General features: G+C 41.9%; 42 protein-coding genes and 3 tRNA genes (2 of these 45 cut by a window edge). 24 read left to right on the top strand and 21 right to left on the bottom strand.

What is annotated here, in order from left to right; genetic code table 11:
- A protein-coding gene (gene recG / locus RMZ95_RS00425) for an ATP-dependent DNA helicase RecG (RefSeq protein WP_322683132.1) crosses the window boundary here: on the top strand, positions 1–1,595 show its 3' portion. It extends 949 nt beyond the left edge of the window; only the last 1,595 of its 2,544 coding nucleotides appear in the window; the start codon falls outside the window, past its left edge; it ends in the stop codon at positions 1,593–1,595.
- A 227-nt stretch (positions 1,596–1,822) separates the two neighbouring features.
- Positions 1,823–2,197, top strand: a complete 375-nt coding sequence (locus RMZ95_RS00420; RefSeq protein WP_322683133.1) for a hypothetical protein — start codon at positions 1,823–1,825, stop codon at positions 2,195–2,197.
- Between the two features lie 100 nt (positions 2,198–2,297).
- Here the strand turns inward: RMZ95_RS00420 and RMZ95_RS00415 are convergent, their stop codons facing one another.
- Entirely contained in the window at positions 2,298–3,248 is a 951-nt protein-coding gene (locus tag RMZ95_RS00415; protein WP_409882117.1) for a glycosyltransferase family 2 protein, read from the bottom strand.
- A gap of 267 nt (positions 3,249–3,515) precedes the next feature.
- On the opposite strand from RMZ95_RS00415, the gene RMZ95_RS00410 reads away from it, so the two are divergent.
- Positions 3,516–5,855, top strand: a complete 2,340-nt coding sequence (locus RMZ95_RS00410; RefSeq protein WP_322683135.1) for a PhoX family phosphatase — start codon at positions 3,516–3,518, stop codon at positions 5,853–5,855.
- Between the two features lie 467 nt (positions 5,856–6,322).
- Here RMZ95_RS00410 and RMZ95_RS00405 read toward each other — a convergent pair whose 3' ends face one another.
- On the bottom strand, positions 6,323–6,583 hold the full coding sequence (locus RMZ95_RS00405; RefSeq protein WP_322672580.1) for a hypothetical protein: 261 nt from the start codon (positions 6,581–6,583) through the stop codon (positions 6,323–6,325).
- Between the two features lie 483 nt (positions 6,584–7,066).
- Here RMZ95_RS00405 and RMZ95_RS00400 point away from each other — a divergent pair, with 483 nt between their 5' ends.
- Positions 7,067–9,136, top strand: a complete 2,070-nt coding sequence (locus RMZ95_RS00400) for a tetratricopeptide repeat protein (protein ID WP_322683136.1) — start codon at positions 7,067–7,069, stop codon at positions 9,134–9,136.
- Between the two features lie 25 nt (positions 9,137–9,161).
- Here the strand turns inward: RMZ95_RS00400 and RMZ95_RS00395 are convergent, their stop codons facing one another.
- The 4 genes from RMZ95_RS00395 to RMZ95_RS00380 form a co-directional block, all read right to left on the bottom strand.
- Positions 9,162–10,004 carry a hypothetical protein gene (locus RMZ95_RS00395; protein WP_409882116.1) on the bottom strand — a complete coding sequence of 281 codons (843 nt, stop codon included), beginning with the start codon at positions 10,002–10,004 and terminating at the stop codon, positions 9,162–9,164.
- A 119-nt stretch (positions 10,005–10,123) separates the two neighbouring features.
- Entirely contained in the window at positions 10,124–11,716 is a 1,593-nt protein-coding gene (locus RMZ95_RS00390) for a DUF1565 domain-containing protein (protein ID WP_322683138.1), read from the bottom strand.
- Positions 11,717–12,122: 406 nt separating this feature from the next.
- Positions 12,123–12,659, bottom strand: coding sequence for a pentapeptide repeat-containing protein (locus RMZ95_RS00385; RefSeq protein ID WP_322672576.1), 537 nt, complete (start codon positions 12,657–12,659; stop codon positions 12,123–12,125).
- A 537-nt stretch (positions 12,660–13,196) separates the two neighbouring features.
- Positions 13,197–14,591: a TldD/PmbA family protein gene (locus tag RMZ95_RS00380; RefSeq protein ID WP_322683140.1), complete on the bottom strand. Its 1,395-nt coding sequence runs from the start codon at positions 14,589–14,591 to the stop codon at positions 13,197–13,199.
- Between the two features lie 359 nt (positions 14,592–14,950).
- Between RMZ95_RS00380 and RMZ95_RS00375 the strand changes: the two genes are divergently transcribed.
- Both RMZ95_RS00375 and rpsU read left to right on the top strand, forming a co-directional pair.
- Positions 14,951–15,268 carry an RNA-binding protein gene (locus RMZ95_RS00375; protein ID WP_322672574.1) on the top strand — a complete coding sequence of 106 codons (318 nt, stop codon included), beginning with the start codon at positions 14,951–14,953 and terminating at the stop codon, positions 15,266–15,268.
- Between the two features lie 119 nt (positions 15,269–15,387).
- A complete protein-coding gene (gene rpsU / locus RMZ95_RS00370; protein WP_069073774.1) occupies positions 15,388–15,579 on the top strand; it encodes a 30S ribosomal protein S21 in 192 nt (63 codons plus the stop codon).
- Between the two features lie 358 nt (positions 15,580–15,937).
- Here rpsU and RMZ95_RS00365 read toward each other — a convergent pair whose 3' ends face one another.
- The 3 genes from RMZ95_RS00365 to RMZ95_RS00355 form a co-directional block, all read right to left on the bottom strand.
- Positions 15,938–16,873, bottom strand: coding sequence for a hypothetical protein (locus RMZ95_RS00365; protein ID WP_322683141.1), 936 nt, complete (start codon positions 16,871–16,873; stop codon positions 15,938–15,940).
- Positions 16,874–16,934: 61 nt separating this feature from the next.
- Positions 16,935–18,419, bottom strand: a complete 1,485-nt coding sequence (locus RMZ95_RS00360) for a galactose oxidase-like domain-containing protein (protein WP_322672571.1) — start codon at positions 18,417–18,419, stop codon at positions 16,935–16,937.
- 465 nt (positions 18,420–18,884) lie between these two features.
- The gene (locus tag RMZ95_RS00355) at positions 18,885–21,227 is read right to left on the bottom strand and encodes an amylo-alpha-1,6-glucosidase (RefSeq protein WP_322683142.1); all 2,343 of its coding nucleotides are present in this window, start codon (positions 21,225–21,227) and stop codon (positions 18,885–18,887) included.
- Between the two features lie 131 nt (positions 21,228–21,358).
- On the opposite strand from RMZ95_RS00355, the gene RMZ95_RS00350 reads away from it, so the two are divergent.
- Together RMZ95_RS00350 and RMZ95_RS00345 are read left to right on the top strand one after the other, a co-directional pair.
- Positions 21,359–21,970, top strand: coding sequence for a peroxiredoxin (locus RMZ95_RS00350; RefSeq protein ID WP_069068387.1), 612 nt, complete (start codon positions 21,359–21,361; stop codon positions 21,968–21,970).
- Between the two features lie 157 nt (positions 21,971–22,127).
- The gene (locus RMZ95_RS00345; protein WP_322683143.1) at positions 22,128–22,664 is read left to right on the top strand and encodes a peroxiredoxin; all 537 of its coding nucleotides are present in this window, start codon (positions 22,128–22,130) and stop codon (positions 22,662–22,664) included.
- 151 nt (positions 22,665–22,815) lie between these two features.
- Here RMZ95_RS00345 and RMZ95_RS00340 read toward each other — a convergent pair whose 3' ends face one another.
- Positions 22,816–24,384 carry a serine hydrolase gene (locus tag RMZ95_RS00340; protein WP_322683144.1) on the bottom strand — a complete coding sequence of 523 codons (1,569 nt, stop codon included), beginning with the start codon at positions 24,382–24,384 and terminating at the stop codon, positions 22,816–22,818.
- A gap of 174 nt (positions 24,385–24,558) precedes the next feature.
- Positions 24,559–25,299 carry an RNA methyltransferase gene (locus RMZ95_RS00335; protein WP_322683145.1) on the bottom strand — a complete coding sequence of 247 codons (741 nt, stop codon included), beginning with the start codon at positions 25,297–25,299 and terminating at the stop codon, positions 24,559–24,561.
- Positions 25,300–25,662: 363 nt separating this feature from the next.
- On the opposite strand from RMZ95_RS00335, the gene RMZ95_RS00330 reads away from it, so the two are divergent.
- The 4 genes from RMZ95_RS00330 (at position 25,663) to RMZ95_RS00315 (ending at position 29,093) form a co-directional block, all read left to right on the top strand.
- Positions 25,663–26,655, top strand: coding sequence for an ATP-binding cassette domain-containing protein (locus RMZ95_RS00330; RefSeq protein ID WP_322683146.1), 993 nt, complete (start codon positions 25,663–25,665; stop codon positions 26,653–26,655).
- On the top strand, positions 26,652–27,470 hold the full coding sequence (locus RMZ95_RS00325; RefSeq protein ID WP_322683147.1) for an ABC transporter permease: 819 nt from the start codon (positions 26,652–26,654) through the stop codon (positions 27,468–27,470). The genes RMZ95_RS00330 and RMZ95_RS00325 overlap by 4 nt, the downstream gene beginning before the upstream one ends.
- Before the next feature lie 149 nt (positions 27,471–27,619).
- Positions 27,620–28,366 (top strand): ABC transporter permease, encoded by a 747-nt coding sequence (locus RMZ95_RS00320; RefSeq protein WP_322683148.1) that lies wholly within the window; start codon positions 27,620–27,622, stop codon positions 28,364–28,366.
- Between the two features lie 283 nt (positions 28,367–28,649).
- A complete protein-coding gene (locus RMZ95_RS00315) occupies positions 28,650–29,093 on the top strand; it encodes a hypothetical protein (RefSeq protein ID WP_322672562.1) in 444 nt (147 codons plus the stop codon).
- A 145-nt stretch (positions 29,094–29,238) separates the two neighbouring features.
- Here RMZ95_RS00315 and RMZ95_RS00310 read toward each other — a convergent pair whose 3' ends face one another.
- Both RMZ95_RS00310 and RMZ95_RS00305 read right to left on the bottom strand, forming a co-directional pair.
- Positions 29,239–29,973 (bottom strand): anti-sigma factor, encoded by a 735-nt coding sequence (locus RMZ95_RS00310; RefSeq protein ID WP_322683149.1) that lies wholly within the window; start codon positions 29,971–29,973, stop codon positions 29,239–29,241.
- 4 nt (positions 29,974–29,977) lie between these two features.
- The gene (locus RMZ95_RS00305; RefSeq protein WP_322683150.1) at positions 29,978–30,652 is read right to left on the bottom strand and encodes a sigma-70 family RNA polymerase sigma factor; all 675 of its coding nucleotides are present in this window, start codon (positions 30,650–30,652) and stop codon (positions 29,978–29,980) included.
- A gap of 480 nt (positions 30,653–31,132) precedes the next feature.
- Between RMZ95_RS00305 and RMZ95_RS00300 the strand changes: the two genes are divergently transcribed.
- The 4 genes from RMZ95_RS00300 (at position 31,133) to RMZ95_RS00285 (ending at position 33,147) form a co-directional block, all read left to right on the top strand.
- Entirely contained in the window at positions 31,133–31,450 is a 318-nt protein-coding gene (locus tag RMZ95_RS00300; protein WP_322683151.1) for a hypothetical protein, read from the top strand.
- Positions 31,451–31,514: 64 nt separating this feature from the next.
- Positions 31,515–31,805, top strand: coding sequence for a peptidase (locus tag RMZ95_RS00295; protein WP_409882123.1), 291 nt, complete (start codon positions 31,515–31,517; stop codon positions 31,803–31,805).
- Positions 31,802–32,221 (top strand): cupredoxin family copper-binding protein, encoded by a 420-nt coding sequence (locus tag RMZ95_RS00290; RefSeq protein ID WP_322683153.1) that lies wholly within the window; start codon positions 31,802–31,804, stop codon positions 32,219–32,221. Before RMZ95_RS00295 ends, RMZ95_RS00290 begins: the two co-directional genes overlap by 4 nt.
- Positions 32,222–32,235: 14 nt before the next feature.
- Positions 32,236–33,147 carry a metallophosphoesterase family protein gene (locus tag RMZ95_RS00285; RefSeq protein ID WP_322683154.1) on the top strand — a complete coding sequence of 304 codons (912 nt, stop codon included), beginning with the start codon at positions 32,236–32,238 and terminating at the stop codon, positions 33,145–33,147.
- A 188-nt stretch (positions 33,148–33,335) separates the two neighbouring features.
- Here RMZ95_RS00285 and RMZ95_RS00280 read toward each other — a convergent pair whose 3' ends face one another.
- The 5 genes from RMZ95_RS00280 to RMZ95_RS00260 all read right to left on the bottom strand — a co-directional run bounded on the left by RMZ95_RS00280 (position 33,336) and on the right by RMZ95_RS00260 (position 46,396).
- Positions 33,336–34,181 carry a PEP-CTERM sorting domain-containing protein gene (locus tag RMZ95_RS00280; RefSeq protein WP_322683155.1) on the bottom strand — a complete coding sequence of 282 codons (846 nt, stop codon included), beginning with the start codon at positions 34,179–34,181 and terminating at the stop codon, positions 33,336–33,338.
- 791 nt (positions 34,182–34,972) lie between these two features.
- Entirely contained in the window at positions 34,973–38,029 is a 3,057-nt protein-coding gene (locus RMZ95_RS00275) for a hypothetical protein (RefSeq protein ID WP_322683156.1), read from the bottom strand.
- Positions 38,030–38,059: 30 nt separating this feature from the next.
- On the bottom strand, positions 38,060–40,807 hold the full coding sequence (locus RMZ95_RS00270) for a tubulin-like doman-containing protein (RefSeq protein WP_322672553.1): 2,748 nt from the start codon (positions 40,805–40,807) through the stop codon (positions 38,060–38,062).
- Positions 40,808–40,827: 20 nt separating this feature from the next.
- The gene (locus RMZ95_RS00265) at positions 40,828–42,660 is read right to left on the bottom strand and encodes a vWA domain-containing protein (RefSeq protein ID WP_322683157.1); all 1,833 of its coding nucleotides are present in this window, start codon (positions 42,658–42,660) and stop codon (positions 40,828–40,830) included.
- Between the two features lie 811 nt (positions 42,661–43,471).
- Positions 43,472–46,396, bottom strand: coding sequence for a GAF domain-containing protein (locus RMZ95_RS00260; RefSeq protein ID WP_322683158.1), 2,925 nt, complete (start codon positions 46,394–46,396; stop codon positions 43,472–43,474).
- 133 nt (positions 46,397–46,529) lie between these two features.
- Between RMZ95_RS00260 and RMZ95_RS00255 the strand changes: the two genes are divergently transcribed.
- Positions 46,530–46,904 (top strand): hypothetical protein, encoded by a 375-nt coding sequence (locus RMZ95_RS00255; RefSeq protein WP_322683159.1) that lies wholly within the window; start codon positions 46,530–46,532, stop codon positions 46,902–46,904.
- A 13-nt stretch (positions 46,905–46,917) separates the two neighbouring features.
- Positions 46,918–48,048 carry a quinone-dependent dihydroorotate dehydrogenase gene (locus RMZ95_RS00250; protein WP_322683160.1) on the top strand — a complete coding sequence of 377 codons (1,131 nt, stop codon included), beginning with the start codon at positions 46,918–46,920 and terminating at the stop codon, positions 48,046–48,048.
- Between the two features lie 26 nt (positions 48,049–48,074).
- On the opposite strand, the gene RMZ95_RS00245 is transcribed toward RMZ95_RS00250, so the two are convergent.
- Positions 48,075–48,812, bottom strand: a complete 738-nt coding sequence (locus RMZ95_RS00245; RefSeq protein ID WP_322683161.1) for a hypothetical protein — start codon at positions 48,810–48,812, stop codon at positions 48,075–48,077.
- A gap of 568 nt (positions 48,813–49,380) precedes the next feature.
- Here RMZ95_RS00245 and RMZ95_RS00240 point away from each other — a divergent pair.
- The 4 genes from RMZ95_RS00240 (at position 49,381) to RMZ95_RS00225 (ending at position 51,527) form a co-directional block, all read left to right on the top strand.
- A tRNA-OTHER gene (locus tag RMZ95_RS00240) sits at positions 49,381–49,510 on the top strand.
- 49 nt (positions 49,511–49,559) lie between these two features.
- A tRNA-OTHER gene (locus tag RMZ95_RS00235) sits at positions 49,560–49,686 on the top strand.
- A 75-nt stretch (positions 49,687–49,761) separates the two neighbouring features.
- Positions 49,762–49,888 (top strand) — tRNA-OTHER (locus tag RMZ95_RS00230).
- Positions 49,889–49,925: 37 nt separating this feature from the next.
- The gene (locus RMZ95_RS00225) at positions 49,926–51,527 is read left to right on the top strand and encodes a TROVE domain-containing protein (RefSeq protein WP_322683162.1); all 1,602 of its coding nucleotides are present in this window, start codon (positions 49,926–49,928) and stop codon (positions 51,525–51,527) included.
- Positions 51,528–51,867: 340 nt separating this feature from the next.
- Here RMZ95_RS00225 and RMZ95_RS00220 read toward each other — a convergent pair whose 3' ends face one another.
- On the bottom strand, positions 51,868–52,716 hold the full coding sequence (locus RMZ95_RS00220; protein ID WP_322683163.1) for a peptidoglycan-binding protein: 849 nt from the start codon (positions 52,714–52,716) through the stop codon (positions 51,868–51,870).
- A gap of 316 nt (positions 52,717–53,032) precedes the next feature.
- On the opposite strand from RMZ95_RS00220, the gene RMZ95_RS00215 reads away from it, so the two are divergent.
- Complete coding sequence (locus RMZ95_RS00215) at positions 53,033–54,568, top strand: tetratricopeptide repeat protein (protein WP_322683164.1); 1,536 nt, start codon at positions 53,033–53,035, stop codon at positions 54,566–54,568.
- Positions 54,569–54,898: 330 nt separating this feature from the next.
- A complete protein-coding gene (gene gorA / locus RMZ95_RS00210; protein ID WP_322683165.1) occupies positions 54,899–56,245 on the top strand; it encodes a glutathione-disulfide reductase in 1,347 nt (448 codons plus the stop codon).
- Between the two features lie 438 nt (positions 56,246–56,683).
- Here the strand turns inward: gorA and RMZ95_RS00205 are convergent, their stop codons facing one another.
- Positions 56,684–57,671: the end of a CHASE2 domain-containing serine/threonine-protein kinase gene (locus RMZ95_RS00205; RefSeq protein ID WP_322683166.1), read on the bottom strand. It continues 1,385 nt past the right edge of the window; 988 of the gene's 2,373 nt are visible here — the last part of the coding sequence; its start codon lies beyond the right edge, outside the window — the gene reads right to left on this strand; the stop codon is at positions 56,684–56,686.

Below are 57,671 nucleotides of genomic sequence, written 5' to 3'. Positions count from 1 at the left end.
TAGTGGCGAATACAGTGCGACAGGCGGTAATTGCTGCTTTGCCTGCTGCGGCTAACCTAAAAGACCCTTTGCCAAGTGGTTTGCGGCAGAAATATGGTTTGATGGAATTGAAAGATGCGATCGCTAATATCCATTTTCCCAGCGATAGCGCCGCCCTACAAGTTGCCCGTCGTCGCCTAGTTTTTGACGAATTTTTCTACCTACAACTTGGGTTACTGCAACGTCAGCAGCAAGCAAGGGCGATTCAAACCAGCGCCATCCTTGTTCCACGGGGTCAACTTGTAGAGAAATTTCACGAAATACTGCCTTTTCAACTCACTGGCGCACAGCAACGAGTTCTCAACGACATTCTCAACGATTTACAAAAACCTGTGCCAATGAATCGTTTGGTGCAAGGTGATGTCGGTTCTGGTAAAACAGTCGTCGCTGTGCTGGCTATCCTTGCAGCAATTCAATCTGGCTACCAAGCGGCGCTGATGGCTCCCACAGAAGTTTTGGCAGAACAACATTATCGCAAGTTAGTTAGCTGGTTTAATCTACTGCATTTACCAGTGGAATTACTTACAGGTTCGACTAAAGTTGCGAAACGAAGACAAATACATTCTCAGTTAGGAACTGGTGAATTACCTCTGTTAGTAGGAACTCATGCTTTGATTCAAGACCCTGTAAACTTTCAGCAATTAGGGTTAGTAGTGATCGATGAACAGCATCGTTTTGGGGTAGAACAACGGGCACGTTTGCAGCAAAAAGGCAATCAACCTCATGTGTTAACTATGACAGCAACCCCAATTCCCCGAACCTTAGCACTGACGATACACGGGGATTTGGATGTCAGCCAAATTGATGAGTTACCACCGGGACGACAAAAGATTCAGACAACAGTGCTATCGGGTCAGCAACGCAACCATGCTTACGACCTGATCCGCCGAGAAATTGTCCAAGGTAGACAAGTTTATGTGGTTTTGCCATTAGTGGAAGAATCAGAAAAATTGGATTTGCGATCGGCTGTTGACGAGCATCAAAAGCTACAGGAAAGTGTTTTTCCCGACTTTCAAGTGGGGCTGCTGCACGGTCGTATGAGTTCAGCCGAAAAGGATGAATCAATAACCAAATTCCGCGATAACCAAACGCAAATTTTGGTTTCTACTACCGTTGTTGAGGTTGGTGTAGACGTACCTAATGCTACAGTAATGCTCATTGAAAATGCAGAGCGATTTGGACTATCACAACTGCACCAACTGCGGGGGCGCGTTGGTCGTGGCGCGGCTCAGTCTTACTGTCTGTTGATGAGCAGTTCCAGAAGCCCTGATGCTCAACAACGGTTGAAGGTATTGGAACAATCTCAGGATGGCTTTTTCATCTCCGAGATGGATATGCGTTTTCGTGGCCCAGGGCAAGTACTGGGAACTCGTCAATCTGGAGTGCCAGATTTTACTTTAGCGAGTTTGGTTGATGATGAGGAAGTTTTACTTTTAGCGCGCCAAGCAGCGGAAAAAATAATAGAGATGGATGTTACTTTAGAGCGTTGGTATTTGATGAAAGAAGAGTTGAAGTATCGATATGAGCGTTTAATGGGTGGAGCGATTTTAACGTAATATATCTCAGTTAGTTTAAGAGAGAAACTGACTATGCATTCCTACCTTTTAAAAGTAATTTATTCCTTTAACTTGGCATACTTTTACTTTTCTTAGATTTCACTTATCTGACCCAAGGCATGAAGGATGCAGTTTATAGTCCAATAGCCTAAACATGGGTTGAAGATGACATCAGCAGAACACATTAGTAAAATATAAAATAATTATCTTTTAAGAATAATTGAGGAATGTCCAATACAATAGTAAGATTAATTCTATCGACAGTAACAATAGCAGCACTGATAGGAGCGATATTTTTTGCGATCGCCACAGTGCGTTTGAAAAATTTTAAGTACAGTTTATTAACATTTTTGCGCTCATTTATTGTTGCCTTACTTGGTTCTAGTGCTGGTTTTTTTCTTGGTTGGCTGTGGTATAAATGGACGCTTAAAACTGACCCAAGTTTCTCAAATCCTAACCTGAGCGGTCTAAGTCAGGGAATAATGGCAGGATATTTAATTACTGTTTGGTTATTTTGTGTTCAAACTGGAACCATTCTAGGTGGGATTTGGGGCGGAGTCCGTAGGTTAAAGTATTATCAAACACGTAGCAAACGTACCTGAGCGTCTGCGCTTTTACCCTATGTCGTCTTCCCCCCATTACACGACATCCTGCATCTTGACACGGTTGATTACATGGTGGTACTTACCAAAGGTGTTTAAATCACGATGCTTGCTGTATTTCGGCATAGGCTTGATAAACACCCTTCACGTTATACCAGTTGAGGAAAATTCGGGCAATTTCTAAAGCTAATTGAGGTTTACCTAAGTTAATTAGCCATTGCAATAACGGAGCCATTGTCCGTTCATTTAATGTGCCATTAAGTGACAAAATCCCCCAAAGTAAGCGATGCAGCCAAGTCATTTGAATCATCATTCGCACTTCCCATGTGGGATGCTTTTGATAAAACAAAACTCCCATCCGTCCGCGTTGAATTTCTTGGTCAATCAATCGGGGAATTTGCTCTAAGTTAAATGCTGGATGCCAGTGATATCCTACGGCTTCTGGACATTTAATTAGTGTCAAACCTAGTTTTTTTAGCCGCACGCCTAATTCTAAATCTTCCCAGCCATAGAGTTGAAAACTGGTGTCAAAAAGTCCGGCTTTATCTAACCAATGTTTGGGGATTGCTACATTTCCCGTAGCAAAAAAAGCTGCTGAAAAATCTGTGACTTTGTATGGTTCAGCCGTTGGGTTGTGGAAATTGCAAGTATTAATAACTGCACCGTAAGTAAAAAAGCGATCGCTCCCCAATTTCTCTTGACCCTGCATTAGTGCGTCAGCATGAGCTTGCAGGAAATTCTTCAGCACTACTAAATCACTGTCAATAAAGATAATTGTGTCTCCCAACGCCTCTTTTACTCCCAAATTCCGAGCCGCAGCTGGGCCAGCATGATCTTGCTCAAACCAGCGCACATGAGGAAACTCTTCTTTGTGTGCTGCTAACCACTCCAATGTGCCATCAGTAGAACCATCATCCACCAAGACAATTTCGTAATCAGTAACCGTTGGCTGACTTAACTCCTGCAACTCCAAGGCGCGGAGGCACTTTTCTAAAATCGGTTGGCGATTATAAGTCGGTATCACAATGCTGAAAAACACAGTCTCACCCACAACACTATTGATTTATCCATCTCCAGGATAGGACAGATGGGGCGCTGACACTGTTCCTTACTTGATTTGAGCTAAGGAAATAGTCAGAGGTGATAATTTTTAGTTAATTAACTTATAACCTAAGCTTAATTATTATCAACTAAAGTGAATAATCAAATAACCATCCTTTTATTATTAATAGTTTGTTAATTATTTCAATTACCACAAATTTTCACAAATTAGAGCTTATTTTTACTAAATTTTTAGCTCGCACCAGAGGAAAGTTGAATGTCTAAATTAAGTCGGAGAGAACTTTTAATATTTCTTGCTGGCAGTGCTGGTGCTGCTATTTTGGGAGACAAACTTCTAAATAGTTTTGCTAGTGGCGCAGATGCAAAAACGCCCAGTATCAGCTTTACACCTGTACGCTTACCACATCCCCTACCAATTTATCAACAACAGAAAAATTTCTTGCCAACAGGAATTGATCGGGGAGAAGTAGTTAATGCATCTGCGGATATTAAGTTAGGTAACTATAACGTTATTGATGATGTGATAGTGCCGCCAGAGTACGAACGTTATGTAATTGTCAGTTGGGGCGATCGCGTCTTTCCCAACAAAGATGATTATTTCGGTTGCAACAACGATTTCACTGGATTTATTCCCCTTGGTAAAACTAATGATGTCGGGTATTTATGGGTGAATCATGAATACGTTAGTTTTCCATTTTCTAGTTTATTAGTAGAAGATTCATCCGATCTGAAAGGACTGCCTGACGCATTTGAAAACGTCATTGGTTGGGCTTTCCCCTCCAGCAGAAATATTGAAGTCGAAGGTGAATTTTTATATAATCAAGGCGGCTCAATCGTTCGTATCTCTCGCCAGAATAACAATAAACGTTTTGCTGTAGTCAAAGATGCCAAAAATCGCCGAATTCATGGTCTTTCTGGGTTGGGAATCAATAGCCAACGCAATGATGACTACAAAAGTATTACAGCTTGGGGAAGTCGCAACCACCAAAAAGGTGACAAAAATTATTTAATCGGAACTGGCCTAGCTGCAAGCCAAGTTTTTAATCTCTCCTCTGATGAATTGGGCAACAAAATTATAGGTACTGCTTTTAACTGTTCTGGCGGTAAAACTCCTTGGGGAACAATTTTATCTGCGGAAGAGAACTTCCAAAATAGCGTTACAGAAGGAGTCAAAGCTAATGGTACTCAGACAGATTATACAGAGAAAACTATCGGCAAGACTTTTGGATTAGTTGGCGAAAAATACGGCTGGATTGTCGAAATTGACCCCAAAAATCCGAAATTTCGTCCCCGCAAACACACTTCGTTGGGTCGTTTTCGCCATGAAAATGTTGCTTTGCGTGTTGAAAAAGGCAAAAAATTAATTGCTTACTTGGGTGATGACAGACGGGGGGGACACACTTGGAAATTTGTCAGCGCAAACACTATTTCTTCACCCACCAGTAAAACGAACAGTAGCTTATGGGAAAAGGGAACTTTGTATGTTGCTCGTTACAATCCAGACGGTACAGGTAAATGGATACCGTTACTTTTAACTACCGCTACCAATCCAATTACGCCGACAGTTCTATCTTCTGTAGAATTTGCTGCATTGCAGAAAGTACAAAAAGAAGGTCTTTTACCACTACCGAGACGCAATGGGGTTGCAGGTGAAATCAAAGATGGTGGTACATTTAAATGCGATCGCACTAACGAAGCAAAAGCATTACCTGATTATCAAAATAAGAAACTCTCTGACTTCTACTCTAGCCAAGGTGCTGTTCTGAGTGATGCCTTTTTAGCTGCAAACTTAGTTGGGGGAACTCCCACAGCGCGTCCCGAAGATATAGAAGTGCATCCAACCACCAAAGAAGTATTCATTGCCTATACTGATGGTGCGCCGGGAAGCGATGGTTATCCTGATTCGCGGATTTTTCAAGTTGCTAAGTTAAGTACAGATGCCAAGGCGACGCAGCAATCAGGAGGACTGTACAAGATTATTGAAGATAGCGCTGATGCTACAGGTTTAACCTTCCGGTGGCAGAGATTTGCCCAAGGCGGCGAAGCCGGGTCAGTTAATGGTGCTGGTTTTGCCAACGTTGATAATCTAGTTTTTGACAATCAAGGAAATGTTTGGGGTGTCACGGATATGTCTACCGGCACTCACAACGGTTTTGATGTAGGTGCTGAAGGTAAGCAAACCAAAATCGATCATACAGTTAGTGGTAATGTTTCTGATTTTACCGGAGTATTCGGTAATAACTGGCTGTTTTATATCCCGACCAGTGGTGCAAATGCCGGACAGGTAATACCATTTGCTCACGGGCCAGTGCGTTGTGAGATGACCGGGCCAACTTTTGTCGGAAATACACTGATTATTTCAGTACAACATCCTGGTGAAGATTGTCCAATTAACGATGGCACAATGCTGAGTCGCAGCATTGAATTATTAGATTTGAATGGTAGTACATTTAATCAAACTCGAAGTTTACCTCGTGGCAGTAGTTGGCCGAGTAATATCTCAAAAAATGATGGTGGTAAGGAGGAAGCTACAGGTATTCCCCGACCATCTGTAATTGGTATCCGCCCGAAAAATTCTCGCAGTAAGTTTATTTAATAAGACAGCATTCTGAATTAAGTTTTGAACGAAAAAGCTAGACGTCGCATCTCTAAAAGATGCAACGTCATGTATATAAAATTTGTGTAAGCTTATTTCAGTATTTACAGTAAGTTATATTTTTAGTTGGGGTGTAGGCGTAGCCCTCATACATAGCAATCCTATCTAAGAGGTTGTTTAAAAGTGGTATGTTGTGATTTTAATCGAATTATTACCCCCCTTATAAATGCGGGAAACAAAAAAATCCGGTTCCCTCACGCCACTTGCTTCAAGTCGGCAGAGCCGCCCAACGCAGTGGCTCCCCTTTATAAGGGGAGGGTTAGGGTGGGGTAAAAATATTTAATACATCAATCATGACTCTTCAAATATCCTCTAAGCTGTGAAAATCAACAAACCACTTTTTTTGCGAAATGCCAAGAAAAGAAAAAGAAGATTTCACATCTAATTTAGGATTGCTATAGTTGCGATCAGGCATGGAGATTTGCTTGTTCCTGCAACCACGGATCTACAGGTTGTCCATCTTTGCGGCGTAATTCAATTTCCACAACCATCACTTCTTTGGAACCAGGAGGTGCAGGTTTTTTATGGAAAATAATGTCATAATCTTCTGGATTGTGTTTACGTTCTTTCAACCATTCCTGTACCTTGGTTGTGGCAAATAATGATTGCCCTTGCTCAAACATTCGGGTAATCTGCAATTGTAGTGTGTAAGGATTTATGCGACCCATTTTCTACCGCCTTTGTTAAGTTAATTTGAGGACAAGTAATCTGCTTACCGGAGATAATCTAATGTTAATGCGAAGTAACCACATCTGACACTTACCATATAGGTATAACTTACAGTTTCAACACCTTGTTATCTGTAAGAACAAAGTCCGAACCTTCTTTGGTGGATGATCTAAGAAAGCGTCTATCATTTTGCAATTTGTCTTCCACTAGTTGATAAATTACTATTTGTACTGCTTGATTTTCACCATCTTTAGCAGCAGTTACAACTTAATAATGTTATAATAGTACCTCAAAAAAATTGTCACAAACTTAACTGCACTCTACTACTAAAGTTGTACGTACACTAAGGACGAGGAAACGGATTAGTGAAGGATTGCTCAGAATTTTACACTGCCTTTACAACATTTAACTACTTAATTCTGTTATAGATTGGAAAGAGGCACGCCGCTTCAAAAACTGACCAACAGACGCAGATAGTTGTTATGCAGAGCAAAAATCAAGCTGTTTTCGCTTTAATTGTAAAAAGTACGATTGTATTTTTACCCTTATTGTTATTCGTTGGAATCGCCAGTGGACAATCTGCACCATCACCCAACCCAGCACTAACTCCGACTCCGGTGTTATCGAATTCAGAACGGGAAGAGTTAGCACGACTACGAGCAGAAAAACGAATTCAACAGCAAGTCCAGTCTGATTTTAAAAGCACTTTTAACCGCACAACTATTTTACTCGATGTTTGGCTAGTTATACTAAGTCTCTTTCCAGTCGCAGTCATTGCTTTGTTATGGCTGTTGCGACGGGTGATAATCCGGGAAATTGTTGATAGGGCGATGCAACAAGTCCAGGGAATGGAAAAATTACAAAATCAGCTAACCACCGTTAAACAAGAAGCTGAAAATGTTATTCAAGAAGCAAAAAAAATAAATTATGAATTAGAACAGGAAACGACTGCTCTACAACAAAAAATTAAGAATGAACAAGAAAATGTATCTATTCAGATATCCGATCTAAATTTAGCTAAAGCGCAGGTATTAAGTAGATTAGAAGCGGAACTAAAAAAATCTCAAGAAAATATAAAAAATTTAGAGTCTAAATTTGCTTCGGGGTTATCTAAATTAGAGTTTGATGCTCAACAACAAAAAGATATAGCACTGGAGAATTTAAGAAAATTAGCATCTACGATCGCAGAAGAACTGTCTAAGTTAAAGTTAGGTGTGCATCAACAGCAAGAACTAGCCGTTACTGATTTAGAAATATCAAAGTCGGAGTTCACATCTCAACTTTCTGGATGGCAGTCTGATGCTCAACAGCAAAAAGATATAATTTTTGAAAGCTTAACACAATTACAGTCAGAGTTTGTAGAAAAGTTATCCGAATTACAGGTAGATGCTCAAAAGCAAAAAGAGATTGCCTTTGACAGTTTAACTATATTTGAGCGGGAACTTAAATCTCAATTATCGGAATTACAGGTAGATGCTCAAGAACAAAAAAATAAAATTATTACAAATTTAGAAGTATTGCAGTCAGAATTTAAATTTCAATTATCGGAATTACATGTAGATGCTCAAAAATCCAAAGAGCTACTCATTGAGAATTTAGAAAAATCTGGTTCTGAGTTTAGTTCGCAATTCTCAGAATTACAATGGAATGCCCAACAACAAAAAATTCTCATTTTAGAGAAGTTAGAAAGATTAGAAACTGAATTTGACTCTCAACTCTCTGAGTTACAATTAGATGCCGAAGAAAGAAAGGATCTGATTCTTCAAGAACTATCTGAAATTACGCCGGAATCCATTCTAGAGGTGGTAAATTCTGAAGTTGAAGAAGAAATACAGGAACAGCCGCAACAACCAGAATTCACTGCTGATGAGTATGTAAAACAGGGAGACGATCTGTTTTCTCAAAGACGCTATGAAGATGCGATCGCAGCTTACAACCAAGCAGTTAAAATCCAACCTGATGAACCTGTGAGTTGGTTAAAACGTGGTCTAACTCTGGGAAGATTAAAACGCTACCAAGATGCGATCGCATCTTACGATCGAGCGATTGCGATTCAGCCAGATTATCATCAAGCTTGGTGCGATCGCGGCGTTGCTTTTGGTAACTTCCAACAGCATCAGCAAGCCTTTGCCTCATTTGATAAAGCTACACAAATTAAACCCGATGATGCCATTGCTTGGTTAAATCGCGGTCTTTCTCTAGTAGCATTAGAACAATACGAAGAGGCAATAATCTCCTTTGAGAAAGCGCTGGAATTCCAACCCAATTCTCCCAAAATCTGGGATAAACATGGTTATACATTGGTAAGATTAGGACGCGATGATGAAGCGATCGCTAGTTTTAACAAAGCCTTAGAAATTAAGCCAGATTATGCCAGTGCTTATTACAACAAAGCAGCCTGTTACGCACTGCAAAGACAAATTGACCGATCTCTGTTAACTTTACAACAAGCGATTGAACTTAATCCCAGGTATAAAGAAGACGCAGCAAGTGACCTCGATTTTGATGATATTGCCGACGATGAACGCTTTAAGTTGTTAGTTGCAGAATAGAATGTCAATTGTCAATTGTCATTTGTCATTTGTCATTAGTTATTCTCTCCCTGCTCCCGTGCTCTCTGCTCCCGTGCTCCTCTGCTCCCCTGCTCCCGTGCTCCTCTGCTCCCCTGCTCTCCACACCTGGGTTATGTTCGCTAGACATGGCTTTGAGTTTAGATGTAAAAGAATCAGAGCGATCGCTTGTTTCGGGAGTAAATTGCCCGATTGGGGCATGAATAGGAGCAGGCGGGAGCAGTTTTGGCTGTCGTTGATGATGGTTTGGTGACGGGAAAGGCACTGGACTTTCTTGTGAAGTTTGCCTCTGGCTGACAGCAGATAATCGCTCAAGGGTTGCCGAAGAGGTAAATTTCCCAGAAAGCGGAGACTTCAAGACAGTTTTATTGTCTCTATCTTCCTGCTTTCCTTCTTCTTCACTCAAAGATGTCTTTGGTTGATAACTTTTCAGTTGGAGAATTGCAGTATTGCTGTGTTGATAGCCGTTGCGAATCTTAGCTGGTGGTAATTGAGGACTTGTCACTTGCTCTACAGTGGGTTTTCTCTTGGCTGGCGGTAAAGCTGGCGCAGCCGATGACGTTAAGTTTTGAGGAAACTTGCTACAAATCATCCGTTCAAATTCCATGTTGAAATGATATGTAGCCTGATCCCGGCGCTGCCAAAATACTAAAATTTGCTGCACAGAAACCGCTTTATAACGACCTTGATATAGTGCCTCAATCACTGCCAAGTGTAGCCAATTAAGGGGGTATTGCGTTTGCCAACGCTCAACTAGCTCATTGGCACTATACCCACCGAGATCGAAACTATAGTTAATTAATAAAGCGATCGCCAAGTTGGCAGAGGTGTCTGGAAGTGTTGTTAACATGAGGCTATTAGCTTTAGGCAATAGGTCTAAGATTTGTCACCCACCGCATATTAGCCTAGCGTGCTTTTAACTACATGGTTTATTTTTCCAAGAGTTGCCGAGCCGATAGGCAGTGTTCCTTATTCTACTTGCCAACCTCTAGAATGCAACCCCACATAGACTGATTTAATCGCAGATGTTCGCCCAATCGCGACTAATGCCTGATAAACCATCGCTGCAACTTCAGCGCGTGTTGCAAAACGTAAAGGTGCAAGTACTTTCGGATCTGGATAGTTGACAACTATTCCCCGTTGTGTAGCACTAGCAACGGCTGTCCGGGCGTAGTCGGGAATGGTATGACGATCGCTATATACTTCTACAACACCGCTATCAATAGCTGGTAATCCCAGTCCGTTTACTAAGGAGACAATCACCTGTAGCCGTTGCACACCTCGATCGGGGCGGAAAGTGCGATCGCTAAATCCGCCAACAAAGCCACCGCTAGCCGCGATTTGGATAGCGCTATAAGCCCAAAAATCCTTGGGTACATCCGTAAAATCAGGTGCGGGGATTTTGGGAAATGGGTTAAAAGCGATTGCCACCATTGCTGCATACTGGGCGCGAGTCATGGGTTTATCTGGCTGATAGCTACCATCGGCAAAAGCATGAGTTAAATCCATCCTTGCTAATGCCTGAATAAATGGTTCTGCCCAATGTCCGTTTAGTTCGGGAGAGGCGGGGAAGGGGGGAGGGGGAGACAAGGGGACAAGGGGACAAAGGGGCAAGGGGAGTTTTTGAGGTGGGGATTCTGTCGAGGTATCAGAGAAACTGGTGTTAACCGTTACTCGATTGGTTGGGAGTAATTCTACCATGCCCTTAACTAGAGAAGGATTTAATTGATTACCTACGGAAACTAGCTTTTGTGTAGTGGCATTATATAAATCAAATTCATTATGATCGCGAAAAATATTATCACCTGGATCTTCGTTATTACCTAAATCTGGGACTGCATTGCCATTGACTAATAAACCACCTTGGGTATTTTTAGTAATCAGATTTTGACGCAGCACAGGTTGGGCATTACGAGAAAGTGCGATCGCTGTGCGATTTTCTGATAACTTGTTATTGGCGATCGTTGGAACGGCAAAGTCACTAATTGCTATACCTAAAGGGTTTCTTTGAAATACATTCTGTTGTACTTCTCCCTGGCTATGACCTGCCATTACTAACCCGCTAGCAGTATTTTGTACAAATATGTTATCTAAAATTGCGGGTTTGGCAGTACCAGTAGTAAACACACCTTCCCGCCCACAGTTGCTCAAAGTATTGTTACTTAAAGTAGGTGCAGCCGATTCAATCCAGATACCAGTACCTTTAACTGAGGGATTGGTGACAGTTACACCTAAAAGACTGGCATTATCTACCAAGAGCAGCGTAATATTTTGTATACCAAAACTGGGACTTTGATACTCACCACTCCCGGAAATTACAATCCCTACACCTTTGTTAGCTTCATTACCTACCACTGTCACTCCTCCAGGTATGATTAGTGGAAACACCTCACCACTAGCGGCGTTGTAAGTCCCCGACTCCAGATAAATTATCGTCGGGATTTTGGTTACTTTTAAAGCACGGGTGAGGCTTTTAAATGGACTCAACCGTGAACCAGTATTGCTATCATTCCCTGTCATAGGGTTGACATAGAGTGTGACGACGAGGGTAGAGTTCACCATTGATAGTTGAGAGTCAATTGTTTTAATTATGACAATCGTAAATAACACTACTTGTAGCAAACTTTTTCACAGTAATATCCTTGTGTATAAAAAATATATCCATCTGACTTTTTCTGGCAAGCAGATCGTGTGTACACACAAGTTATAGACTTCCAAATAAAAAAATATCCAACTATTTATTGTGGGGTGGGCGTCTCGCCCGCCCAGTAACCAAAGGCGTGCAAGATGCCCGCCCCACAAGATTGGATAATTTATTTCTTGGAAGTCCCTTATAGACTTTTATGCAATATTCCAAGTTCTCATCTCGATGGTATTGTCAGCTGCAACAAAGGCATTGTCAGTTAAAACAATGCCTTTGCAACTCAAAAAGACTGGTGTGTAAACTGTAGCGCCTGTGCAGAGAAGATTAAGGAATGACATTATCATCCAGAATAGTTCCTTCTATATTGGCTCCAGACAAATTTGCTCCACTCAAATTTGTCTGGTTTAAATCTGCTTGAGTGAGATTTGCCTGGGATAAGTCAGCTACAGTTAAATCTGCACCACTTAAATCCGCTCCATCTAGATTTGCTGCTATCAAGTTTGCTTCCTGCAAATCCGCCTCACTCAATTTAGTTTCAATCAATTTAGCAACCGTCAAATCAGCGTGACTCAAATTAGCTCCATCCAAAATCGCTCCATCCAAAATCGCTCCATCCAAAATAGCTTTGCTTAAGTTGCTATTACTGAGATCCGCATTGCTCAAATCTGCTCCATTTAAATCTGCTTCAATCAAACTGGCGTTGGTTAAATTAGCGTGACTCAGATTAGCTCCATCTAAAATTGCTCGATCTAAAATTACGCCACTGAGATTGGCTTCTCTTAAATTGGCCTCGCTCAAGTTGACGCCAGTAAAGTCTCTGACACCTGCGGCATAGTTTTTCAGGAGTTGATCTGCTTTCATATCTGTCGCTGTGCTAAGGAACGTTTAACTAATTCGTAATTCGTAATTCGTAATTCGTAATTTTTGAATGTAATTAGCTTTTATATATACGTGGCTTTATTTCAGTTTGGGTGTTTAAATAAGTGTCTGAAATAGTCTTTAATTACGAATTACGTTAGCGCAGTAGTAGCGAGTCTGCAAGCGAACGATTATGAATAATTTTGGACTATTCAGACTAACAGTAAATCTTCAGCACGCGCTACGGAGGATTAGTGTGATGAATCAAACTAGAGTGGATATTGAATCAACTTTGTCTAGACTAGCTATTTTTAACTACTACCGCTACTACCTAGAGTTGTGAATTAATTTCATACTTGGGAGGGATGTTGCTCACCTTAAAAGTTTAAGCATTAACGTGAGCCTCCGTTGCAGACTCACGTTAAGCATTAGTGCAAAGCGATCGCTATACTCAATTGTGGTGTTCGTCTGCTAAAGGTTATGGCAAAACTAATTCCTATTATTTTGCAGATTATGATTCTTACGACTGAAACAGATAGTTCATGTTTCCCCACCAACCACTACATCTCGAATTCGGAGGCTAGGGCCACCACAACCCACTGATAAACCATTTTGTCCTCCCTTACCACAACCGCCAGATTCATCCCAATAAAAATCATCACCAAGTCCCTCAATATCCGCTAAAGTTTGGAATACATTTCCCGAAAGCGTCACATCTCGCACAGGTTCAGCAATTTTGCCGTTCCTAATCATCCACGCTTCTCCAGCGCTAAAGGTGAACATTTCCCCATTTGTCATCCCACCCAACCAATTACGGGCATAAACTCCTTCTTTGATATCGGTGAATAAGTCTGCAACTGGTGTTTTACCCCGTTCAATCCAAGTATTTGTCATCCGCACAATGGGAGTAAAGTGATAGTTGAGACAGCGAGCGTTACCCGTAGGCGCTTCCTCCAATTTGCCAGCAGTTTCACGAGAATGTAAACGTCCCACTAAAACTCCATCTTTAATTAGTTGAGTAGTAGTAGCTGGTGTGCCTTCATCGTCGTAAAAATAGCTACCGCGATGTCCCTCTGGAGCCGCACCATCAAAAATTTGCAGTTCTTCTGGGCCAAACCGCCGTCCGATGGTCATAACTTCCAGCAGATCGGGGTTTTCGTAAGCCATATCAGCCTCAGAAAGATGTCCGAAGGCTTCGTGGACAAATAAACCCGTGAGAATTGGGTCAATGACTACAGTGTAAGTATTGCCTTTGACCGGTGGTAGAGATAAAGCGGCGATCGCTCTTTGAGCAGCATCTTTTACCTGTTCATCCAAACTAGTTAAATCTTCGTAAGCTTTGCGAGAGCCAGTAGTTTCCCGTCCAGTTTGTACGGTTTCGCCATTTCTGGCGGTGGCGGCAAAGCGCATTTCCATATCCACCCAAGATTGCTCGATCGAAGTACCTTCAGAAGTAGCAATGATTACTTTTTGGGCGCTATCACCGTAACGCACCGAGGTAGTGGTAATTCGGCGATCGACGCTTTTAAGCAATTGGGCATAGCGATCGCACAATTGTTTTTTCTGCGAGAGTGGGATATTTCGGGGATCGGTACCTTTTAGGGGTAGAATGCATACTGCTTGCACTGGGTCAATGGGTGCAAGTAAAGTTTCTTCATTACCAACCATCCGCGCAGCTGCGATCGCTTCTTCTATGCGATCTTCGATTGTTGCCAGTTGGTTAAAGCAGCTCAACCCCCATCCGCCTTTATAACAAGCGCGAATATGTCCACCAATGGAGATGCCTTCACTGAGAGTTTCTACCTTGTCGCCACGCAACAAGATATCAGTCCCTTCTGCTTCTTCAAGGCGAATCATTAGATAATCTACACGCTTAGAGTAGCGGGCGATCAGGTCAGAAAGTAAATTTTGTGCGTCAGCAAGTGTAGTCGGCATTTCCAATTAGTAACAATGACGAACTGCATTTATTTTGCAATTATTTGGGTAATTTCTGCTAATCAATATTATGAGGAGACTGGTTACAGAGAAAGATGAGGCAGTGGAAAAGCAGAAAAGAAATTGCAGTAAGTTTTTCCTCCGTACCCCTTTGCACCTCTGCTTCTTGTGCCCAATCTCCAATCCCCAATCTTGAGTTACGGTGGGTAAGAACTCAATGATGTGCTAAGATAATCAAGTGAGAATAAAATTCGGTTACATTCTTTGTTTTTAGTATTGACAGGCTTTTTCCTTTTGGTCTTAACAAACTTGCCTCCGAAATCTAAATCTCTACACACCTATGATTTTGGAGATAATGCATGTCAATTTATGTAGGTAATCTATCCTACGAGGTCACACAAGAAGACCTCAATTCTGTTTTTGCCGAACACGGTACTGTAAAACGGGTTCAGTTACCTACTGACCGTGAAACAGGACGGCCACGCGGCTTTGCCTTTGTAGAGATGGGCACAGAAGCAGAAGAAACAGCTGCCATTGATGCTCTTGATGGAGCTGAATGGATGGGACGCGATCTCAAAGTGAATAAAGCGAAACCAAAGGAAGATAGAGGTGGTTCTTTTGGTGGTGGCGATCGTCGCGGTGGCGGTGGCGGTGGATACAATAGATCGCGCTACTAAGCTTTAAGATCAAAAATTAAGTTTTAACGTCTAAAGGGCAGAATCATTATCTGCCCTTTTTGCGCTCCGGTCTACTGGATGGCTTTAATTGCCAGTACCAATTAAGTAGGAGATGATAAATGACCCAAGTATTTGTGGGCGAAAATGAAGGAATTGAGTCAGCCTTACGTCGATTTAAGAGGGAAGTCTCCAAAGCAGGTATTTTTCCAGACATGAGAAAGAATCGTCACTTTGAAACACCTTTGGAAAAACACAAACGCAAAGAAGTCGCAAGACACAAACAACGCAAGAGAAATTTCCGTCGTAATTAATAATTAGCGATACCTCCGGTTAGCGTAGCTAACCCACTCTCTCATTAGATTCTTAGCTGTCGAAAAGGCGATCGCTGTACTCCAAAGGAGAATCTAATGAGCAAGTTTTGAACTTCGGCAACCTTTCCTGATATCAGCTATCTATCAAAATCATTATAAATTTGTTTGAGTTACTGCTGTTTTATATTAATCAGAATTTCCAGGGTTAACTAATTAGAAAATCAGTCAAAAATATTCTTAATAATAAGCTGTACCCAATACTGCTTGGTTAAAGGGAAAAGGAGTGGAAGGCAAGATATATAAGGTTTTTTCCCTTTTAACCCTTTCCCTTTCCCCCAAAACCAGACATCAATTTCTTCTAAGCACGAGCACGTGTAATCTGAGCACTATCAAAGTCTTGTAGCCGAGTCATAGTTCCACTGTTCTTATCAACAATAAACACAGCATTAGGAGTCTCATATCTCATAGCTCCAAAGGCGAGGAGTTGACCTGTTGCAGAGCAAACTAAGCTTTGTAAGCCATTATTCCATGCTTGACCATTAAGTTTCAATTGTCCTAGTCTGATAGGCTTTTTTTGATTTGGATCTACCTGTACCAGAGTTGTCTCACCATACTCACCAACTACAGAGCTATAAAGTATTCCATCTGGACACTCAGCTAGATTGCTGATCCGCTCATCGTCCAGGAATTTAACCTTACTAATAGAACTTATCTCTCCTGTTTGAAGGTTAATATCTACCAATCTGATTGGTGGTGTCCCGTTCTTCTTACCTACTAAACCAATGAGCCGCCCATCATTAGTACCTAGCAAGCTCCCAAGCTGTTGATTTGGTTTAAGTCCTGAGAGTATCAAAGTTCTTACAGGCGTACCCAAAAATGTAATACGAGTAAATGTCGCCTGTCTCCGACTAATCGCAACCGGAGTAATGGCTACAACAAGTGTGCCATCGCTTAAAGAGGTAAAACCACTCAATATCTCATTAGGCTCTAATAGAGGTGTACTTTTATCCGTAAGTACCTGAGCTTTTCCTGTCATTAAGGATTGCAAAACTAGTCCTACAGGCTTAATATCTGTGCTTACACTGTTTAAGGCAGTGTTCTCTACTAATTCAGTAGTGTTTACCTCTGTAATAGCCGTTTGGTCAATAGTAACGATCGGGCTAGAACCTATACCGACAATATTTACACTTGGTGTTTCTGCCAAGGCTTTCTTGGTTAGATAACTCAGTCCAGAGACTACAGTTCCAGCAAGCGCCAACTGTCCAAACCGTCGACGTGATAGCTTGTAATTCATATTTTCCTTCCTAGAATTAATGACTTTTATTAGGTAGCGGTGCGAACATAAACAGATAAGGCTAATATATTTGCGTCCAGGTTGCTACTGAGGGTGTTCCATTGTTGTCACTAATAAAAAGCATGTACCAGCCCGGTGGTGCGATATTTCGATTGTTTATGACCGTGACCTTAACAGAAGTAGCGTTTCTAGAAATAATGGGTGCATCGACTAACCTTTGTTCTGTATCGCAAGAATGGGTAGTTGCCATTGGTCTAATAAAACTAACCCATTTAATATTCGCAGCTTGGGGTGTCTGAATCGTAAATTGCTGCCCGTAGGTCACTGTTTGAGGAGCGCTCCGAATAACTGGACGCGATCGCGACATATACGCAGGACTGTAGATTTCTAATCGCAGTTCATTGACCGTCCGTTGAGGGTTCCCTCCAGCTGCTGCGACCCTACCATCTGGTAGCAGCAAGGCCACCGAGTGATATACGCGGGGGACAGTTTGTTTAGCTACTACTGTCCAGGTATTTGTCGCTGGATTGTAGATTTCTGCTGGCAGCATTGCTTGTGTTGTGTCCTCATTCATTTTGCTACCATTGCAAACAAACACTGTGCGATCGGGCAACAAAACTGCACTGTGATGCATCCTGGCATAGTTTAACGGCTTTGCTGCTACGTAAGTTGGATTACTAGCTTTTAAATCGACAATATTTACCCTCTTGGTTGCTGTTTTACCACTACCTCCACCAAGAATCATCACCTTTTGATCTTGTGCAGGTGGTAAAAGCACACTGGCAGCTTGATCGCCAAAAGCTATGTCTTGCAGCCCTGTCACCACTTTTTCTGTAATGGATTGTGTAAATGTCTCTGGCAGGGTTAATATCCTTGGTGTCACTCCAGTAACACCCATCTGAGCACCTGAATAAAAGATTTTACCACTACTTAGTAGAAACAGATGTGCGTATGCCGGTAAGGCACTAGTTGTTGGAAAAGCGTTCCAACCATTTGGAAAGAAAGCAGAATAAATTTCTGGTTGTCTATTGAGCTTGCCATCTTTATCCGGCCCAGACACTGCTAAGACTCGACCGCTGCCTAGTGTTAACACAGTAGGATACCAGCGACCATTATTCATTGATAATATCTTGACCCATTTCTCAGCAATGGGATCGAACATCAGAGCATAGGGTGAACCATAAAATGGGTCATAGCGCAAAGTTCCACCTGCAACTAATAACTGACCATCAGGCCGGAAGGAGTGACCAGCGCAAAAAAGATCCATAGGTTGATTGTTACTATCCAATGGAGGCGCTTGACGGGAAAAGGTTCCCTTGTTTATATCCCAGACCACACTGTCATAGGGAGTATTTAACCGATTGGGATCGTTACCTGAGCCACAGAAAAAGAATATTTTACCAGTACGAAGTAGAGCCGCATGTATAGGTAGGATTGGAGCCTTGTACGACAATACTTGCCATTTATCTGTAGTAGTAGCTAGAGCAATGGAAGCCCCTAAATCTGTTGCCTCTTGGAGGTTAGTGTTGTTATTAGGTTGAGTCACTTTATTTACAAAAATTCCTACGTAAACTTCATTTTTCGTACTTTATTTTATTAATTGATTTCTTGATTTATATCTATACTTCTTTAGGCTTATTTAGCCTTAATATATGATGTTTTTCATAATCAGGAAATGTAAATTCAGCTGTTATCAATAGTAATTGTGCTATTAATCATACATCCTTTAGAGTATGTATATTAAGCCTTAATTACATTCCTACTCTCAATAATACTACATCTCATCCACGAAGTTTTCTTATAGGATATTTTCTCACAAGAGAAAATAAATATCTTTGGTTTTGCGGCCTAAATTGGTGAAATAAACGAAAATCTCTAGTCACTTTTAAATAATTAAATAAATTACTAAAAAGCTTGTATATTAAGGGTTTTGTAGGTTCCAACTAGCAATATTAATTTGTGAATGTATATTAATCAAGAATAATTATCCAAGACCATCTCTATCCTACAACTATTTTATGTAGCGGATTACTTCAGCAACTGACCAAGCTTGAGCGATCGCTCCTCTGGGTGTGTGAGGTGAATCGCCATCAAAAATCTCAGAAATAGAACCAAGACAAGCATCAAAGAAAAAATGATCTAGCAAAGGTTGCCAATCAAAAGGCAACGATTGTTGTGGATAAAAACGTTGCCAAGCCCGAATATACGGCCCAATTAGCCAAGTCCAAACAGTGCCTTGATGATAAGCGCGATCGCGTTGCTGTTGATTGCCCTCATATTTTCCTTTATATTCTGGATCTCCTGGATCGAGACTGCGAAGACCATAAGGTGTGAGCAAGCTGGTAGTTGCCAAATCTAATATCTGACACCCTTGCTGTTCGGAAAACCCACAATGGTGTAACGACAGCGCCAAAACGGCATTGGGACGAATTTGAAAATTCCGGCGATCGTCTGGTTCAATAGTATCGTACAGATAACCTAGCTGAGGATTCCAGAATTTTTGCAGTGAGGTTTTCATATGTTGTGCTTGGTTAGCATAACGCTGTGCTTGCTTAGTGAGACGCACTGGTGAGCCATATTCCATTTGGCTCAAGCGCTCTGCCCATTGACTCAGCCAACATAAAGCAGAATACCACAGTGCATTGATTTCCACTGGCTTCCCATAACGGGGTGTGACGGGGTGTGTCCCAATTACCACATCCATCCAGGTGAGAGCTACACCACGAGCATCCCAACTAACTAGTCCGTCGGTAGCATCGACCTGGATATTGAAATGTGTACCACCGACAAACGCTTTATAGATTTGCTGTACTACAGGGAATTGCTCTGCCAAAAAATCCCAGTCTTGGGTAGCTTCTAAATAAAGTCCTAAAGTTTCAATCCACCACAATGCCGCATCAATACTGTTATAAATTGGTTCGCCATTGAGATCGGGAAATGCATTCGCAATCAAACCGTGGCGACAATAATGCCCAAAAGTTCGCAATACTCCTTTTGCGAGGTCAAAACGCTGTGGAACTAATGCCAACCCCGGTAAAGCGATTAATGTATCGCGTCCCCAGTCATTAAACCAGTGATAACCAGCAATAACCGTAGGGCCTGCAATTGAGGCTCGATAGACGATAAAGCGATCGCTTGCTTTAAGTAGTTGTTGCCAGATTGGAAATTGGGCATTGGGGAGCCAGTGCGTTGGGCGGCTTTGCCGACTTGAAGCAACTGGCGTCATTGGGCATTGGGCATGGAGAAGAGACAAAGAAGACAAAAAAGAAGGGGGAGACAAGGGAGAGATTTTCAATAATTCCTCCTTGTCCTCCTTGTCTCCCCTGCTCCCCTGCCCCTCGGTCACTGAGCGTAGCCGAAGTGCTGCCCGTCTACCTCCCTCTCTCCATCCAAAAATCTGTGAGAGCCTTTCTTGCTCTGCCTCCACAGCTTCTGTGAAGGTTGTGACGGTGAGAACACCTGGCACTGAGTCGGGAAAACCTACTCGTGCTTCTAAAGTCACCGTATCTCCTGGTTGAAGTGTGACTATCAAGTAACCAGGACTGTGGAGGTCTTCCTTGTCGCCTAATCCTCGTTTTGTCTCCTCAGACAATCTATAATCCCAATACCAAACTGCATCTGGTTGATAATTTCCTTGTGTCCAACGCAAGTGCCAAGGTATGCCGAAACGCCCAGAATTGATTGCTTGTAAACAGACTTGCTGTTCCCCTAGCAATTGTGAAAACTGTAATTCTTGACTAGCAATCTGCTGGTGATGAAAGTCACGTTCTGCTATCAACAGTCGCAACCGTAAAATCGCTGTTTCAGTTCCCTCATAGCGATACTGGATTAAAATTCGATGGCAAAATTGGGGATTGGGGACTGGGGACTGGGGACTGGGGACTGGGGACTGGGGACTGGGGAGTGGGCATTGGTTATAAATTATTCTTCCCTGCCCCTGCTCCCCTGCTCCCCTGCTCCCCTGCCCCTGTGTCCCTTCGTCCCCAATCCCCAATCCCCAGCCTTCATTCCCCACCAAACCATAGGGCATCACAAATTGTCTGGTTAATTGCCAGTTATCTTGACCCCAAGTCCATTTAGGAACTGGGTTAATATCAAAACGGCGTAGCTGTTCATAGCCTGTTCGCTCAATCTGACCGTTACCCCAAACATTTGTGCCCAGTGCCACAACGCGCCCTAATATTTCCAAGCTAGCTTCTAGGTGCGAAAACAGCAGAGTCCTTCCAGAAGGTGGGTTTGTGGCGGCAAACAGCCAACCATGATAAGTACGCGTGCGGACATCAGAAACTGTACCGCTGGCAAAACTTCCTAAGCCGTTGGTAAGTAACCATTCTCTTGTATCTAAATCAGGCATTTGCTACTCAAAATCGTTATGAGTATGATATAGTCGTAACAGATCGTAATTAAACTGTGAGAGCGTGGATGGGTAAATTTTACTTGACCCAAATTCCAACGCTACTAAACCGATAAAGGAGAATTAGGTTAATGTCCCTTACTTACGGAACCGAAGGAAGCCTCCGCGTTGGTCAACAAGCTCCCGATTTCACAGCAACGGCTGTGGTAGATCAGGAATTTAAGACAATCAAACTTTCCGATTATCGCGGTAAGTATGTCGTCCTGTTTTTCTACCCACTAGACTTTACCTTTGTTTGTCCTACTGAAATTACAGCATTTAGCGATCGCTACGAAGAATTCAAGAAAATCAATACTGAAGTCCTTGGGGCTTCGGTTGACAGTGAATTTTCTCACCTTGCTTGGATTCAAACAGATCGTAAGTCTGGTGGCGTCGGCGACCTGAATTATCCTCTAGTCTCCGACATCAAGAAAGAGATCAGCGCCGCTTACAACGTTCTTGACCCAGCAGCAGGCATTGCCTTGCGTGGTCTGTTCATCATCGATAAAGATGGTATTATACAGCACGCCACGATTAACAATCTAGCTTTTGGTCGTAGCGTTGATGAAACCCTGCGGACATTACAAGCAATTCAGTATGTTCAGTCTCACCCTGACGAAGTTTGCCCAGCTGGTTGGCAACCTGGTGACAAGACCATGAATCCTGACCCAGTGAAGTCTAAAGTCTACTTCTCTGCTGTCTAAATTTCGCTAGCTAAAAAACTCTAATCCAGCTTTTTGGAGTTGAAAGCAAAATCAATGAAAACCACAGATAAACAGAGATACACATTAAACAATGTCAACCTCCGTAAATATCTGTGGTTTTTTCTAAAATAGTATTTAAATAACCAAGGTTAAAAATATGTTGACTTCAACTGACTTTAGTGGCTTATTAAATGAGCGATTCTTCCGTAATTTTTTACCAGTTCCAGCTAGCAATCAACTCAGATTGGGAGTAGGAACACCTGATTTTCAATTGCCAGATATTACCAACGGAACTTTAGTAAAGTTGTCTGATTATAAAGGCAAACAACCAGTGTTACTCGCCTTTACTCGCATCTTTACCGAAAAGCAATATTGCCCTCTTTGTTTTCCTCACATCAAAGCTTTGAATAAAAACTACGAGCAATTCAAAAATCGCGGTATAGAAGTTTTAATAATTACTAGTACTGATGAAAGGCAGAGTCAAATAGTTGTCAAAGATTTAGGCTTAAAAATGCCACTTTTGAGCGATCCTAGTTGTCGAGTATTTCGTACATATCAAGCAGGGCAGGCACTGGGAGCGCCTTTACCAGCACAGTTTGTATTAGATAAAGAAGGAAAACTGCGCTACTGGCATTTATTTTCTTTTTTGGATCGTAATGCTAGTGTTGAGACATTGTTAGAACAATTTAATTGACTATAAATATTCAAAATAAATTGCGTTTAATGTTGAAAACTAGCTATTAGGAATTGGAACTCTTAAGATTTGAATGGTAATTTAGACCCTAATCATAATATCATCAAATCTTAATAGTTTCATTTGTTTGAAAAGTATTACGAATTACAAATTATCTTTGAGGATAATATTGAGGATTCGCAACTTGGGGCTGATAACCGTTTGTGGGTATTGTACTTCCCATGCCGTTAGGTACAGGAGTGGCAACAGGAGGCTGATAAATGCTCATGGGCGCAGTGCCTGTTGTAGCGTTAGGTAAAGCAGGATTCGCAACCTGGGGCTGATAACCATTTGTGGGTATGTTTGTAGTGGTGTTTGGTGTGACAACATTCTGGCTAAACTCTTGGTAGGCTGCACGAGAAATTGAGCTAATCAATTTTTCGGCGCGAGGATCGTTTGCAGGACGTTGTACCATTACAGAGGCTATATAGCGCTTGCCAGTTGGAACCACAATTAAACCTGTATCTGCCAACATTGTACCGATATCACCCGTTTTGTGGTATGCTCTTGCACCTGTTCCCAAACCTGCTGGCAGCAGAGTGTCTTTTTGGGTGCGACGCAAGATATCAAGCATGAGATCGCGTGATGGCATACTGACTAAATTTCCTTGACTCACAATTGCCATCAAATTCCCTAGTTCTTTGGGGCTAGTAGTGTTTGTCCCTTGCAAATCTGGGAGTTGATTACGAATTGTTGTGGTTGTCAATCCCCAGCTACGGAAACGCTGGTTTAAGGCGTCTATTCCTCCCAGTCGGGCAATCAGCATATTTGTCGCCGTGTTATCGCTGATTGTAATCATTTTAGTGACTACTTCCAAAGCGGCGTACTGAGTTCCTGGTGGTTTGTATTGCAGATTTCCTGAACCGCCAGCGACCATATCTTGTTGCATGGTCAGCATATCATCTAGGCGAATCTTCCCCGCGTCTACATCCTGGAAAAAGGCAATCAAAATCGGCACTTTAATCGTGCTAGCCGCTGGAAAACTCGTAGAGGCATTGATATCTACATAATTACCAGTATCCAAATCTACTAAGAAAATTCCCGGTGTAAGATTTGGGTTGGTGGCCGCCAAATTTTGCACGGCATTTTTCAAAGAGGTAATTTCTTGAGATAGGTATAGACTCGAAGCTGCGGCTGGGGGAGTTTGGGTAGGTTGTGGTTGCGATCGCGCCACATTACTAACATTATTATTAGATTGCGACGCCGAATTTGTGCTGATGCGATTGGCTGGGTCTAATACTGACAATACAGTGCCCACAATTGCACCCATCCCAACACCCACAATCAATAACCGCAAAACATACAATACGGTTTTGGCCATTGGCTTTAACTGGGTTTTTCGCGATGAGCGTCTGCCTGTTTTTGGCTTTTCCATCCGCACTGTTTTAACCATCACAGCACCCGGTCGAAAGGGAGGAATTTTTCCCTTAACACTAGGTATTGGTTTTACTGCCGTTGGCATAACTAACCCCGATTTTACCCTACGTGTAGCGCCAATTGGGGGAGGACTGATTTGATTTTTTGGGCGTGTTAGTGCCCCTTCTTGTCCATTTGTAGTTTGCTGCTGACTGTTAGCTTTAACTCTTTTCTTTACCACTTTTTGAACTTTTTGTGGCTGCGGGCGGCGATTTAAGGGTTGACGCCGCGAGAAAGCTGTTAGTTCGCCACTTGATTCTGACACCGTTACTCCTTGTGACCCACTTGACTGTTTTCTTGCAGACTCTTGACCCCAAACTTAATTTTTAAGCAATATTAATACTCAAATTCCACTTTGCCACTAAGTAGCATTTTTGTGTTTAGTTTAAGCCATATTAATTATTTTGGGGAGATGATTGCGTATATATTAAACGAATAATTACAAGTTTTCACTATTCTTCTGGTTTTTCAGGGCCCATTCTACCTGCTGCAAAATTCCTCGCAGCATGGCCACCTCCCCAGTTTTCAAGTGAGCGCGATTATATAATTGGCGAAATTTTCCCATCCGACTAGCTGCCGTATGGGGATATACATAACCAATTTTCAGTAATACTGATTCTAATTGCTGGTAGTATCCTTCCACAACATCCAAGGGTGCGAGTTCAGTTTGAGGTAAGGTTTGAGTGTCAAGTTTTTGGGCAGATTGTGACAATTCATAACAACAAATTGCGACAGCAGTAGCCAAATTTAGGGCGACATAATCTTGACTTGTGGGAATGCCAACAAACCTCTGTGCATAATTTAATTCTTCATTGCTTAATCCCCGGTCTTCTCTGCCAAAAATCAGGGCTGTGGGTTTTTCTGGCTCCTCCAGTAACCAGGGTAGTGCAGTGCGGGGATTTTCTAAAGGTGTTTCTAAACTGCGAACGCGACCAGTAGTAGCGATCGCCCGTACACATCCATGCAATGCTTCTGGTAAAGTTGCCACTATTACCGCAGATTCTATAATTTCCTGAGCGTGAACAGCCATCATCAAAGCTTCCGTCGATAGCGGATCGCATTGGGGGTTCACTAATACTAAATTATATAGACCGAAATTTTTCATTACCCTGGCGATCGCGCCGATATTGATCGGCCCAGCTGGTTCTACCAACACAATTCTTAATCCAGCCAAGCCCATTTTTTGCCTCCTGCGATCGCACCAGATAATACTTACAGGTTATTTTTCAGCGTTGTGGTTCTGCTGAAGAGTTTCCTTGAAATCATTTTAGCGGTGTAAGTGAATGCCTGCGTCATGAAGAAGGGTGTAGGGGGTAGGGTGTAGGGTGTAGGGAAAAAGACGTGGGGATTGCATTGGCAATTTACTTATTATTAAATGATATATCTCGAAATTTTTCATTTGCCTAGCGATCGCTCCGACATTACTCACCCCAGCTACTACCAAGACAATTCCTAATCCAGCCAAGCCCATTTTACATTTTATTGCCTTCTGCCTCCTGCCCCCTGTACCCTGCCTTTCTTGGCAATAACAGACTAACAAAATATGTCTCACATTCTGGTCGAAAATCTCAGGAAGACTTTCTTTGTGTCTGAACGTTCCTCTGGGCTTTTCGGTTCAATACGAGGACTTGTGCAGCGAAAAACTAAAGAAGTTTATGCCCTCAAAGGAGTTTCGTTTTCCCTGGAACGGGGAGAACTTGTAGGATACATTGGCCCGAATGGAGCCGGTAAATCGACCACGATTAAAATTTTAAGCGGTATTCTCGTACCTTCCAGTGGAAAATGCCTAATTGGCGGACGAACTCCTTGGAAAGATCGAATCAAGCACGTTAATCGCATTGGTGTAGTGTTTGGTCAAAGAACGCAACTCTGGTGGGATTTGCCAGTGATTGAGTCTTTCGATTTGCTGCGGGATATTTATCGCGTTCCCCAATCAGAGTATCGTCAGACACGCGAAGAAATGATTGATTTGCTTGGTCTTGAAAGCTTTCTCTCCACTCCAGTGAGGCAGTTAAGCCTTGGTCAAAGGATGCGATGTGACTTTGCAGCCGCAATGCTTCACAGACCGGAAATTCTTTTTCTTGATGAACCTACTATTGGGCTTGATGCAGTTTCCAAGCTTGCAGTCAGAAAATTTATTAAAACCCTGAATAAAACTCATCAAGTAACCACCATCCTAACTACCCATGATATGGATGATATCGAGGCATTGTGCGATCGCATAATTATTATTGGTGGAGGTGAAATTCTTTGTGATGGAACTTTAACAGCATTGCGTTCTCAAGTTTCCTCGCGTCGGTATTTAAGAATCGACTTAGCAAAGGATGATTTCTTTTTTGAACAACAAGGAGTCAGTATTATCTCTAAAGAAGGTCGCACAGTAACTCTAGCGTTCGATCCCACAAAGCTTTCTGCTGCATCTTTGATTAGCCGAGTTACCTCACAACATGAAGTAGAGGATCTTTTTGTAGAAAATCCACCTATTGAAGAGATAATTGCGGAACTTTATGCAATTTCAGCAGGAATTTTCCTATGAAAGCATATTGGTCACTGTTTGTTGCTAGATTTACACTGCTGTTGCAATACCGTGCTGCTGCTTTGGCTGGCATTGGAACTCAGCTTTTCTGGGGGTTAGTAAAAATAATGGTTTTACAGGCATTCTTTACTCATACAACCTCTGCTCAACCTATGACTTTTCAACAAGCTGTAGGATATGTGTGGCTGGCACAGGCGTTTTTGATGGCAATTGTCCCTTGGGGAGGTGATAAAGATATTCAAGAACTCATCCGAACTGGTGCTGTAGGATACGATCTTCTCCGACCCACAGACCTTTATAATTTTTGGTTTACTCGCGCTTTGGCACTTCGCACAACGCCCCTGATACTTCGTAGCATTCCGCTTCTTGGAGTCACAATTTTTATTTTTCGCATTTTTGGGCTTGATGAATGGTCGCTTTCTTCTCCACCCTCCTTTGCTTCTTTTGTTGCCTTTTTTATCTCTTTTATTGGCGCAATTTTACTTTCATCTGCATTAACTATGCTTTTGACTGTATCAATGATGTGGACAATTTCGGGCGAGGGAATTAATAGTATTCTACCTACTCTTGTTAGTATCTTCTCTGGCATGATTGTTCCGTTGCCACTTTTCCCTGAGTGGAGCAAGCCTTTTGTAAATGCACTTCCTTTTTCAGGACTAATAGACAAACCTTTTCGTCTTTTTACTGGAAACCTTCAACCAAATTCCCTGTTTTATATATTACTGCATCAAGCTTTTTGGATAGTTGTCATTATTATCCTTGGGCGTGTTCTTGTGAGATATGGCATCAGGAAGCTTGTAATTCAGGGAGGATAAGTCAATAATTCGTAATTCTTAATTAGTAATTAGTAATTTTTTAAGCATTAAAATAGGTTAAATAGTTTATTTTAGATAAGAATTACAACGCGACTATGAATGATTTTTTGCTTTACCTTCGATATATTTCTGTATCTTTCAAGTCGCAAATGCAGTACAAAGTTTCTTTCTGGCTGCAAGTCATAGGGCAGTTTTTAGGCACTGCTGTTGAATTTTTTGGAATCTGGGCACTTTTTAGTCGTTTCAATAGTATTGGTACGTGGACTTTAAATGAAGTTGCTCTCTTTTATGGAGTAGTTAATATTTCTTTCGCCTGTGCTGATGCGCTTGGAAAAGGGTTTGACTCATTTACAACAATAATTAAAAGTGGAGACTTCGACCGTTTACTTGTTCGTCCACGCACCACAGCACTTCAACTGTTAGGTAAAGAGTTTACTTTAAAACGAATCGGAAGACTTTTTCAAGGAATTGTTGTTATGTGGTGGTCACTTTCATCTCTCCACATTTCTTTAACTTTTAAAACTTTATGGCTTTTAGGCACTTCATTTCTTGGTGGAGTCGCGCTCTTTGTTGGCATTGTTATTATGCAAGCAACCATCACCTTCTGGACTATTGAATCTCTCGAAATTATGAATATCCTCACTTATGGAGGAGTCGAAACGGCTCAGTACCCTCTTGCAATTTATAGCAAGTGGTTTCAGCGATTCTTTACTTTCTTGATACCGCTTGCTTGCGTCAGTTATTTTCCTTTGCTTGCAGTACTTGAAAAAGAAGATGCTTTTTTAGTGCCTTTGTGGTTTTGTTATGTATCACCAATCGCAGGCATTATCTTTCTAATAGTTGCGCTCCAGCTTTGGAAAATAGGAGAGCGATACTATTGTTCTACTGGCAGCTAAACAAAATTTTAGGTGTGTACTCAGACGTATTTTAAATGGACAGATTTACTTTTGTTGCACAGTTTGGTTTTATTGCACCGACTTACTTAAATGAGGAATTCCCCATATTTATGCTGATTTACGTGTAATTACATACGCATTATCGAAAAAATGAAGTATAAAGTAACAGGGCAGAAAGAGAGTTAAAAACAAAAATAAAGATTCTTTTTAGAAAAAATATTTTCGCCATCCTCGATTTCTACTGCCCAACTTTCACGAAACATAGTTGGAGATCATAGAATCTATGCAGCACGTATTTAAGCAAAGTTTTATACTTTCAGTCACTACTGCGATCGCTTTATTATTTGCAGGTTGTGGCGAAAGTAAAGTTGCTCAATGTAACAAAATCATAAAAGTTGCTAATCAGGGATCTACTCTAGGTCAGGAATTCGCTAAAAATCCCAATCCCGCAAAAGGTTCCAAAGCTCTAACTGAACTTTCTGGTAAGATAGATCCACTTGCCAAAGAGATGAAAGCACTGGAAATTAAAGATGAAAAATTGCAAGGTTTTCAAGGACGCTTTATCACACTTTATCAAAACATCAGCAAGCAATTGAATAATGCAGCAACAGCCATAGATAAAAAGAATCTACCAGCAGCAAAGGGCTTTTTGGTATCTCTGCAAAAGAGTAGTAGCGAAGAAAGTTCAATAGTCAATGAAATTAATAGCTATTGCTCTGGTAAATAACCAACTCTTGCTCCTACCTCTGCAATTATCAGTGCTGGATTAGGTAATCCTATGGGATTAATTACCACTCCAGACCAATAGGTGCGAATGGCTTGACCTTGACGCAGATTTTTGATTTTGAGGGATAGAGCATGAGTTACTGAGGTTAGATATTGGTCAATGAGTTACTCTGCATCACGATAGTTCCGGTTGGATAACGATTAGTTTCAGACAATTCCAAAGTCACGAATAATCCAGAGATACCTGTGTCATAAAAGTCGGCAGGCATCCAGAATTTATCTAGCACCTTTCCCTGAGGATTAATTTTCAGAGTGCCACAGGGAATTTTTTCGCCATCAGCGATCGCCCAAAGTCGATATACTTTTCCTGTGGGGGGAGCCGCCAGATTTTGCACGGCTAGAATCCCCTGTCTTTGTCCTAGATTCACCACAAAGCTACCTGTCGCGGTATCCGACGCATTCACAGCCTTGAGAGAGAAAAGTTGTGTTTGGGACTGTTGCAGTAGGGTATTGATATCACTAGCCATACGGAAATCCTGTCGCAAGCGATAGTTATCCATTCCTAAATACAGAATTAGGAGTGCCGCGACACTACCCATGACGTTGTACCAGAAAAGCCGAGATGGTTTGGGCTGGGAGGATTGGAAAGTCGTGGTAGCGGCAGTCAGAATGGCAGATTGGAGATGGGGAGGCGGTTCAACGCTATTTAAGCTGTAAACAACCTGGTCTAAAGTTGCCTGAAGCCGCTTCACTTCTGCCACTAATGCTGGATTTTCTGCCAGCAGTTGCTCGAAAACTTCTAGTTCGGCGCGATCGAGGTCGCCCACAACATAGCCTGCTGCCAAGGTTTCGATTGCTTGAGGAGTAAGGGGTTCAGTCATAACCTTAGTCAATGGAGTGTTGTAAAAGTTGCTTCAGTTTCAAGAGTCCCTGGTGAGTCCAGCTTTTCACGCTTCCCAGGGGTTTATGCAGTTGTTGGGCAATTTCTGATTGGCTCAGTCCGGCATCATACGCCAGTTCAATCACCTGTCGTTGCCGGTCTGAAAGCTGAGTCAATGCCTGCCGCACTTGCTGCGATCGCTCATTGAAAACAGCCTGCTCAACCGGAGTAGGCGCAGGGGGTGCAGCAGTAACGTTCTGCCCCCAACGTTGCACCAAATTAAGGGTGCGACTGCGCGATCGCAGTTTGTCGATCGCCCGCGATCGAGTCATGACAATCAGGTAGCGCATCAAACGATCGTGGTGAGCCGGGTCAATCGGACGCTGCCATAATGACAGAAAAATTTCCTGGGTTAGGTCTTCGGCTTCCGGCTGGCTTTGCAAAACTTTCAGCGCCACTCCATACACCACGCTGCCGTAGCGCTGGTAGAGACACCTTAACGCCGTTGGCAGATGTGCCTTCAGGTCATCCAAAAGTGCAGCATCGCTCTTCGATGAAGGTTCTGATGAATGGCGATCGCGAGAACTTAGATCCATAGATTCAGGTGAATAGACCGAGGCTAATTTCTCTGCAAAAATGCCTAATGTATCTTGCAGCGTGAGTGCCAATCCTGATTTCATAACTTCTTTTGAGCATAGAGCAAACCTACTCCGATCTCTAAAACGATTGATGAAGCTAATTGGATGAGTCTAGCGTCGAAATTTTTTAGAAGTCGGTTATTTCGTTCTGATTAACTTGCACCCCAAACCGAATGAACCGCAAACAGCAGTCTAGCAAGGACATTTAAAAAGTTTAAATCCAAAATTAGTTGCCAGTCGTCTTAAAGGTAGAGACAAGTAAGTAACCCAGTTAGCATTCTTTTCAGGCAGAAGTTGCAACTAAATTCCTGAGATCGCGCTAATTGCTTACCTACCCACTCCTACAGCTTTTAACACTGGCCATTGCACTGCAATGTCCCGACGAAATTTATATCGTCAATTTGCAACGCCCTTTTTTGGCAGTTTGGATTCGACCAATTTGCCTGAAAGTTTGTGCTGCATCCCAGCATTGAAGGTCAGTAAAACCGCTGTAGCCAAACAACCAATCTTAGAGGTAATTCTATGCGACGCTCTATTTCTGTGCTGTTAACAACACTGCTGCTGTTTGCCGCCATTTTGCCTGCTGCCGCGCAGACCCAAACCGCACCAACCAGCTTCAATCCCTACATGGCAAAGCAACCTTCTACAAACCAGCTTAATTCGTTTAATCTGGCAACTCTTGCGTATCAAGGCTACTTAAAAGACCAAGGCATTCCCAGCAATGGTGCATTGATGTCAGCGATCGCTTCTGGAACGATCGCGGCTCAAGACATTATTCAAGCTGCTGTTAAAGCGAATCGACTACCTAAAAACACTAAGCGATCGAGGCTATCGCCATAACCTTGAAAATCAATTGCAAGGATTTACAGCAGACTAAAAAACTGGCGTTACTCAATTAATTATGATGAAAAACACATTTCGCAAGTACCATCGGCTAATTGCTACACTCTTTTGTTTGCCATTACTCTTTACTGCTCTGACTGGTATTAGCATTGCCATCGCCGACACATGGTTGCATCAAGAAGAGCTTGCTGCATTTTTAATCACTGTTCACACCTTCCAAATCTTCAAACTCGATGCCATTCTGCCAGTTTTGAATGGGCTAGGCCTGATTGGCTTAGTGGCTACCGGACTCTCGCTGACCGGACTATTTGCTAAACGCCATCAACCAAAGCGGATAAAAGAACGCTCATGAAATACATTTCTTATTTTTTCATAGCGATCGCCAGTGCCTTTCTGGTCATCCTGTTGTCGTTGTCATCCTGTAGTCCAAACCATAAGGCAACAACTAACCAACCAATGGCGATGACAGATCGACCCAACGAGCAACCCCAAACTAGCCAACAAACTGCCGATACTACGGTCAAAATTCGTAATTTCAAATTTGAGCCAGCGAATTTGGCTCTAGCTGTTGGTAAAACGGTTCAATTTATCAATGTCGATGAAGAACCCCACACGGCTACGGCTACGGATGGTACTTTCAACTCTAAAGCACTGGATACCAATCAAACCTGGAACTACACCGCCACTAAACCCGGAACCTATCCCTATATTTGCTCAGTTCATCCCTTTATGAAAGGGACGCTGACAGTAACAAATAAGAAAAATTAACCAGAGGAATACCAATGCAACGCAGAAAATTTATTGAACACGTAGGCTGGACAGGACTCGGTATTGTCTGGGCTGTTGGTGGAAATGGCTTATTAACTGCCTGTCAGGTGGGAGAACCAAATGCTCAAAAATCATCCACGGCTTCACCGTTTTCCTTCGTTCAAATTAGCGATACGCACATCGGTTTCAAAAAACCTGCAAATGAACACGTGACCGATACACTTCAGAAAGCGATCGATGCGATTAATGCCTTACCTACTCCACCAGCCTTTGTCATTCACACCGGAGATATCTCCCATTTGTCTAAACCAGAAGAATTCGATCTGGCCAAACAACTACTTTCTCAATTGAAAGTCCCACTATTTACCCTACCAGGGGAACACGATACGATTGGCGATCGCGGCAAAGCCTACGAGGAAGCTTTTAACCGCAAAGATGTCAAAGAAGGCTTACAGGTTTGGGATCGGGGGGGAATACACTTTGTCTCCTTGACCAATGTGCTGGACTTTGGGATAACCGGTACGGGCAAACTAGGTGAGGCGCAATTGGACTTGCTCTCCAAAGATTTGGCAAACCAGAAACAGGATACACCTCTAGTTGTTTTCAGTCATATTCCTCTATATGACCTTTATCCCAAATGGGGATGGGCAACTGCTGATTCGGCTAAGTTGCTTTCACAGCTATCTCGCTTTGCATCGGTAACAGTGTTAACGGGGCACATCCATCAAGTGATTGAGCATAGCGAGGGCAATATTCGCTTCCACACTGCTGCGGCGACTGCCTATCCCCTCCCGGCTCCAGGTCACGGCGATCAACCTGCTCCCGTCAAGCTCCCCGAAAATAATCTTTTGGCAGTGCTGGGATTCCGCACAGTTGAGGTAATTTCCGGGAAGGATACTAGAGTTGACCAACATGCTCTAAGCTAGAAATATAATTCAACAAATACTAAGAGCGATCGCATTCTGGGCGCTTTCGGATATAGTCCAATACGATTGATTCAGTTAAGAACTATTGGTCTTTGAAGACGCGATTATAGCGTCTCACATCAGGTTTTTGGGCTTAACTGAACCGTATTGTTTGAGCAGTGACAAAAGAAAGTTAAACAGACCTTAAATCAATCCTTATTAATTAACAACGCAACCGAAGAAGCTCTTTTACGCTTGCGTATCGAGACAGCACCAAACATAGTGCAAGTAAACAGCGAACCTAGAATTGTTGAGGGTTCTGGGACAGTATAGACGCTCACCTGATTACTTTTAGATTCTATTAAGGTTAAACGAGTTAACTTATCGAAAGTACGGGAATATTTACCCTTAAAGCTAGTCAAAGCATATTCCTGTGTTCCGCCAAAAGATTTATCAATAGTAGTCTGATTTGAATCAAGAGTTATGTTACTACTCGGTTCAAATACAAAAGCATCATTGTTACCTATAGTTGATAAATTTCCAGAAATCTTGAAAGAGTCTAAAAGATTACCAGTATCGCTGTCGTATAACTGATATAAAAACTCTCCACGAGCATTTGCACGTTCAGTCACGGCATCATCAATGGATGTTTTCAGGTTAAATAAGCCACTGAAATCAAAAGAAAACTCTTTGTCAACTATGAAATCATAACCGATAATCCCAGCAAAGCTTTCCGCCGATCCTGTATAGCCATCACCCTGACCTTGAGCTTGGCTGAAGGACAAATTGGAGGCAGAGTTGTTTGCATCGATATTAAACTTAGCCTCAGCGTTAGCATCAGCAGTTACTTGACCACCTGTGCTAATTGCTGTGGTTACATTATCAGTCAAAGTCCTAACATCTGAAGGGCTAGTACTAAAGTTGTTGATGTTGAATTTTGACTCAGAATATGCAAGGGTAGCAGCTTGGCTCGGTAAGGTTGCCAATATCGAAGTAGCGATCGCTGGAGTAGCCAATGCCAAAAAATGCTTTACAACTTTGGTGTATTTTTTCATACAATTTATGTTTTTATTTTCCGATGTTAAGATTGCAAATTTGTCATGCTTGTCTACTGCCTTACTAATGAGTAAGAACAAATTATAGGCAAGCAGGATGTTCAGCTTGAGAACTTTTCAAGCCATGTTTGTCTTATGTAGAAGAAATCTTCTATTTAAGGACTAATTTTTATTTACCATTTGCACACTTTTATATAAGTAATAACCGTATAAGTAATTTAGTTATTAGACTTGATGTGCGTTCAATTGGTTACATATTTATACTAATCGTGCATCCACTAGTTTCTTGTAAAGGTAGAGTAAAAAAGAGCGTTTTTTAATTGGAATTTACGTAAGGATTCCGTAGGGAGAAGTTCACAAATTCAGTAGGGAGGAGTTCACATAAGTTCATATAAATGATGTTAGTGCCAGAGCATCCTTTGATGAGCAAGCAATTCACTGTAAAATCAAGCAACGATCGCCTGTACCAATTGTCGAAGTCGGATTGGTATCAATGCGGTTTGCTTAAGATGCACAATCCCAAGATTCTCCTTAGTCCCCCTTAAAAAGCTACGGTGTACACGCAAGTCCTAAAAACCTAGCTTGATAAGACTTTTCTCCTTCCCAGTCCGAAACTGGGAATGCATTGATTGAATCTCTGACTCAATATCTGACTGGAGGTATAAGACCTTGCGCCTCTACGTTAGCGGAGTGCCCCGCAGGGATGGGATATTTTTTAACTAGAAGTCCTTTAGGGGCTGGGATTAAGTCTATATTCAATTTCCAGAGAAGTAAAAAAGGTGATTGAATGCCTAATTCAGAGGGTTATAGTCTGAAAGCAGACGATCTAAAAGCTTACGTTCGTATGGATTTAAAGATGAGGCAGATGTTCCGAATTCCTGTAATTTATGGTAAATAAAATCACCTTCAAATGTTTCGATACGTTCTTCTAAGTCTCCATAGAGTTCCTGAAAGGTGAACTCAGTTGCTAAAGCTAAAGTAATTTGTTCTCGGTCTTTACCAAGTGACCGACCGTTAAATTGATAATCACCTTGAGAATTCTGGGATAGTAGCCGAAGAGCGATCGCTAACAGCAAAGTTTGATAAGCTAGTTTTAACTCTCTACCAGAACCAATTTCTTCTGGGATTAAATCAGGAATGTTTTCGTCTTCATCGATTTGTTCGCTCTGAGTCCGTTCATAGCAGTCTCGATAATACTCAATTTGGCTGAGAAAATAAGCCGGAAAGCCCAAGGAACGAGTCAAAATACACAACCGTTGCTCATCTTCAGCTACCAAAGCGGTTAAACTACGACTAAATCGGCTGTAAAACGCAAAAATTTGTTCTTTATCTTTTGCTCCTACCCAGAGGGTAATCTCCCGTTGAGAAGTTGGGTTTAAGTTAGTGTCAATATCTTGAATTCGTAGTAACAAATTAGCGCTATCATAAAGTTGATTCAAACGCAAATTAGCTGTATTGGCGGCAATTAAATCTGATTGCTTTAATACTTCGCCAATAGACAAATTACCCAATTGCTCAAACTGCTGGCGAGCAAAGGGTATAAGTTTATTCTGAAATTCTTCAGCAGAAATTTTCCACGATTGAGAACGGCTAACCTGTTCCTGAGTAAACTTTTCAGTTGGTAATGTGGAAAGAAAACTTTGGTAATAAGTATCAATATCCGCATCAGTTAGAACCGTGAGCCGAGTTTCGGAGAACTTTGTGGTAGCTCGATCGCGTTGAGCAACCAAATTATTGTATATCTCAGAGAAATCGGACAGACTTTGACGTAAGGTTTCAGTTCTTTGTTTAGCTGTTTTAATCAAATAATTTAACGCCTCGACACGGAGATTTTGGGCGTATAAATCGTACTCTAACTTTAATTGTTCGTTATAGCTGCGACGTAATTCGACGGCGGTTGCTTTAATAGTGCTTTCTAACCGTTTAATTTGTTTCTGAACCTTCTGAATGCGATCGCGAATATTAGTGCTGTACTTGAGCCAAACTATACCTAAGTAAGTCAAAATTGATACCGCAGTCCAAAGCAGATAACTAACTAAGTTAGCCCAAAATTTTTGTAAAAATAGCCATAGTGTTGATTGACTGAAAATTCCGGTCAGAACCAGCAAGGCTAATAAAGCACCAGTAACCAAGGTAGGATAAACGATCAAATACTGTGAACGAAAACGGTTTTCTTCCGTTAGCAGTTCATCTAAGTTATCTGTGGCTTTTTCGAGTTGATTTTCAATAGCTGTTAAGTGGTTCTGAGCTACAACGATCGCAGCTTCAGCTTGTTCACGAGCGCGAGTGATCGCCATAAAGCGAATTTGTCGAGCTTTTTCGATTTCGGCATTTAACGCTTGACGATAGTCAGCAACTGCTATTTCTAGCTGTTTCTGAGTTATTTGTAACTCTTGCAGTTGTTCTTCAGATTTTCTTTCAGCTAAACCATCTTGTAATTGTTGTTGCCGCAATTTTAAGGATAGAACTTGGTTGAGCAGCTTTTGAGTCTCTTCTCGATCAATTGTTACCTGCAATCTTGAGTCGAGAAATGCTTCAGCCGCACGTAGTTCTGTAACCAGATTTTGGGATTGATCGCCAATGGCATCCGTTTGCAGTTCCAAATACAAAAAGGTCAATATGTTTAATAGCCTAACTCCTTCATGTAAGCCTCTAGGTGTAGCATCAATATAGCTATTTATGCTGCGATCTAAAAAGCTGGTGAGGTTTCCTTGTAGTTGTTTACAACATTTTTCTAACGTGCGCTTATAAGAAAGTAGCTCTTTATTTTCAAACTGCCGATAAGCACGTTGCAATTCCATCCCATATTCCCGCGCCATGCCAGCATGGATGTCAATACGCGGATTAAAATCTTCCCAAACTGGTTTGCCGTTGTCTCGTTCTAATTGCAGAAAAGCATTACTGAAATCTTCGCTGAGAACAAATCCTTTAGCATCTAATAGGCATTTGCGACTTGCTTCGGGAGTGAATTCTGCCTTCGGTAAAAACTGCTCGATGATAATATCGGCAGCAAAGCCAGCACTCAAACGGTTAATAGTTGTTTCTCCTGCGAAAAACAATTCTCCATAACCAAATGAACTATAAGCGGGTATTTTTCCCCGCACTTTTTGTGCGCCAAGCAATAAGCCGTTGGTTTCCGGTTCCACGGTGAGAAAACCTGCCAAAGCATCAGCATAGCTAGGCAAATTATCCTTCAGTCCCCCAATTCGCTCGTCCATCAGCCAGCAGTTATCAAAAGGTGGTACTTTTTGGGCACCTGTAATTACAACGCCACTGATCATTTTGTAATCTAATTCTTTCAGGAAGGCATAAGCAGCACCGTAATCAGCAGTTGTGGCTTGGGTAAATAACCCTGGTAATAGCAATAAAGCTTCTAAGCTGTAAGGAATATCTGTAAAGTACTTAGAAAATAGCCAACGAATCAAGCGTACTATGTCAAAAACTATTCCCCTAGCAAATTGATTGCTGCCTGAAAGCATCAGATATACTCGATGACTGCTGCTGATTTCTACTCCTTGACGTTTCGCTGCGATCGCTTCTTTGGATTGACTAGCCGTTTTCAATAATTCGATCAGTGCAGTTTGCAGTTCGCCAGTCGCTTCACTGAACTGGGTACGAATTTTGGAAACATAAGCTTGTTTACTATGAGTTTGAGCCAGCTCAAAACTCGTGTCAGCAAACTGATCTAACTCGCCACTAAAGCCAAAAGTTTGACCATCCCAAGTTAAATTATAAGTTTGGATTAAACAGGTTTGATCGGCTGGAAATTTTTGCAGTTGCCGTTTAATGGCTGTACAAAAAGCGGCACTGTGAGGATCGAGTGCAAGTAAAATAGTTGGTTTTGGCATGGGGACACTCTCAGAGTGCAAACTATAGGGCTAAATAATCACATCTAAATCTTCCAGGTAAGCTTCAATTTCCTGGATTTCCATTTCTACCTGTTCTTGAATCTGGGCATCAACCTTGCCTCCCTTTAAAACCTGATTGAGGTGATTGATGTAGTTTTGCAAAGTAGATTTGGCTTTGTCTTGGTCTTCGTGGGTAATCTGCTCAACTTTGTTAGCAATTTCCTTGACTAAAGGCAAGTTACTTTTGAAAGCTTTAAATGCTGATTTGCGATCGCCTCCCAATGGCAAAACTCCGCCCTCTAATCTTTTCGCTTGTTCTGTAGAAACAAAATATTTTTTACTCTGATTGACAACCAATTTATAAGGATCGGGTGCTAGCGCTAATGCAAACCAACGCAACGCCCCACCATCATCTTCTGGAGGAATTAAATTAGCTAAGTTTGTCCAATTGCGATGTAAGTGCTTGAAGACTTTATTCGGATCTAGGTAAGCTGACTCCAGTTCCCTCATTCCGTTGAAAGCAAATAAGGGAACACCGACTTCCACCCGAAACAGCATCACTTTATGGGGTTCGCCTGTCGGTACAAAAGAAGGATTATTATTTCCTTTAGGCAAGCGATTAGAAAGAGGTGGATCGCTAAAAATTGTGTTGTTGCTCTCTACTCCGTAGTAATAAAATTCTGTGATTAAGTGCTGCTGTTGAATGGGAATTTCCGAGACTTCATACTGCCACAGAGGAACTGCAAGTTTGCCAAGTTGTTGCAAATCTTGCCCCGCATCTTCGGGATTGCTATCTGCTAAAACCTGCTCAACAGTCATACTGGTGAGAGGATAGTAAGCTTCATTTACAAATTTCAGAATTTCGTTCTTGACATCTTCAGCTTTTTTCTCAGACCAATTCGTTAAAGTTTGAGACTGTTCTCGATGCCAACGGATAAAATCTTCGCCAGTAACTTTGGGACGTTTCGATTGGATATTGATGCGCTGAATGGTGTGAATAAAGGGATTATCGTTACTTCCTTGACGATTGACCTCGTGATAACTCTGTTCTATATCTCGGTAAACTTTATCTAAGTTGCTGTGTAAACGCTGACACTTTTCTTGGATTTGCTCTACCTTAGCCCGTAGTACACCATACAGTTCAGCCGCTTTATCACACCGTTTCCAATGTAAATAAGTTTTCCACTTTTGGTCAGCCCGTTCTTTGTATCTCTGACAAGCTGCTTGGATCGTGTTTTTATTTGGGAACCAAGTTTCTGCGGCTTCTTTAATTTTTTCTTCCTGAGCTTCTAATTTCAAAGCATTGAAACTGGATTGCGCCTCTTGCGATTTTTGCTGCACACTTTGCTGTAATTCGTCTAATTTTTGGGAAAGTTTGCTCAAAAATTCCAAAACATAAGCTAGCCCATTGGGACGGTTAAGACCGCGTTCCCAGAAAGTTGCGATCGCAGCAGATGCAGTCTGCTCTAAGCGATAAAAACTCAATCCCAGTTCTTGAGCCGTCCGTTGTTCAAATTGATCCAGCTGCCGTTTATAGAGTTCTTTGATTGTCGGTAAAGCTGTGCGATCCTGACGGATTTCGCCAATTCTAAATTCGGGTTTCATCTGTCCGCCGCGATCGCTTTCAGTCAACGCATTCAGGAGAGTAGTCGCTTCTGCTAACTTGCAATCTTCCAAAAAACGGGTGATGTCGCTTTCTAAATCGATTGTTGCGGTAGATGCCATCAACTCATTCTTCAGCAAACTTTGAGCATCTTCTAATTTCATCCGCTCATATTGCTGTACTGGCAGAGTTAGGGTAGCAAAGCCGAAACTACAATAATTGATATTGCGTCCTCGAACTTTTTCACCAGTTGCCAGATAAGCGCGAATATTATCAGCAACGTTAGCAGCGTCTAAACCGATTTGAGAACCAATTTGGATATACAAACCATCTGCAACTAAATTTTGCAAATCGTCTGGACGACCGACTACAGTTCCATTTTTATTAACCCCGTCAATCAAAAATACAGCATCAAAGGGAGGGCGATCGGCTTTGATTTTTTTGGTGCCATAATCAATCTCAATGCTATTAGAGGGTGACAATCCCCAAAAGTGTTCGATTTCCTTGAGAGCGCCATAGGCATTAGACTTCACCAAGTGAGTTTGGGGAATATTGGCAAACACTCTGGGTAAAACAAATACGCCTGTAATATTAGAAAAATTATTCAGATGTTCTCGTGTTAAAAAAGCCGTATCTAAGAATGTGCCACTGCCCGTCCCACCAGCCAAACTGCCAACAATAAAAACTTCGACACCATCCCGGCTGGAAACTTGAAAGTTCTCTGAAAATGCTTGTTTACTAGTGCGAATTTCGCGGACAGTATTGATGGCTTGAGCAATTAAAGCGTCAATATCGCCGACTTTCGCAAATAAGGCGAGCCGTCCCCGGGCCCGAATCTGTCCAGCGCCACTGATTAGGCTGGCTGCGGAAATATCCCTAGGCCACCATTCAGCGATGTGGTCGTTACGTGTTAACGGTAGGGGATTTGCGACAGAAATTGCATAAAGTTCATTAGGTTCTAAGATAACCTTAGTTCCATCAGGTGATTTTTCTCGTTCTTGGATATTTTCAGTAGTATCAATAGAAATAAAACGAATAACTTCTGGAACTGAACCGTAAATATCTATAAATCGCTTTTTAAGTTTGAGTACGACTTCATAACCCGTTCCTCCTAGCCCGATAACAACGGTAGGACGAAAAACAACCGTGGGACGCACAACCGTGGGACTTAACATTCACTTTCCTGTGATATTATTCAAAAGTTTGTCTGCCCACTGCCTGGCTCAGAGGGTCTTTGGTGTTCAATCCAGTTAAATTGCAGTTTAACGTTGCCAATCTGGATGATGTCCTCGTTGAAGAGTTCATCTGTATTTATATTTTTAGTATTGACAAAAATTACACCTTTCAAACACCGCAAATCTATATTCTTTTTGCCTAACCGCCAAACTGTGACTAACTCGGCATCAGAATTTGTCGCAGCAATGGCTGGTACCAAATCACTCAGGCATACTCTACCCTTTTGTAGGTGAGTGAGACTAATCTCTTCGTCTTCCGATGATTGTGGCAGTGGTTCTAGCACTACTAACGCTCCTTCTAAGCGTTTACGGTTGCGGAAATCTTCGACTAATTCCAAGGGGGTTTTGCGTTGAATCAAACAAACTACTATCAGGGCAATTAACAACACCAATAGCAGTAAGAGCAACCAAATAACTATTTTTCGCCATAATTGCATCAAAATATACAGACGGACTTCCGCACTGACAGGAGTAGCAATTGAGCTATCTGGGGTTAGGACTAAAGTGAAAGTGCGATCGCCTGCAAAACTACTATCAGTAATCTGCAACTGCACAGGAATTTTAGTTTCTCCTGGTTGTAAGGATATGGCTGCTGAAGGTTCTGCGATAGAAATGTCTTTGAAATTGCCTTGCAGTTGTAAGCTAGCTGTTCCAGATATATTGCTGCGAACTACAAAAGTTTGGGTTTCAGTAGTTTTCCCTGCTTCTATTGAGCCAAAATCTATCTTTGTCGGTTGTATTTGTAGTTGTGACTGAATGGTTACAGGTAAGTCAATTTTAATTGGTGCGATCGCTTGATCTGTGCTGATTAACACCAAGCGCAAGCTACTAGCGCCCCCCTTTGCCTCCGGTGGTATCTGTAAACGCACAGGAATTACTTTTGCTTGATTAGCAGCTAAGTCGATGGTGCGATCGGGTGAAATTAAGCGAATACCACTTTGCTGAGGGTCTTCTAGTTGCAAACTTACCTTAGCATTAACATTACTTATGCCATTAATATTGAGTGGTTCAGTAGTTGTTCCCGGTAATACGGACGGCAAATTTGTAGTAGGTAAATTTACATTAAGCTTGGGTGTAATCAGCACTGGTCTGATATTTTGAGCCAGTTGATTTAGCTGAACTCCTCCAGGATCTCGCAGTACTTTACCCTTGCCACAAAGCGCTGGATTACTAGCAAAGTCATTTAGTTGCTTTTCGTGTTCTTTTAATCCTAAAGACACAAAAAATATGTAAGGCTTGCATTGTTGTTCACGTAGAAATTGGGTATTACCAGGAATAGAATCAGGATTAGGAATACCACGCACATCTTCTAATCCATCTGTCAGAAATACGATACTCACAGTACGACCAAGAGCGTCAGCACGTTTATTTAACAGAGCAGAATGTTGCAAAGCCTTTTGCACAGCCTTACCTGTATGAGTACGCACACCCTCGGCTTTAAGAGAGCTAATTATTTGCTTGAGTTTACCTCTGTCTGGGTTACTGTTAATAGTGATATCATTAGCATTTAGAGTGACATCTCGATCAAAGCTATAAATAGTCACTGTGTCGCCTAATCTGGCCGTATTAACAAATTCAGTAATAGAATTTTTGACTGGTTCAAAAATATTTTTTGTTCCACCTACACCACGCATAGAAGCAGAAGTATCTACGACTAAAATCCAGTCAATTCCCCCTTTTGGAGTAATCTGAGCAGATGCAGTATATAAGTTAGGAATTGATATTAGAGCCAAAACAATAATGCTTCGGATTGAACCAAATTTAAACCAATGCTTGAAGTATCTAAAGCTCATTGATGATTCCTCCAAGCATATAAATTCTATATTGGTCTTCCTCAAAGCGGTAACTTAAGAGTTGACATTTAATCCTATTGATTATTAGAAATATTTTATAGCATCCATAGAATTCTCTTGTTTGCAAACTAAGAATCCATAAACCGACAGTTAGAATTTGATACACTGATTCCATCTTATTAACTAAAAAATGTATACTCAAGCTAGTATTAGTATTACAACATCAACATAAAAATTAAATTAAATCTGCAAATACAATATGTAATTCCAAAGTTTTATTTTACATTTAATCATTTATGCAAGATATTAAAGATTATTCGAATACTTAGATAGTAATTAAATCCTGAAAAATTAATTTTAAAAAAATTGCAGTTTAATAATATTTCCAATAGAAACAATTAATATCAAACTTGATTTGGCAAAAGCTATCCAGCTAATTATTTTTCTCTGAATAAAATTAATAATAGTGTTTATCGGCATTTTATCAAGTTATATGTTAACCACTATTTTCAAAAATGTCACGTTTTTTCGTAGATATTCAAGTTACTAAAAGCTACCTGTTTAACTCTTGATAGACTCAGTAAATCTATACAAAATAGTTAAGATAATTGCCAATATAATTTTATATTTACGTTTAATTAGCCTTGACAGTGACAAAGACAAATTGTTAAAGCTTGTAGTTATAGCAGTTCTCGTACAAGTAAAGTAATTAACCACAGTGCATTTGTACTACTCTTCCCTGGGGTAATGTGAAGCGCATCTGCGTTTAAATTTCAACACTCAATTCGCCGCGATTTTAGGTAAAGCTGCACTAAGAATCATGAATAGCTAACGGCAACAACAAGCGACTGACTACCCGATTATCTGGTAACTGATAGAAATTCAACTCTCCTCCTAGTTCTTGCATGAGGTTTTGGCAGATCGCCAGATGTAAAGCTGGTGGTTGGTCGAGGTTGGAAGGAACAAGCACATCTTTCGGTGTATTATCATCTAGTTCCGTGAGTAGCTGTGGTTCGATCGCACCGTTATATGTGATTGATAATTCTAAAGATGTCTGATGTTCAGCCCCTCCAGTTGTAGAAGAAGAATATTTTATATCTAAGGGTTTTGACGCATCTAAACGGCGACACCAAATATCAATTCTGCTACCGGTTTGAGAACGGTTACAGGCAGTAACCAATAATTCATGGATTACTAATTCAATTTTGACAATATCACCAGCGATCGCCATTGCAGATTGAGCGCTGGAGGGAGGAACGCCTCTAACTAATGAAGAATTCTTGGGTGCTTCTTGCTCGTCAATTGGTTGTCCCAAACCATGTACCCCAATCCACAGCTTTTGTTGTTTAAGTAAATTTTCGATCCGTTCGAGCGATCGCTTCAGTAAACTGGCTATGGGCATAGTTTCCCAACTAATATGTAGCTGCCAGTGTTCGAGTTTTAGCATTCCACTCATGGAGGTGGCTGTATGGTCTAACTGCCGCAGCAATAGCTGGTAGCGCATCTGAGTCAACTCATTAGCAGGAATGCCCAAATCGTGTATTTGTTTCAGGGAATGGGCCGTTATTCTTTGAATTTCCTCTAGACGACGATGTTTGTACCAGTTGAGTTGTCGTAATTCTTCGGTTGTGGATTCTAAAAGTCGGGTAATTTGCTTTTCGCGACGCCACCAAGCTAATTGAGAAATCAGAGTTGCTGTTGCACTGAGGTTTTGTTCTGACCAGCGACGCTCTTGATAGTCTACTAGCAATACTACACCTGTAGTTTCATAATCAGCAGTTGTACGTAATGCCATTACCAAAATTTGACTTTTTTCTGGAACATTCAACCATTTCCGGGTTTCTGGAGGTAAATTATCCACCTTCAAAGTCAGATAATTTTCTGTAGCAAGCGCCCACTGAATTAAGGCTTCAGCCTGGATAGAAATAGATACATCAGAAAAAATCCCAAATTGGCTATTGTCAATCACTCCAGGAATAATTTCTGCGCGACTTTCACCAGGTGCCCAAGATAGCATTAGCGCTAGGGGACAGCCCAAAATTGAGGCTATTTGTTCGAGTGCTGTAGGTTCTAAATGCTTTTTTTCGACCTCAATGCTGTTCTGGGATTGTGTCAGGATGCGTAAGCATTGCTCAAAAGCCTGGGAAGTTTTTTGCTGCTGGGTAGTGCGGTTATGTAATTGCCACTGACGAACAATTACACCAATCTGTTGACTGACAGCCCACAGCAATTCTTTTTCTAGAGTTGTCCAAGAACGATGGCTTTCATGAGTAATTACCAAAAGTGCTGCTGGTATATGCTCGTGAGTACATTTACAAACAAGCAGCGATCGCACATTATTCTCTAATAACAAGGGTCGCCAGTTAAAAAAGCGTAAATCTTCATCTAAGTTCTCAATTTCCACCGCCTGTGTTAAACCTTGCAAAAGCTGTCCATCTAATTCTTTGAGAGTATGAAGAGTAAATGTCAACGGTCGACGATTTTGGGGCTGACTTTGGTAAGTAAATTGATAATTCTTCTGCTCGGCGTCGTACTGCAACAGCAAAAAGCGGGTAGCACCTAATCGAGCTAAAACTCTTTTAGCACAACTGTGTAAAGTTACCTGAAGGTCATGTTCGCTATAGATACCTTGAGCAACTTGGCTAGTCAGTTGAGCATCTTCTTGAATCTGTTTAATTGTACCTTCCATGCTTTCGGTAGGTACAACTAGAGAAATTAAACCAGCAACACCCTGGACAAAATTTTTGTCTGTGTCTGTCCAGATGCGAGGTTCGTTGCTTTCCACCGCCAGAAAACCGACTAAGTTCTTTTGCCAGAAAATCGGAGCTGCCAGAAGCGATCGCACCTTTAGCCGTTCCAGCAATTTAGCCGTAAAATGGCTTTTTAAAGAACTGCGGGCATCACCAATGGAGACTATCTGGTTAACTGCCAAAGCATAATAAAAATCGCTTAAGTCCTGTACAGTCATTCCTGCTGCTTGCTGACTGCTAGAATTGCGATCCATTTTGACCAGCTGATTGCTCATTCGACACCAAAAGTAGCGCCCTTCGCGCTCAAACCAGTAAACATTTGTCCGGCTGGGGGAGACAAATTTATGAGTTGCTTGCACCGCTGCTTCAAGTCTTTGATTCAGGTTACTGAGGCTGCGTAAATTTTCTAGCAATTCTAATAATGGCTCGTCAGTTCGCCTGGTTTGCTTTTGGTGCTTATGCATCTCATTTTGATAAAGCACTGCCCCCAGTTCACCTAAAACCATCATCAAACGTGCTTTTGTTTCTCCTGTCAGTAGGTAGCCCCAGCGTTCTGAACCCAGTAATACCAAGCCCAAGCAACGGTCTTTGTAGCGAACCGGTAAAATAATCGTTCCTTGGATGTGGAATTTTTCGGCAATTTTTCGCCATTCGGCAGCACGGATTTCAGTTTGCAAATCAGCTACGCCTAAAGGATGTTGTTCAATTACTACTTGCTCTAATAAATCCCCAGGGCTGAGAACAACTCTTTGGCGTAAAAAGCTCATGTCGCGATCGGGTGTGATGCCTCCTTTGCCAAATAATATGTGATTCAGGCGATCGTAAAGAGCAATCCAAATCAGTTTGTAGTCAAACTCTTCCTTGAGATAAGAAATAGTAGTTTCAATCAGAACGTCAACATCATCTTCTTCTCTGAGACTCTGGAGGACGCGCCCCAAAGAGAGGATTTGCTGTTCGGCGGCTATAGGTTTTTGTGGCTGCCCCATCTGATTTCTTGGTTAACATAACTTGTAATATATAAGATGCCCAGAAAAGCACCTTGACTAATATCGCCACAGGTGTTTGCTGAAAGTTATAGCTAACAGGTAGCTGAAAGTTACATTATGGAGTGCGAAGGAAATGGGTGAATCTGCGTCCGATGCTCAAGAAGAGCAGCGACAAGTCTCAGAGGAAAAACGAGAGTCTGCTGAAGATAGCAGGCTCTTGCAAGAGAAGGAGCGAGAGTCTGCTGAAGATGTCAGGTTATCACAAGAGGAGCAGCGACAGCTTGCTGAAGAAATGAGAAATTCTGCTGAAGAAACCCGATCCCTTGCTGAAGAAGTCAGGAAAACTGCTGAAAAAATGCGGCGATCTAAAGAAGAACTCCGACAAAGTAAAGAGGAAGCGCGGCAGTATAAAGAGGAACTCCGACAAGCTAGAGAAGAACTCCAGCAAGCTAGAGAGGAACTCCGACAAGCTAGAGAGGAAGCGCAGCAGTCTATCGAATTCGCGTAGTGTAAAGATTGAAATGGATATTTATCAACTTGCTATTCGTCCGCTTTTGTTCAATGTGGTAAAAACCGATTCGGAGTGGTTACACCAGCAGACAATTCGCAGTTTTAGCTGGCTATCAAAAACCCCTGCTAGTTGGGCAAACCAACGCTTACAAAAATCTTTATGTTTGTACGATTCGCGTCTAGAACAAAATTTGTTTGGGCTAAACTTCCCAAATCCCGTAGGGTTAGCGGCTGGCTTCGATAAGGATGGAGTCGCTGCGGGCATTTGGCCTAACCTGGGTTTTGGCTTTGCAGAACTAGGAACTGTAACTTTTCACGCACAACCAGGAAATCCGCACCCTCGTTTGTTTCGCCTACCGTTGGATAAAGCTGCTCTCAATCGAATGGGCTTTAATAACAGTGGTGCAGTAGCAATGGCGGCACGTTTGGCACAAGAAAAGCATGAGCTTACCCGATCGATACCCATAGGGATAAATTTGGGTAAATCTAAGATAACTCCCTTAGAAGCAGCCGCACAGGATTATCTCGATAGTTTTCGTTTACTCAAGAATTTGGGAGACTATTTTGTTGTTAATGTCTCTTCTCCCAATACACCAGGGTTACGATCGCTCCAAGATGCTTCTATGCTCAGTGCCATCTTAGATTTATTACAACAAGAAAATACCACACATAAACCAATTTTTGTCAAGATTGCGCCAGATTTAGATTGGGTTGCGATCGCTGACATCATAACTCTTGCTAAAACTTACCAACTGGCGGGAATTATCGCCACTAATACAACCATCAGCCGTGATGGACTGAAAACCCAAGTAATTGACCAAACTGGCAAATCACCCCAGGAAGAAGCCGGCGGAATTAGCGGTGAACCATTGCGCGATCGCTCCACTGAGGTAATTCGTTTTATTTGGCAGCAAACTCAAGGAGAAATCCCAATTATTGGTGTTGGTGGTATTTTTTCTGCTGAAGATGCTTGGGAAAAAATTACTGCTGGTGCTAGCTTGATTCAGGTTTATACAGGCTGGATTTACGAAGGGCCAATGATGGTACGCCGAATTCTAGCTGGTTTACTTTCCAAGCTAGAACAAAGCGGATTAAATTCCATCAACGAAGCTGTGGGTTTACAAGTAAAAAGTAAAAAGTAAAGCTTTAAAGTTCTTTCTTTTACCTTTTAACTTTTGCCTTGTTCTTCTGACTCCACTGGAAAAAACTCTTTAGTTTTTTCTGAGAATGACCAGGCAATACCATCAGGGTCTTTGCTGCGGCTCCACTCAGGAAACTCTGGATCGTTTCGCCGTTTATAAACCGTGCTGGAATAGACATTGAGCCGTTTCGCAAGTTCAGATTGAATTAGAGAGCCAAAAATTAACTGTTTTTCCAGCGATCGTTTAACTTCCTCATCTGTTGGCTGTGGAAGTGATTCGGTTTCTGGTTCTTCCTCCTGCGGGGTTGGTGGTGGTGCTAATAGCGATCGCGCTGTTTTAGTAACTGGTTGAGCTGGAAATTCTTTAACAGGCTCACTACTGTCAAGAATATTGCCGAGAATGCTGGCAGTTATAAAGTAATAAGACTCCCCTGCATCTTCAGAGTTGACTATACTAGCTCCAAATTCCGAGGCTTTACTATCCAAGTAGCGTTTTGCCGTTGTTCCAGGAAAATTGCCCTTGATTGCCAAGTCCATTGGCGTCAGTCTGCCCTGATTTTCACGAACCAATTGATGAAAAATTGGGTTAACTCGATAAGTCCACTGTTGCCATTGATATTCCTGCCAAAGCTTGAAGGCAATTACTAGCACAATTACCGCCAGTAAAATTCTCCAGGTAGTAACTAGGAAAATAATCAAAAACGAGATGGGCAAAAGTAGAACGAGAAAAGCCTTGCCGTTACCTTCTATGGGTTTCTCACTCATGCCGATTTTTGCCAAGTGAATTTTGGGAAATAATATTATTATATTGGCAAAAATTGAGACACTTTTTTGTATCGTTTGGCAAAGTTGCGGCAAAATTTTCGGCAAAAGCTTTATTCAGTAAGTGTTATAAGCTTATTAACTTTTTGCTCATATAAGATTGGTCTGCGATGCCTACGGTGGTCACTGAGCCTTGCCGAAGTGCGGTAAACTACGCGCAAAAGTTTTTACCAGAAAAAAGAAGGGGGTTGAGATGTATGGCGATCGTAATACATATCAGCTTTTCTTTCCAAAGCAATAATTCTAAATTAGCTTGTCAGACCCTTGACAACAAATAATACGTATACTACATTAATAATACAAGTCAACTTTCATGAGGGAGTTAGCTTTCACCAGTAGCGAATAGCTCAAATGGCAGAGCGCCCACCTTGCCTGGAAGGGCCGACGTATCGAGGGTTATCGCATATAACTAAAACACCCCCGATCAAACTTCTGGAGGTGTAGGTAAAAATCCTACTTCGTTACAGCAAATTTAATGCTGAATTTTGAATTTTGAATTTTGAATTTTCATGTGGTGGGTAGCTCAGTGGATAGAGCGCCTAAATATCCTTATTCACACCTTGCCTGAAAAGGCCGACGAATTGAGGGTTATCGCCTGCCAAGCGGGAGGTCGCGGGTTCAATTCCCGCTCCACTACACCAAATCTAGTCCTGAATTTTGAATTTTGAATTTTGAATTTTGAATTTTCATGTGGCGGGTAGCTCAGAGGTAGAGCGCTAAACATCCTTGTTCACCCCTTGCCTGCAAAGGCCGACGAATTAGGGTTATCGATTAGGGTTCGAGAGGTCGCAGGTTCAAATCCTGCTCCGCTACACCAAATAATTTTGATAAATTTAAAATCCAAAATCGCTCGACTGAGCGTAGCCGAAGTCCAAAATCCAAAATTTTCATGTGGCAGATAGCTCAGTTGGTAGAGCACCGAAAAACATCCTTGTTCACACCTTGCCTGAAAAGGCCGATGAATTTAGGGTTATCGCCTGATAAGCCGGATGTCGCAGGTTCAAATCCTGCTTTGCCACCTTTCATTTTTGCCCGCAAGGGCCGGGAGATGAAGCGATGAATTACAATTTTTTCACTAAAAAGAAGACAACTACACCCCAAAATCAACCTATCCCCGGACGAGAAGCAGAAATGGTTCAGGGACGTTCCGGCGGCTGGATGTTTGATGCTGGTATTTGGAAAATGCTGCGCCGTTGTCTTTTAGTTGGCACAGCAAAAAGCACTTACTACGCTGGCAAACAGGAATTAACTGAAGATTTTGTGACAGTTGTAAGACTTGCTGTTGCCGAAAATCCTGGTCGTGTAGCAGAAGAAATTTTGTATGCTAGCGATGGACGCGCCATCAATAACAGCGCGCCTATCTTGGCTTTAGTGTTGCTATCGATGGGTGAAACACCAGAAGCAAAACAGGCGTTTGGTGAAATTTTCCCGCAAGTTGTCCGCACTGGTAGCCACTTCTACGAATGGTTGAACTACACCAAATCTCTGCGGGGATTTGGCAAAGTAGTGCGGGAAGCTGGTAAAACTTGGCTCTCAAGGGAAGATGTCAAGGGTTTAGCTTATCAATTATTGAAATATCAACAGCGTCAAGGCTTCTCCCACCGGGATGCGTTGCGGTTGTTCCATGTCAAACCGCCTACAGAAAATCACCGTCAACTATTTGAGTGGGTAGTTAGAGGCTGGGAAGAATTGCCAGCAGATATCCCCTCAGAAGCGTTAGCGCAGATTTGGTGGTATGAGTGGCTGAAGCGGAATCCTACCCAAACCCATGAAGCTATTTCCCAAGGACGCTTAACCCACGAAATGGCTGCACCAGTGGGCAAAATGGACAAGCTTGCTTGGCAGTTGCTATTTCAGGAAATGCCAATAGGTGCAATGTTGCGTAACTTGGGTTCTTTAACCGAACTGGGTGTGTTGCGAACTGACGAAACTGCCAATTTGCTGCGAGTGGAAGCAGTTCTTAACAACAAAGAACATCTGCGTAAAGGTCGCATCCATCCAATTGATGTTTTGAAAGCACTCAAAACATATCAATCTGCTGGGACATTAGGACGCAGTAAGAAAACTTGGAATCCAGTTCCTCGGATTGTAGACATTTTAGAAAAGGCGGTTGAACTGTCTTTTGATGTTGTGCAACCCACAGGTAAAGTATTCATGCACGCCGTAGACGTTTCTGGTTCTATGGGTAGCATGGTTGCAGATATGGGGCTAACTTGCTGTGAAATTGCCACCACAATGGCACTGGTGACAGCAAAAGCAGAGAAAAACTACATGATTCGCGGCTTTGCTACGGAATTCCGGGAATTAGATATTACCGCTAAAGATAGTTTTAGTTCTGCGGTTCGCAAAGCTAGCAATCAAAACTTTGGTGGAACGGATGCATCTGTAGCTTACGACTGGATGATTAAGAATAAGTTTAAAGCAGATGTAGTTTGCTTTTGGACTGACTCGGAAAGCTGGGCTGGGTATAAGCATCCAAGTCAAGCGCTGAAGGAGTACCGTAAAAAGGTAAATCCCAACGTCAAGGCGGTGTATGTCACCTTGACACCTTACCAAATTACTTTGGTAGATCCTGAAGATTCGCTGTCTTGGGATTTGGCAGGGTTCGACCCAGGTACACCTCGGATCGTTCAGATGCTAGCTACGGGTGAATTGTAGAGATTGCTGAAGGGTAAAGGATGAAACACTTTATCCTTCATACTTCATGGCGGGTTATCCTTGTTCGCAACTTGCCTTTCGGGGCCGAAGAATTTAGGGTTATCGGTTACGTCTCCACCATTGTGGGGATTAGCGGGTTCAATCCCCGCACCCGCCTTTGTTTTTGATTTTTACCTCATGCAAAGAAGAAAGCGATTTAATTTTTGAATGGTCGTTTTTCTATTTCAGCGATGGGTAAGAGTAGAGTGTCTTCGATGTGCGTAGGCGCAGCCCGTCGTAGACATCGCTATTTTTAGAAGCACAACGATCGCTCATCATCTATTCACCGACTCAATGTTAATTAAATCAATGTCCCCAAAAAACCGATAATTGGTTTCCAAAAGATACCAGTTAACACATAAGGAGCATATTCTAAAAGCGGTAAACTTGAGTGCTTCGAGGGCTTCAGCGGTAAACACTCTAAGAGAAAAGGCACTATACAAGTGAGTCCATAGGCAGTTGCTAAGGCTATATTCCATTTCAGTTCATCTGCTGGTATGGGGCTACAATAAATACCCAGTAGAATGAAAGAGATCATTAAAAACTGCTTACAAAAAAACCAGGATTGGGGCGATAGAAAATAAACTAACTGGAGAAAGCTTTTGTTATCTATTTTTTGTCGCATTCCCATTAATACAGCCCAAGTCGCAGCCCCAACTACGCCATCATCTTTCAGTCCATAAGTTCTTTGAAAGCGTTTAACACCTCTTTCAGTTTCCCTACTAAAATACCCGTCGGGTTCTTTTTTGAAAAATCCTTCTTCATTAAGGATAGTTTGCAGTTCCTTAATAGCATCCTGTAATTTTGGCGACATACTTTTTTGATTGCGATAAAGCTTTGGGTAGAAAAGGCAAGCCCAACTCAGTGGGCCAACGATTCCATCCACCTGAAGATTATTGGCTTTCTGAAAATTTATTACAGCCTCTTCTGTTTCTATGTCAAATTTACCACTAATAGTTGAAAGAAAACCCTGAGCTTGTAATCGCTCTTGTAGTTCATCAATTGATTCCTGTGCAGAGTTTGGCGAAAAGTCTCGGTATAATATGGGACGTTTATTGAATACACAGACTTGTCTTTCTTCTGGGAAATAACGCCGAGATCGTTTTAGTTCAAATAAGATACTTAAGAACCTAAGTGTTGTATTTTTCATAGTTTTGTTGAGTAAACAGTTTGGAGAAGTTTTAAAGATTAGAAGCAGGCATTATCTGGAGTAACTCCCTACCTACCTAAAGACAAAAATCAATTTAGATACTAATATAGGAAGATTTACTATTAATAGCCAGTTGCAAAGTTAACAACGTGTTAATGCTTTGTAATGTTAAATAGAGCGTAACCTACGCGAGATTTTTCGGGTAATTGCCAATGCCTTAAACGACTCTACAATTATTCAATCTCCTCCCAATGACCAATTTGAGCGTGTACGTCAATGTCTTTGTAAACAACGAACGCTTCTAATTGTTGACAATATGGAGACTATAGAAGACAGGGATGAGGTTATAGAATTCCTATATAATTTACCCATTTGCGTCAAAGTAGTAATTACTACCCGCGAACGAATTGCCCTGCTACCAATCAGTCTGCGAAACTTGCCTCTGAATGATGGTTTGCAGTTGATTCAGCAACAAGCTGAAGAGAAAGGTATAACTATCCAAGATGCAGACTCTAGCTTGCTCTACGATCGCACTGGAGGAATCCCCCTCGCTATTGTCTACGCACTCGGTCAAGTCTCCAGTGGCTACTCTTTGAACTTCGTATTGGAGCAGTTAGCCTCCGCTACAGGCGATGTGGCTCGTTTTTGCTTTGATGAATCAGTGCAAAATATCAAGGGACAGCCACCCCACAAGTTACTAATGTCATTGGCGATTTTTCCTGACTCTCCCATCCAAGCAGCTGTGGCTGAAGTAGCTGGACTGACATCTGCTCCTGATTCTGTCAATAATGGCCTGGTACGTTTGCAGCAACTCTCATTAGTGAATCTGAACTCAGAGACTAAACGATACGAAATGCTGTCTCTGACTCGTGAGTATGCCTTAGCACAATTAGCTGCTTACCCAGATTTTGAGAAAGAAGCACGGAAACGGTGGGTGAAATGGTATCTAAATTTTGCTTACAGATACGGCAGAGAAGATTGGGAGAACTGGATACATTACGACAGGTTAAAGGAAGAGGAAGGAAATCTACGGGCAGTACTTTATTGGTGTAAAAACCAAGACCATTATGCAGAAGTTAGGGATTTGTGGTTGCTCTTGAACCACTACGCCAATCTCTATGCTTATTGGGACGATCGCCTTGATTGGTTGCAATGGCTGATAGAACAATCAGAACTACGTGGTGAATGGTCATCTTTGGTGAAGTTCATGATCCGCAAAACCTGGCTGTTAATTCGGGAGTGTTCGCCTCAAAGTCTCACACAAGCAGACGAAATATTGCAGCGGGCATGGGTTTTACGCGACCATGCAGATTCATGCGTTCAAGCTGACTTAGCCGAAAGTATGGCTAGACTGCGAATCAGACAGAATAATTATATAGATGCACGCCACTGGCTAACGGTAGAAGAAAAATTAGCGATCGAGGCGAATCTAGACGGGCGACAGCACATCCGCTATTTTATTCCGGTTCTTTATCATCGGGCTGAAATCTTTTATTCAGAAGGGGAATATTTTTCAACCAAGAAGCTATTTCAAGATGTGATGAAAAGTGCAGAAAAAATAAATTGGCATCGGGTGATTAATTCTGCTCAAAATTGGCTTGCTGATATTGCCATCGACCAAGGCGATCGCGATGAAGCTCAAAAGTTATTAATTAAAGGCTTAACTGTCGCCGAAAGCAGTAATAATAAGCGGCGTCTGGCTCGTTATCAACGTTCTCTTGCGCGTTGGGAGAGAAGGTGGGGAAGTGTCCAGAAAGCCTGCCAATTATCAACTCAGGCTATTAATAGTTTTGAGCGTTTGGGAATGACAAGAGATGCAAAAGAGATGCAAACTTTATTTGATTCCCCATAATTATCTGTAAATATCGCATTTCCAGTTGTTTTCTAGCATGGCTGCTGCCCAAATTAGGCAATGGGTTACACCTTGTCGTCAGCGATCGCACTTCTAATTTTTTAGATAATAATATGCTTTGTTTGTCAACAAAGTGTAATATAACTTAGTAATTATTGGGCGATCGCTGTTCCTTTTCGATTTAAGACTATTAATGCGGCAATCTGCGAAATATTAGCCTGGTTTCATCCCAAATTGTCCACCCAAAGACAGTAGATGAAGTTTTGTGTGAATAACTATAAGGTATGAAATAGCTCTGCATTCCAAAAAGTGAAAAAGGAACAGATTTTTATGACATTTGATTACGATTTGTTTGTCATTGGTGCTGGGCCTGGGGGATTGGCAGCAGCTAAAAAAGCCGCTAGTTATGGTGTACGTGTCGCCATTGCCGAACAAGAAGCTATTGGTGGCACCTGTGTAAATCGCGGCTGCGTTCCAAAAAAGCTGATTGTCTACGCTGCTGACTTCGCCCTCAAAAATCAAATCGCACAAAGTTATGGGTGGAGTGACTGTCAAACATACTTTGACTGGACATTATTTATTAAGTCAGTACATCAGCATATTGACAGCGTTAACCAATCCTATTTTCAGCAATTGCAAAAAGCTGGAATTGAATTAATTTCTCAACGTGTCACTTTCATCGATACCCATACGATCGATATTGATGGACGCAAAGTTACAGCCGACAAAATTTTAATTGCTGTGGGAGGACAACCCCTTAAGCCCAAAATCCCAGGTATAGAATACGCCATTACATCCCGCGAGATGTTTCAGCTACCCTATCTGCCAAAACGTTTAGCAATTATTGGCGGTGGCTACATTGGCGTAGAATTTTGCAGTATGATGCACGCTTTCGGTTGTGAGGTGACGGTGATTGAAAAAGACGAGATGATTTTATCGGGGTTTGACGATCGCATTTGCTCTGCTGTACAACAGGGGTTGATTAAACGCGGAATTAAGTTTTTCACCAATAGCACTGTTCAAGAAATCAAATACTCAGAAGAGGGTTTGTTGTTAACTATTACTGGTGAGAGCCAAGAAATAATTACAGCAGATACCATCTTAGTTGCCACAGGTTACACTCCAAATACCAAGAATCTTGGTTTAGAAAATGCCCATGTTGAACTTGGCGAAGATGGTGCAATCAAAGTAGATGAATACAGTCGCACCAGTCAAGAAAACATTTTTGCTGTGGGTGACTGCACCAGCCGCGTGCAATTGACTCCAGTGGCTAAGGCAGAAGGTATTGTCTTTGCCGATACAGTTTTTGGGAACAAGGCGCAAAAACTAAATTATGATTATGTGCCCACTGCTGTTTTTTGCCGTCCAGAAGCGGCTAGTGTGGGGATGACGGAGGCGAAAGCACGAGAAAAATTTGGTGAATCTGTAGAATGCTACTGCACCGAGTTCCAACCACTGTTGTATCAGATGATCGAACAGGATGAGCCAACCACTATAAAGTTAGTGGTAAATAGTGATTCTGGGCAAGTTTTGGGCGCTCACATGGTAGGCGAACATGCAGCAGATATCATTCAAAGTTTAGGTGTGGCAATTCGCAAGGGCATTACCAAGGAAGATTTGGATGAAACAATAGGCATTCATCCCACGACAGGAGAAGAATTTCTGTCGTTAAATTAAATCATGTGCAGGACTGAGTGAAAAAGCCACAAATGAGAAGGGGGAAATCTTTAGACCTGCCTTAAAAATAGGGACTGGGGACTGGGGACTGGGAACTGGGGAAGAGATATTTTTATAGTTCCTTGTGAGTTCCACTCATAGAGTCTCTTGCAAAAAGAACTTTTGCACTCTTGTGGGAAAAGGGATTCATCTTTATTGGGAAAAGGGAAAATAACAAACCTTTCCCCCTTTACCCCGCCCCTTATCCCCAGAGGGGACCCCACCTTCCCCTTTTCCCGACTTCTGAAAGAAGTCTCTTCTTCTCACCTCCCTATTTTCGTGCCCGATTATACTTTTGCAACTCCAAAAATTAAATTATCCAAATTTTTGTATCCAATACAACTATCAGATTTGGCTTTGCCTACTTAAGAACAGTTTCCAGAGTGATTGGAGATTTTTTTATTTGGAAGTTTCTTGTCCTTCTGAGTAAGATTTTGTGGGTATGTCTAAATCGTCTAAAGTATTCATTAATAAGTCATCTTGTGGAATATAGTCTCTCTGTTGGAAATTTACCAAATCGTCAAGAACTTTAATAGCTTCAAGATCCTTAAGAGCCTCTGATGCAGACTGATATCGCTCTTTGAAGTCAGCCACCACCATTTTACTGAGAATCTGAGCTAGGGAGTGGCTGACCTGAGTGCGTAGTTTACCGCCGTAGGCATCTCTCCATTTGATTTCCCCCTTAGCGTCTCTATCTAGCTCACGGGGTGCTACACCAGTCAAGGCTTTAATCCCAACCATGCCAACTGCATAGATATCACTACTGTACTGTGGACGACCAAAACATTGTTCGCTTGGTGCGTAACCCTGAGTACCAATACCAATGGTGAAAGGGGTGGACTCTTGAGGATCGAGCTGTTTGATGCCGACTTCTTTAACGGCTCCAAAGTCAATCAACACCAGTTTTCCGTCTGAGTGTCGCCGGATGATATTGCTGGGTTTAATATCCCGATGAATCACGTGGTTTTCATGGACAAATGTTAATGTTTGCAATAAGTCCCTGATAATTTTGATCGCGGCAATTTCATCAATTGCTCTACCTGCTGGAAGTTCTTGATTTAAAGGATGACCAATTATCTGTTCTTGGACTAAATAAAATTCTTCATCTTCTTCAAAATAGGCCAAAAGTTGAGGAATTTGAGCGTGCCTTCCCAATTTTTCTAGTGTTTGTGCTTCTGAGTGAAATAAACGTCTGGCAAGTTGCAATCCTTCTGGTTTGGTGTTGGCTGGTTTTAGTTGTTTGACAACACATCGCGGATTTCCAGGACGTTGGGTATCTTCGGCAATGTAGGTTTCACTAAATCCACCGGAACCGAGAACTTTGACAATTTTGTAGCGTCTTGCCAAGACTTTCCCTGATAAGGCTAAATCTCGTTGCTGGATTAGG

Origin of the sequence: Nostoc sp. DedQUE07 (assembly GCF_034530975.2) — a bacterium.
Lineage (GTDB): Bacteria > Cyanobacteriota > Cyanobacteriia > Cyanobacteriales > Nostocaceae > Nostoc.
Note: the sequence above shows the minus strand (reverse complement) of the source record. Positions and strands in the feature narration are given on the sequence as shown.

What these genes read in the sequence shown, in the direction of transcription:
- RMZ95_RS00420 (WP_322683133.1), top strand. Translation starts at nt 1,823, where the DNA reads ATGTCCAATACAATAGTAAGATTAATTCTATCGACAGTAACAATAGCA.
- RMZ95_RS00410 (WP_322683135.1), top strand. Translation starts at nt 3,516, where the DNA reads ATGTCTAAATTAAGTCGGAGAGAACTTTTAATATTTCTTGCTGGCAGT.
- RMZ95_RS00405 (WP_322672580.1), bottom strand. Translation starts at nt 6,583, where the DNA reads ATGGGTCGCATAAATCCTTACACACTACAATTGCAGATTACCCGAATG.
- RMZ95_RS00400 (WP_322683136.1), top strand. Translation starts at nt 7,067, where the DNA reads ATGCAGAGCAAAAATCAAGCTGTTTTCGCTTTAATTGTAAAAAGTACG.
- RMZ95_RS00395 (WP_409882116.1), bottom strand. Translation starts at nt 10,004, where the DNA reads ATGTTAACAACACTTCCAGACACCTCTGCCAACTTGGCGATCGCTTTA.
- RMZ95_RS00390 (WP_322683138.1), bottom strand. Translation starts at nt 11,716, where the DNA reads ATGGTGAACTCTACCCTCGTCGTCACACTCTATGTCAACCCTATGACA.
- RMZ95_RS00385 (WP_322672576.1), bottom strand. Translation starts at nt 12,659, where the DNA reads ATGAAAGCAGATCAACTCCTGAAAAACTATGCCGCAGGTGTCAGAGAC.
- RMZ95_RS00380 (WP_322683140.1), bottom strand. Translation starts at nt 14,591, where the DNA reads ATGCCGACTACACTTGCTGACGCACAAAATTTACTTTCTGACCTGATC.
- RMZ95_RS00375 (WP_322672574.1), top strand. Translation starts at nt 14,951, where the DNA reads ATGTCAATTTATGTAGGTAATCTATCCTACGAGGTCACACAAGAAGAC.
- rpsU (WP_069073774.1), top strand. Translation starts at nt 15,388, where the DNA reads ATGACCCAAGTATTTGTGGGCGAAAATGAAGGAATTGAGTCAGCCTTA.
- RMZ95_RS00365 (WP_322683141.1), bottom strand. Translation starts at nt 16,873, where the DNA reads ATGAATTACAAGCTATCACGTCGACGGTTTGGACAGTTGGCGCTTGCT.
- RMZ95_RS00355 (WP_322683142.1), bottom strand. Translation starts at nt 21,227, where the DNA reads ATGCCTGATTTAGATACAAGAGAATGGTTACTTACCAACGGCTTAGGA.
- RMZ95_RS00350 (WP_069068387.1), top strand. Translation starts at nt 21,359, where the DNA reads ATGTCCCTTACTTACGGAACCGAAGGAAGCCTCCGCGTTGGTCAACAA.
- RMZ95_RS00345 (WP_322683143.1), top strand. Translation starts at nt 22,128, where the DNA reads ATGTTGACTTCAACTGACTTTAGTGGCTTATTAAATGAGCGATTCTTC.
- RMZ95_RS00335 (WP_322683145.1), bottom strand. Translation starts at nt 25,299, where the DNA reads ATGGGCTTGGCTGGATTAAGAATTGTGTTGGTAGAACCAGCTGGGCCG.
- RMZ95_RS00330 (WP_322683146.1), top strand. Translation starts at nt 25,663, where the DNA reads ATGTCTCACATTCTGGTCGAAAATCTCAGGAAGACTTTCTTTGTGTCT.
- RMZ95_RS00325 (WP_322683147.1), top strand. Translation starts at nt 26,652, where the DNA reads ATGAAAGCATATTGGTCACTGTTTGTTGCTAGATTTACACTGCTGTTG.
- RMZ95_RS00320 (WP_322683148.1), top strand. Translation starts at nt 27,620, where the DNA reads ATGCAGTACAAAGTTTCTTTCTGGCTGCAAGTCATAGGGCAGTTTTTA.
- RMZ95_RS00315 (WP_322672562.1), top strand. Translation starts at nt 28,650, where the DNA reads ATGCAGCACGTATTTAAGCAAAGTTTTATACTTTCAGTCACTACTGCG.
- RMZ95_RS00310 (WP_322683149.1), bottom strand. Translation starts at nt 29,973, where the DNA reads ATGACTGAACCCCTTACTCCTCAAGCAATCGAAACCTTGGCAGCAGGC.
- RMZ95_RS00305 (WP_322683150.1), bottom strand. Translation starts at nt 30,652, where the DNA reads ATGAAATCAGGATTGGCACTCACGCTGCAAGATACATTAGGCATTTTT.
- RMZ95_RS00300 (WP_322683151.1), top strand. Translation starts at nt 31,133, where the DNA reads ATGCGACGCTCTATTTCTGTGCTGTTAACAACACTGCTGCTGTTTGCC.
- RMZ95_RS00295 (WP_409882123.1), top strand. Translation starts at nt 31,515, where the DNA reads ATGAAAAACACATTTCGCAAGTACCATCGGCTAATTGCTACACTCTTT.
- RMZ95_RS00290 (WP_322683153.1), top strand. Translation starts at nt 31,802, where the DNA reads ATGAAATACATTTCTTATTTTTTCATAGCGATCGCCAGTGCCTTTCTG.
- RMZ95_RS00285 (WP_322683154.1), top strand. Translation starts at nt 32,236, where the DNA reads ATGCAACGCAGAAAATTTATTGAACACGTAGGCTGGACAGGACTCGGT.
- RMZ95_RS00280 (WP_322683155.1), bottom strand. Translation starts at nt 34,181, where the DNA reads ATGAAAAAATACACCAAAGTTGTAAAGCATTTTTTGGCATTGGCTACT.
- RMZ95_RS00275 (WP_322683156.1), bottom strand. Translation starts at nt 38,029, where the DNA reads ATGCCAAAACCAACTATTTTACTTGCACTCGATCCTCACAGTGCCGCT.
- RMZ95_RS00270 (WP_322672553.1), bottom strand. Translation starts at nt 40,807, where the DNA reads ATGTTAAGTCCCACGGTTGTGCGTCCCACGGTTGTTTTTCGTCCTACC.
- RMZ95_RS00265 (WP_322683157.1), bottom strand. Translation starts at nt 42,660, where the DNA reads ATGAGCTTTAGATACTTCAAGCATTGGTTTAAATTTGGTTCAATCCGA.
- RMZ95_RS00260 (WP_322683158.1), bottom strand. Translation starts at nt 46,396, where the DNA reads ATGGGGCAGCCACAAAAACCTATAGCCGCCGAACAGCAAATCCTCTCT.
- RMZ95_RS00255 (WP_322683159.1), top strand. Translation starts at nt 46,530, where the DNA reads ATGGGTGAATCTGCGTCCGATGCTCAAGAAGAGCAGCGACAAGTCTCA.
- RMZ95_RS00250 (WP_322683160.1), top strand. Translation starts at nt 46,918, where the DNA reads ATGGATATTTATCAACTTGCTATTCGTCCGCTTTTGTTCAATGTGGTA.
- RMZ95_RS00245 (WP_322683161.1), bottom strand. Translation starts at nt 48,812, where the DNA reads ATGAGTGAGAAACCCATAGAAGGTAACGGCAAGGCTTTTCTCGTTCTA.
- RMZ95_RS00225 (WP_322683162.1), top strand. Translation starts at nt 49,926, where the DNA reads ATGAATTACAATTTTTTCACTAAAAAGAAGACAACTACACCCCAAAAT.
- RMZ95_RS00220 (WP_322683163.1), bottom strand. Translation starts at nt 52,716, where the DNA reads ATGAAAAATACAACACTTAGGTTCTTAAGTATCTTATTTGAACTAAAA.
- RMZ95_RS00215 (WP_322683164.1), top strand. Translation starts at nt 53,033, where the DNA reads ATGGAGACTATAGAAGACAGGGATGAGGTTATAGAATTCCTATATAAT.
- gorA (WP_322683165.1), top strand. Translation starts at nt 54,899, where the DNA reads ATGACATTTGATTACGATTTGTTTGTCATTGGTGCTGGGCCTGGGGGA.